The 57671-nt window shown below is 66.0% G+C and carries 43 protein-coding genes, 2 tRNA genes and 1 pseudogene; 32 read left to right on the plus strand and 14 right to left on the minus strand.

What is annotated here, in order from left to right:
• The 15 genes and pseudogenes from WT97_RS20585 to WT97_RS20655 all read left to right on the plus strand — a co-directional run.
• A pseudogene (locus tag WT97_RS20585) lies at window positions 1-380 on the plus strand (aminotransferase class III-fold pyridoxal phosphate-dependent enzyme); the annotation flags it as partial.
• 302 nt (window positions 381-682) lie between these two features.
• Window positions 683-1813, plus strand: coding sequence for a tyrosine-type recombinase/integrase (locus WT97_RS20590; protein ID WP_060354266.1), 1131 nt, complete (start codon window positions 683-685; stop codon window positions 1811-1813).
• A gap of 93 nt (window positions 1814-1906) precedes the next feature.
• The gene (locus WT97_RS20595) at window positions 1907-2098 is read left to right on the plus strand and encodes an AlpA family transcriptional regulator (RefSeq protein ID WP_257128539.1); all 192 of its coding nucleotides are present in this window, start codon (window positions 1907-1909) and stop codon (window positions 2096-2098) included.
• Between the two features lie 100 nt (window positions 2099-2198).
• Window positions 2199-2810: a hypothetical protein gene (locus tag WT97_RS20600; RefSeq protein WP_060354267.1), complete on the plus strand. Its 612-nt coding sequence runs from the start codon at window positions 2199-2201 to the stop codon at window positions 2808-2810.
• A 35-nt stretch (window positions 2811-2845) separates the two neighbouring features.
• Window positions 2846-5113 carry a VapE domain-containing protein gene (locus tag WT97_RS34635; protein ID WP_179949799.1) on the plus strand — a complete coding sequence of 756 codons (2268 nt, stop codon included), beginning with the start codon at window positions 2846-2848 and terminating at the stop codon, window positions 5111-5113.
• Window positions 5114-5332: 219 nt separating this feature from the next.
• Complete coding sequence (locus tag WT97_RS20610; RefSeq protein WP_060354269.1) at window positions 5333-5878, plus strand: terminase small subunit; 546 nt, start codon at window positions 5333-5335, stop codon at window positions 5876-5878.
• Window positions 5879-6138: 260 nt separating this feature from the next.
• Window positions 6139-6393 carry a hypothetical protein gene (locus WT97_RS20615; protein ID WP_060354270.1) on the plus strand — a complete coding sequence of 85 codons (255 nt, stop codon included), beginning with the start codon at window positions 6139-6141 and terminating at the stop codon, window positions 6391-6393.
• A gap of 3 nt (window positions 6394-6396) precedes the next feature.
• Window positions 6397-7059: a hypothetical protein gene (locus WT97_RS20620; protein WP_060354271.1), complete on the plus strand. Its 663-nt coding sequence runs from the start codon at window positions 6397-6399 to the stop codon at window positions 7057-7059.
• Complete coding sequence (locus WT97_RS20625; protein WP_060354272.1) at window positions 7059-7733, plus strand: hypothetical protein; 675 nt, start codon at window positions 7059-7061, stop codon at window positions 7731-7733. The genes WT97_RS20620 and WT97_RS20625 overlap by 1 nt, the downstream gene beginning before the upstream one ends.
• Window positions 7730-7921, plus strand: a complete 192-nt coding sequence (locus WT97_RS20630) for a hypothetical protein (RefSeq protein WP_060354273.1) — start codon at window positions 7730-7732, stop codon at window positions 7919-7921. The genes WT97_RS20625 and WT97_RS20630 overlap by 4 nt, the downstream gene beginning before the upstream one ends.
• A complete protein-coding gene (locus WT97_RS34640; RefSeq protein WP_179949800.1) occupies window positions 7911-9962 on the plus strand; it encodes a hypothetical protein in 2052 nt (683 codons plus the stop codon). The genes WT97_RS20630 and WT97_RS34640 overlap by 11 nt, the downstream gene beginning before the upstream one ends.
• Window position 9963: 1 nt before the next feature.
• Window positions 9964-12219 (plus strand): lytic transglycosylase domain-containing protein, encoded by a 2256-nt coding sequence (locus tag WT97_RS20640; protein WP_060354274.1) that lies wholly within the window; start codon window positions 9964-9966, stop codon window positions 12217-12219.
• 70 nt (window positions 12220-12289) lie between these two features.
• Window positions 12290-13093 carry a hypothetical protein gene (locus WT97_RS20645; protein WP_156440296.1) on the plus strand — a complete coding sequence of 268 codons (804 nt, stop codon included), beginning with the start codon at window positions 12290-12292 and terminating at the stop codon, window positions 13091-13093.
• A 305-nt stretch (window positions 13094-13398) separates the two neighbouring features.
• On the plus strand, window positions 13399-13653 hold the full coding sequence (locus WT97_RS20650) for a hypothetical protein (RefSeq protein ID WP_156440297.1): 255 nt from the start codon (window positions 13399-13401) through the stop codon (window positions 13651-13653).
• Window positions 13654-13768: 115 nt separating this feature from the next.
• The gene (locus tag WT97_RS20655; protein WP_060354277.1) at window positions 13769-14068 is read left to right on the plus strand and encodes an AlpA family transcriptional regulator; all 300 of its coding nucleotides are present in this window, start codon (window positions 13769-13771) and stop codon (window positions 14066-14068) included.
• Between the two features lie 85 nt (window positions 14069-14153).
• Here the strand turns inward: WT97_RS20655 and WT97_RS34200 are convergent, their stop codons facing one another.
• The 3 genes from WT97_RS34200 to WT97_RS20670 form a co-directional block, all read right to left on the minus strand.
• Window positions 14154-15347 (minus strand): hypothetical protein, encoded by a 1194-nt coding sequence (locus WT97_RS34200; protein WP_156440298.1) that lies wholly within the window; start codon window positions 15345-15347, stop codon window positions 14154-14156.
• A 179-nt stretch (window positions 15348-15526) separates the two neighbouring features.
• Window positions 15527-15601 (minus strand) — tRNA-Val (locus WT97_RS20665).
• A 98-nt stretch (window positions 15602-15699) separates the two neighbouring features.
• On the minus strand, window positions 15700-16602 hold the full coding sequence (locus WT97_RS20670) for a LysR family transcriptional regulator (protein ID WP_060354279.1): 903 nt from the start codon (window positions 16600-16602) through the stop codon (window positions 15700-15702).
• Between the two features lie 172 nt (window positions 16603-16774).
• Here WT97_RS20670 and WT97_RS20675 point away from each other — a divergent pair, with 172 nt between their 5' ends.
• The 3 genes from WT97_RS20675 (at window position 16775) to WT97_RS20685 (ending at window position 21276) form a co-directional block, all read left to right on the plus strand.
• On the plus strand, window positions 16775-18526 hold the full coding sequence (locus tag WT97_RS20675; RefSeq protein WP_060354280.1) for an acyl-CoA dehydrogenase family protein: 1752 nt from the start codon (window positions 16775-16777) through the stop codon (window positions 18524-18526).
• Window positions 18523-19725, plus strand: coding sequence for a CaiB/BaiF CoA-transferase family protein (locus tag WT97_RS20680; RefSeq protein ID WP_059789065.1), 1203 nt, complete (start codon window positions 18523-18525; stop codon window positions 19723-19725). Before WT97_RS20675 ends, WT97_RS20680 begins: the two co-directional genes overlap by 4 nt.
• A gap of 138 nt (window positions 19726-19863) precedes the next feature.
• The gene (locus WT97_RS20685) at window positions 19864-21276 is read left to right on the plus strand and encodes an MFS transporter (protein ID WP_060354293.1); all 1413 of its coding nucleotides are present in this window, start codon (window positions 19864-19866) and stop codon (window positions 21274-21276) included.
• Between the two features lie 161 nt (window positions 21277-21437).
• On the opposite strand, the gene WT97_RS20690 is transcribed toward WT97_RS20685, so the two are convergent.
• Together WT97_RS20690 and argA are read right to left on the minus strand one after the other, a co-directional pair.
• A complete protein-coding gene (locus tag WT97_RS20690; protein WP_009692666.1) occupies window positions 21438-21713 on the minus strand; it encodes an oxidative damage protection protein in 276 nt (91 codons plus the stop codon).
• 53 nt (window positions 21714-21766) lie between these two features.
• Window positions 21767-23146: an amino-acid N-acetyltransferase gene (argA, locus tag WT97_RS20695; RefSeq protein WP_006485509.1), complete on the minus strand. Its 1380-nt coding sequence runs from the start codon at window positions 23144-23146 to the stop codon at window positions 21767-21769.
• 23 nt (window positions 23147-23169) lie between these two features.
• On the opposite strand from argA, the gene hrpA reads away from it, so the two are divergent.
• The 5 genes from hrpA (at window position 23170) to WT97_RS20720 (ending at window position 31301) form a co-directional block, all read left to right on the plus strand.
• Window positions 23170-27378, plus strand: coding sequence for an ATP-dependent RNA helicase HrpA (hrpA, locus tag WT97_RS20700; protein ID WP_060354281.1), 4209 nt, complete (start codon window positions 23170-23172; stop codon window positions 27376-27378).
• Window positions 27379-27557: 179 nt separating this feature from the next.
• Window positions 27558-28547 carry a beta-propeller fold lactonase family protein gene (locus WT97_RS20705; RefSeq protein WP_059505718.1) on the plus strand — a complete coding sequence of 330 codons (990 nt, stop codon included), beginning with the start codon at window positions 27558-27560 and terminating at the stop codon, window positions 28545-28547.
• A 16-nt stretch (window positions 28548-28563) separates the two neighbouring features.
• Window positions 28564-29538, plus strand: a complete 975-nt coding sequence (locus WT97_RS20710) for a sterol desaturase family protein (RefSeq protein WP_060034417.1) — start codon at window positions 28564-28566, stop codon at window positions 29536-29538.
• Between the two features lie 126 nt (window positions 29539-29664).
• Entirely contained in the window at window positions 29665-30492 is an 828-nt protein-coding gene (locus WT97_RS20715; RefSeq protein ID WP_059505722.1) for an EI24 domain-containing protein, read from the plus strand.
• On the plus strand, window positions 30489-31301 hold the full coding sequence (locus WT97_RS20720) for a molybdopterin-binding protein (protein WP_060354282.1): 813 nt from the start codon (window positions 30489-30491) through the stop codon (window positions 31299-31301). The genes WT97_RS20715 and WT97_RS20720 overlap by 4 nt, the downstream gene beginning before the upstream one ends.
• A gap of 125 nt (window positions 31302-31426) precedes the next feature.
• Here WT97_RS20720 and WT97_RS20725 read toward each other — a convergent pair whose 3' ends face one another.
• A complete protein-coding gene (locus WT97_RS20725) occupies window positions 31427-31891 on the minus strand; it encodes a rhodanese-like domain-containing protein (RefSeq protein WP_059505726.1) in 465 nt (154 codons plus the stop codon).
• Between the two features lie 405 nt (window positions 31892-32296).
• Here WT97_RS20725 and glnA point away from each other — a divergent pair, with 405 nt between their 5' ends.
• The 4 genes from glnA to WT97_RS20745 all read left to right on the plus strand — a co-directional run bounded on the left by glnA (window position 32297) and on the right by WT97_RS20745 (window position 38777).
• Window positions 32297-33712 carry a type I glutamate--ammonia ligase gene (gene glnA, locus WT97_RS20730; protein WP_034207771.1) on the plus strand — a complete coding sequence of 472 codons (1416 nt, stop codon included), beginning with the start codon at window positions 32297-32299 and terminating at the stop codon, window positions 33710-33712.
• 160 nt (window positions 33713-33872) lie between these two features.
• On the plus strand, window positions 33873-35015 hold the full coding sequence (gene glnL / locus WT97_RS20735) for a nitrogen regulation protein NR(II) (protein WP_060354283.1): 1143 nt from the start codon (window positions 33873-33875) through the stop codon (window positions 35013-35015).
• Between the two features lie 46 nt (window positions 35016-35061).
• Window positions 35062-36576 carry a nitrogen regulation protein NR(I) gene (gene ntrC / locus WT97_RS20740; RefSeq protein WP_060034423.1) on the plus strand — a complete coding sequence of 505 codons (1515 nt, stop codon included), beginning with the start codon at window positions 35062-35064 and terminating at the stop codon, window positions 36574-36576.
• A 92-nt stretch (window positions 36577-36668) separates the two neighbouring features.
• Window positions 36669-38777, plus strand: coding sequence for a prolyl oligopeptidase family protein (locus WT97_RS20745; protein ID WP_060354284.1), 2109 nt, complete (start codon window positions 36669-36671; stop codon window positions 38775-38777).
• Between the two features lie 22 nt (window positions 38778-38799).
• On the opposite strand, the gene xth is transcribed toward WT97_RS20745, so the two are convergent.
• Window positions 38800-39576, minus strand: a complete 777-nt coding sequence (xth, locus tag WT97_RS20750) for an exodeoxyribonuclease III (protein ID WP_034207767.1) — start codon at window positions 39574-39576, stop codon at window positions 38800-38802.
• A gap of 183 nt (window positions 39577-39759) precedes the next feature.
• Between xth and WT97_RS20755 the strand changes: the two genes are divergently transcribed.
• A tRNA-Met gene (locus tag WT97_RS20755) sits at window positions 39760-39836 on the plus strand.
• Between the two features lie 96 nt (window positions 39837-39932).
• Here the strand turns inward: WT97_RS20755 and WT97_RS20760 are convergent.
• Together WT97_RS20760 and WT97_RS20765 are read right to left on the minus strand one after the other, a co-directional pair.
• Window positions 39933-40736 (minus strand): DUF3472 domain-containing protein, encoded by an 804-nt coding sequence (locus WT97_RS20760; RefSeq protein WP_060354285.1) that lies wholly within the window; start codon window positions 40734-40736, stop codon window positions 39933-39935.
• 295 nt (window positions 40737-41031) lie between these two features.
• Window positions 41032-41724 carry an aspartate/glutamate racemase family protein gene (locus WT97_RS20765; protein WP_060354286.1) on the minus strand — a complete coding sequence of 231 codons (693 nt, stop codon included), beginning with the start codon at window positions 41722-41724 and terminating at the stop codon, window positions 41032-41034.
• A gap of 137 nt (window positions 41725-41861) precedes the next feature.
• Here WT97_RS20765 and dinB point away from each other — a divergent pair, with 137 nt between their 5' ends.
• The gene (gene dinB, locus WT97_RS20770; protein ID WP_060354287.1) at window positions 41862-43022 is read left to right on the plus strand and encodes a DNA polymerase IV; all 1161 of its coding nucleotides are present in this window, start codon (window positions 41862-41864) and stop codon (window positions 43020-43022) included.
• A 57-nt stretch (window positions 43023-43079) separates the two neighbouring features.
• Here dinB and WT97_RS20775 read toward each other — a convergent pair whose 3' ends face one another.
• The 4 genes from WT97_RS20775 to fixL all read right to left on the minus strand — a co-directional run bounded on the left by WT97_RS20775 (window position 43080) and on the right by fixL (window position 49668).
• The gene (locus WT97_RS20775) at window positions 43080-45167 is read right to left on the minus strand and encodes a M3 family metallopeptidase (RefSeq protein ID WP_060354288.1); all 2088 of its coding nucleotides are present in this window, start codon (window positions 45165-45167) and stop codon (window positions 43080-43082) included.
• 246 nt (window positions 45168-45413) lie between these two features.
• Window positions 45414-46274: a bifunctional methylenetetrahydrofolate dehydrogenase/methenyltetrahydrofolate cyclohydrolase FolD gene (folD, locus tag WT97_RS20780; RefSeq protein ID WP_059505741.1), complete on the minus strand. Its 861-nt coding sequence runs from the start codon at window positions 46272-46274 to the stop codon at window positions 45414-45416.
• 242 nt (window positions 46275-46516) lie between these two features.
• Window positions 46517-47155, minus strand: a complete 639-nt coding sequence (gene fixJ, locus WT97_RS20785) for an oxygen response regulator transcription factor FixJ (RefSeq protein WP_006493245.1) — start codon at window positions 47153-47155, stop codon at window positions 46517-46519.
• Window positions 47152-49668, minus strand: a complete 2517-nt coding sequence (gene fixL / locus WT97_RS20790) for an oxygen sensor histidine kinase FixL (RefSeq protein ID WP_059505743.1) — start codon at window positions 49666-49668, stop codon at window positions 47152-47154. Before fixL ends, fixJ begins: the two co-directional genes overlap by 4 nt.
• A gap of 273 nt (window positions 49669-49941) precedes the next feature.
• Here fixL and aceE point away from each other — a divergent pair, with 273 nt between their 5' ends.
• The 3 genes from aceE to lpdA all read left to right on the plus strand — a co-directional run bounded on the left by aceE (window position 49942) and on the right by lpdA (window position 56381).
• Window positions 49942-52638 carry a pyruvate dehydrogenase (acetyl-transferring), homodimeric type gene (gene aceE / locus WT97_RS20795; RefSeq protein ID WP_059505745.1) on the plus strand — a complete coding sequence of 899 codons (2697 nt, stop codon included), beginning with the start codon at window positions 49942-49944 and terminating at the stop codon, window positions 52636-52638.
• A 68-nt stretch (window positions 52639-52706) separates the two neighbouring features.
• Window positions 52707-54320 (plus strand): dihydrolipoyllysine-residue acetyltransferase, encoded by a 1614-nt coding sequence (gene aceF / locus WT97_RS20800; protein ID WP_060354289.1) that lies wholly within the window; start codon window positions 52707-52709, stop codon window positions 54318-54320.
• Between the two features lie 285 nt (window positions 54321-54605).
• Window positions 54606-56381, plus strand: a complete 1776-nt coding sequence (gene lpdA / locus WT97_RS20805; RefSeq protein WP_060354290.1) for a dihydrolipoyl dehydrogenase — start codon at window positions 54606-54608, stop codon at window positions 56379-56381.
• 192 nt (window positions 56382-56573) lie between these two features.
• Here lpdA and WT97_RS20810 read toward each other — a convergent pair whose 3' ends face one another.
• Entirely contained in the window at window positions 56574-57140 is a 567-nt protein-coding gene (locus WT97_RS20810) for a phasin family protein (protein WP_006481973.1), read from the minus strand.
• Window positions 57141-57671 lie beyond the last annotated feature (531 nt).

Here is a 57671-nt window from a genome sequence, read left to right on the forward strand (position 1 = left end):
CGGTCGCGAACCTGAAGCTGCTGCGCGACGAAGGCATCGTCGAGCGCGTGAAGACCGACATCGGACCGTATTTCCAGCGGCGGCTGCGCGACGCGCTGGGCGATCATCCGATCGTCGGCGAGATTGCGGGGGCGGGGCTGGTCGCCGGCGTTCAACTGGCGCGCGACGGGCACCGGCGCGAGCGCTTCGGCGCAGACGTCGATATCGGCACCATCTGCCGTGACTTCTGCTTCAACGGCAACCTGATCATGCGCGCGACCGGCGACCGGATGCTGTTGTCGCCGCCGCTCGTGATTCGCGAGGCGGAGGTCGACGAGATCGTCGACAAGGCGAAGCGCGCGTTCGACGCGACGGCGGAGCGGGTGGGGCAGGTACGGTAAGCCGGCGCTGCGTGCGGGCGCGGCGTCGAATGACGCGGCGCCCGCATCGCGCAGGGCACGCGCGCCGCCAAAACGAAAAGGGCCTGCGTCGTGAGACGCAGACCCTTGAATTCTTTGGTGGGCGGTACTGGGATCGAACCAGTGACCCCTGCCGTGTGAAGGCAAGAATTTCAGTCCAGAGCGGTTTTTTGTTGATCTGTTTTGTGCGTAATTGATTGATTTTTAAGAAAAATAAATCCGGCATTGTTCGATATGTTCCGGCATAATGTTTCCGTACAAATTCCGTATGGGTGACGACGGCAGTGGACATAACGAAGGTATTGGTTAGAAACGCCTTGGCGGCTCGAAGGGAGCCGTACTGGAACCGCCTCGAAACCGGGCTGTACATCGGGTTCAGGAAACTGCCAACCGGCGCCGGGACGTGGATCGCTCGCAGGCGCAATGAAGACGGGAAGCAGGAATACCGCGCCTTGGGAACCGTTTCGACGTACGACGACGCCGTGAAGCAGGCGCGCACGTGGTTCGCCGCTCGGGACGCTGGCGTATCACGCCAGGGCGTTACAGTCCGGGAGGCCGCTGAGCACTACGTGAAGCACCTGCGTCTGCACAAGGGGGCGGCCAGCGCGAACGATGCCGCGGGTCGGTTTCGCCGGCTTGTTGATGAAGCGCCGATCGGCAGGATTGATCTTTCCCGGTTGCGCACCTCGGATCTGAAGTCATGGCTCGCCGGCCTGGTCGAAGTCGATGAGGACGAGGACGACGAGGATGATCTCCGGCGGGCGAAAGACTCCGCGAACCGAAATCTTGCATCGTTGAAGGCAGCGTTAAATCTGGCGTTACGTGACCGGCTAGTTGCGACGGATGCTGGGTGGCGAACCGTCGTCCCGTTTAAAGGTGTGGGTCGTCGTAGGCAAGGGTTCATTCCTCACGAACAGCGCGGCCGGCTGCTTGAAAACTGCCCTGACGACCTGGCATTGCTCGTGCGGGCGCTGCTTCTCACCGCCGCTCGGCCTGGCGAAATGGCGAAAGTCGTCGCGAACAACTTCGATCGGGCTCAGGGCACGCTCGCGCTCGCCGGCAAGACGGGCTTTCGCGTCGTGACCCTCTCGACCGCGGCGCGCAAGTTTTTCGAGATTTTGTCGACCGACAAGATTGCCAGCGCACCCTTACTCACGACGGCGGTCGGCGCAACGTGGACGAAAGACGCGTGGAAGAAAATGTTTCGGTCCGCAGTTGCGGCGGCGCAGTTGCCAGACGACATTGTCATGTACTCGCTTCGTCACACGGCGATCAGCGAAATGATTGCGAATGGGATGGATTCGTTTGTCGTTGCCCGTCTGGCGGGCACGTCGACCGCGATGATCGACAAGCATTACGGGCACCTAAGGCACGACGTGACGCGCGCGCGGCTCGACTCGGTGCAGATAGTGTAAGGCTGTGTATAACAGGGGTTTGTGCGGGTATTGTCCTTGCCTCGTTTGGCGGTGCTATTGTCCGAGGTAGTTCTACAACGTGCGGAGCACATCGTGATTGATCGAATTGTCAGGGAGAAAGAGTTGCTCGCAATCTGCGGCTTCTCGCGTTCGACCCTCTACGAAAAGCGGAAGCGCGGTGAGTTTCCGAGCCCAGTAAAGCTCGGCCGTAAGGCAACGGGCTGGAAGCTGTCCACCGTCAAGGCGTGGATCGATAGCCTCGAACCGCGCGAGGTCGTGCAATGACAGCAAGACAATTCGATCAAGCCCACTGAAGGCCCGCTAAACGCGGGCCTTCGTGTTTTTGGGCCGCGTAAGGCACAACTTAACACTCGAATAGAAAAGCATGAATTCCATCGACAACGCTCGCTATCTCAGCCCCACCGCGAAGCAGACCGCCGCCGAGCATTTGCTCAGGATCCGCGCACTGCACGGCGACGACCCGTGTTCGCGCGAGCAGACCGCCGCGCACGAGGCCGGGCACACGATCATCGCAATGGCGCTCGGCTGGCGCTTCCTCGGCGCTCACGTCCGTTCGAAGGGCGGAGCCTGGATGGGATCGACGCACTACGAGCACCGGATGACCGGGCGCCCGTACACCCTCGACGAAGCGGCCGACATTTTCTTTGCTGAAGCTGTGATGGATCTGGCCGGCGTTGCAGGGGAGCAAGTCGCCGGCCTGTGTCACCCGGCGTCAAGCCATTTCGAGATCAAGAACGCAGCGGCAGCGTGTACTGCTCTTGATGCCTTCACAGACGACGCGCCGAGCAGCCATTTCGCACGTGCGCTCGCGCTCGCGATGACGGAGATCCAGGCCAATGCCGCGACGTTCGAGCTCTTGCGCTCGCACTTCCAACGATCGAAGCGACTGACGCCGGCCGAAGGGCGGCGGATGCTGAAGAACGTAGCGCCGCGGCTCGACGACATGCGGTTCGTGAAAAGAAAAAGCCCGCAGTAAATGCGGGCCCAAAATTTCAAAGCTCGGTAAACAAGATGAATAGTACACCTACAGAAAATACTGTCAAGCCACGCTGTACACATTCGGATCTCGCTGCGGCGCTTGCGCCGATCGTTTCGCGCGTGCGCACGTCGACCTGTTGCGTCAAGCGCCCGGGGAAACCGCCGCAGCACATCGGCCGACCGCTGACTGCCGATCGACTCGCGCATCACGTGAATGGTGGCCCGGCCTACGGCGTGTTCCCGATGCAGCCGGGCAGCGACGTGACGCTGGTGGGACTGCTCGATCTTGACTCGCACAAGGGCGAAACGCCGTGGCACGAAATGCAGGACACCGCCGTGCACATCCTTACCGCTGCATCGGCCGTCGGCCTGCAGGGCATTCCGTTCCGCTCGTCGGGCGGCGCTGGGATCCACATCTATTTTCTGTGGGACGCGCCGCAGGATGCGTACAGCGTGCGTCAGGCCCTGCGGCACGTGCTCGCTGCGTGCGATCTGCAGGACGGAACGAAGGGCGTTGCCGCCGGGCAGGTCGAGGCCTTCCCGAAGCAGAGCAGCGTTCCGCACGATGGGTACGGCAACATGTTTTTTCTGCCGCTGGGCGGTAAATCGACGCCGCTCGACTCGTTCGAGTTGGACGACATGCCGAAGTCGTACGTCACCGAAATGGACTGGCCGACGAGCGCGCCGGTACCGCGCGCGGAGCGGAAGATTGTCGTGCCGCCGGCGGCTGTCGCGCCTGCCGAGCTCGGCGCGCTGAAATCCGCCCTCGACGCGATCCCGAACCGCGGCGAGCATGAGCTCGATTACGACAGCTGGCGTAACGTGCTGTTCGGTGTGCACCACGCGTCGCGCGGCTCGGACGACGGCTTGGCGCTCGTGCACGAGTTTTCGGCGCGATCGAGCAAGTACGACGCGGCGAAGACCGAGCGCGATTGGGGCTACGCCGGCAAGAACCAGGGCACGCCGATCACGATCGGCACGATCAAGGCGATGGCCGCGGCACACGGTTGGCGGGATCCGGAGCGCGAGCCGAGCGAGGACGACTTCGACGTGGTGCCGGCCGGCGAACAGGAACCGCCGCGCCCGGGCTATCGCCGCAACGGCAAGGGCGAGATTCTCGCGCTTGCTGAGAACATCGTGACAGCCGTTCGCGCGCCGCACGAGTGCGGCTGGCACATCCGATACGACGACTTCCGTGCGGAGATCATGCTCGCCGGCGAGGCGGATCCGCGCGGCCTACGTGCGTTCACCGATCCCGACTACACCCGCTTGCAAATCCGGCTCGAGCGACTCGGTTTCCTTAAGCTCAGCAAGGAGGCGCTGCGCGACGGCGTGGGCCTCGTGGCCGACGAGAATCGCATCGACTCGGCCGTCGAGTGGTTGACCGGCCTGCAGCACGACGGTGTGCCGCGCATCGAAACGTTCCTGCGCGACTACATGGCCGTCGAGGACACGTCATACACGCGCGCGGTGTCGCGGTATCTCTGGACGGCGCTTGCCGGCCGCGTGCTGTCGCCCGGGTGCGAAGCGCCGATGGTGCCGGTGCTGATCGGCGAGCAGGGCGCCGGCAAGACGCGGGCGGTGAAGGCGCTTGTGCCGGCGCAGGAGTTTTACTGCGAGTTGAAGCTCGACGAGCGCGACGACAACGCGTCCCGCATGATGCGCGGCCGCCTGGTGGTCGAGCTCGGCGAACTGCGCGGCCTGCACACGCGCGATGCCGAGTCGATCAAGGCGTTCATCAGCCGGACGCACGAAAATTTCGTGCCGAAGTACAAGGAGTTCAGCGTGACGTTTGCGCGTCGGTTCCTGTTCGTCGGCACGACCAACCAAGATGAGTTTCTCGCCGACGAGACGGGGGAGCGCCGGTGGCTGCCGGTGCGCGTCGGTCGGTGCGACGTCGAGCGGATCGCGGCCGACTGCTTGCAGTTGTGGGCCGAGGCCCGCTCGGCCTACGAACGCGCCGGGAATGTCGATTGGCGAGAGGCCGAGACGCTGGCGCGCGAAGTGCACGCACAGCACAAGCTGTCCGACCCCTGGTCGCCGATCATTCACGACTGGCTCATGGGACGAGGCGACTATGCGTGCGATCTCGGTGAGCCACCGTGTACGCGCGATTTTTTGCAGATTCACGATATTGCAGATGGGGCGCTCGGAATTGCCAAATCGAGGCTCGGGCGCAACGACATGATGCGAATTAGCAAAATTTTGCAAGGAATGGGGTACTCCAAGCGGTTGAAGCGGGTCGGGGGGCACCCGACCAAGGTTTGGATGCGATCGGATGCAACCACCGTAACCACGTGATGCGCGCCGGTGGTTACGCGCAGAGCCTTACGCAGCAAGGCGCGTAACCACCGTAACCACCGTAACCACCTTTCTCTATATACGTGTGCGCGATAAATAAGGGGGATACAGGGGTTTATAGGAAATAGGGGTTCCGGTGGTTACAGGTGGTTACGCCCCGACGAGGCCGAAAGATGCAGGAAATTACAAGTTCGTAGTACGAATTTAAGAGGTGAATCTATGAAGAAACTTACCGCGAAGCAACAACGATTCGTCGATGAATATTTGTGCGACTTGAACGCGAGCGCGGCCGCGCGGCGCGCCGGGTACAGCGAGCGGACCGCGAACGAGCAGGGCGCGCGCCTGTTAGCAAAAGTTAGTGTGCAGGAAGCGGTCCGCGCCGCGATGAGCGACCGCCGCGAGCGCACGCACATCACGCAGGATCGCGTGCTGCGCGAGCTCGCGCGCATCGCGTTCTTCGACATCCGCAAGTTGTACAACGCCGACGGCACGCTGAAGCGCCCGGATCAGCTCGACGACGAGGCTGCAGCAGTTCTTGCCGGGGTCGATGTGGTCGAGCAGATGACGTACGGCGCGAACGGCGACGGCGAGCTGACGGCCATGCCGACGCTCACGAAGAAAGCCAAGGTATTCGACAAGACAGCGGCGCTCACGCTGGCGATGCGTCACCTTGGGCTGCTGAACGACAAGCTCGAGATATCGAAGCGCCCGCGCGTGCGTGTGGTCGACCAGACGGGCCGCAAGCCGCGCGTGAAGGGCGGTTGAAATCCCCATTGGCGATTTCAATTCACGGCGCGGCGCCTTGCGTGGTGGGCGTTGCGCGCCGCGCGACATGAGAAAAAGGCGCGTAGCTACCCGCTCGGCTACCCACGTACCTTACGTCACGGATCGAAAGACGGGGGATTCCCCGCCTCGAATGACGCACGATCCTGCACAGCCGTATGCACACAATTAAATGGCATACACGCGAGATTCCGCGACGCACAGGTGCGACGCTGATTGAAGGTCAACACAGGAGCAGATACATGGCAGCAACGAACATCTACATGAAGGACGCGACGCGCAGCCGGCTGCAGGCGTGTGCGCTTCTGCGCGGTACGTCGATGGCTTGCGTTGTGGAAGACGCGCTCGCTGAATTCATCGAGCGCCACGGTCTGCTGAAAGGCGGTGAATGGCGGATCCGGCCGGACGCGGATCACGCGTGGTGCCGCGCGACGGCTGCGCAGGCGGACGCGGCCCGCGTGATGGATTGGGATGTCGAGCTCGTGGACGAGGACTGACCGATGGCCGACATTCAACTTATCGAATCGCGGCTCGCAGAAGCGCGCCAGCAGGCCGCCATCGCGCAGCGTGAACTCGAGGAACGTATGCTCGAGAACAACGGCGCGGAGGACGAGGAAACCACCCAGTTGCGGAGCATCGTGGAGACACACCGCTCGCGCGAGGCGACGCTTATTCGCGTGCGAAAGGCGGCATACGACGCCAACAGCACGGCCGCGCTCGCCGCTCGTGCGGAGGCCGCGCGGGAGGGTGTTCGCGAGGCGGCCAAACTCGAACGCCAGTTTGTGAAGGCTGCGGCGGCGCTCGACGTTGCGTTGGCTGCATTGCTTGTCGCTCGCAGCGAGTTCATGCAGGTCGAGGAAGAGTTGCGCAGCGTATCGGTGCGGAAGGTGCTCCTCAACGTGGGCACGCACAACAGCGATTACTTCAACGTTTCGAACAGCTATATCGCTACCGATCTGCTTCGACGCCATATTCGGCACGTATTTGACGAGGAGCGCGTACAACAGCCGTTGGCCGACGAGGCGCGTCAATACCATGCGAAGACCATGCGTGTGCTCGAAAGCGTCGTCAATCGTCCGGCGCCGAGCGTGTCGCGGTCGCCGTACGGAAGTCCGGCCGACGCGGAGCTGACGAGCCACACGGCGTTGCGTGGGGGCGACTGATGGACGCCGAACAGCAATCCGCACCCGTCGAGAAGACGCCCGAGGAGCGCGCCGCGGCGTTCTACTCGAACACCAAGTTTCCGGGCGCGGCCGAGACGCCGCGCGCGCCGGCGGAGCAGCCGAAGGCGCAGAACCCCATCGACAAGCTGCTATTCAACGTCACGCAGACCGCGCCACAGACCGACGATCCTGACGCGCTGGCGCTCGTGCGTAACGATTCCGTGCGCAAGTTCTACGGCGATGAGGGCGCCCACGGCGTGCTGTACGACGAGCTGACCGGTTCCGGGCAGTGGGGACAGGAAACAGTCGCCGCGATCGACGACGGCCTGGGCGGCACGATCGATCGCAAGGAGTTCGCCGCGATTGTCGCCGACCACGGCGGCAACCAGACCGACGTGCGGGAATTCCTCGCCGATGCCCGCCTGTTTGCGCAGGGCTGGCCGGCGCTGTCCGAGGCCGACAAGCAGGCCCACCTCGCGGACGCCGTGCAGGGCATGAAAGAAACGTTCGGCGACGGGTGGGAACAGGCGTGGGATGCAGCGAACGCGCTCGCGAAGCGCGACCCGCGCGTTGCAAAGGTGCTCGTCGAGACGGGCCTCGGCGCTGATCGCAAGACGGTGATCAAGTTCGCGCAGGAAGCGCTGCGGCAGCGCGTTGCCGGGAAGCTGAAATGAAATACACCCAAGCCGAATTGAGGCGCGAGTTCCCCGTCTACGATCTGGTCGAGCCGCGTTTCGCAGCGTGGCTCGTCGCGGACCCGGCCGCGCGACTGGCATGGCTCGGTATGCGTGGGCTGATCGCGCGCGCCACTCGCGCGGCGTTCGACGATGCTGCCGGCATTGGAGAAAACAATGGCAATTAAGATCCCGGTGTACCAATCGCAGGTCGCGCCCGCACTGCAGACGTCTGGGGCCCGCACGCCGCTGACCGTTGTCGACGACAGCACGGGCGCGGCGCTTCAGCAGGTCGGCGCGGCCGTCGGGCAGGTAGCCGAGGCGCAGCAAAAGCTACAGGATTCGCAGGATCTGCTCGCCGCGCAGAAAACGTACGCGGACACCGTCGCGGGATATCAGCAGGGGCTCGTTGACGCGCAGGGCCGTGCGGTGCCTGGTGCGCCAGACTTCACGCGGGACGCTATGTCGGCGTACGACGAAAGCGTACAGGGGGCGCTATCTGGTATCCGGAACCCGCGCGTGCGCGCCTTCATGGACAAGCAGTACACCGAGTATCGTCAGAAGGCATTTTCGACGGCGCTCGGGTTCGAAGCGGAGCAGCAGCGCAAGTTGGCCGTGAGCAACACGTCGGATGCGATCAACGCGAGTGCATCCGCGTCGGCGCGCGATCCGAGTCAGTACGTGCCGATGCTAGCGGGCTTGAACGTGTCGATCGATAATTCGATTCTACCGGCCGACGTAAAGACAAGTCTGAAGCAATCCGCGAAGGACAACATGTCGGCGGCAGTCGGGATGCGGATGGTAGCCGACGACCCCGTCGCCGCGTATGCAGTGCTCACGCAAAAGCCCGATCAGCCGCTGCCCGCCGGTTACGAGTGGGTGAACGACCTTCCGGCGCAAAAGCTGGTGGCACTGCAGGGCCACGCACGTTCGCTCGTCGCGCAGCAGCAGAACGCGGCTGACCGCGAGGCATTGCAGCGCGAGAACGACGCCGCGACGGCACACAATCAGGCGCTCGACCTGGTGAACGCGGGGAAGCAGCTCAGTCCCGAATACACAACACAGTTGCTCACGACGACGGCCGGGACGGCGGTTGCGGAGCAGACACGCCGGCTGGTCGAGGTAGCAGGGCAGCGTGCAGGTTTCGCGAGCTCGACGCTCGCGCAGCAGGCTGCGACACTGCAGCGCTATCAAACGACGGCCGCGACGACGGGTACGGATCCGGACACCGCCGCCGCGGTGAAACAACTCGAGCAGATCCATACGGCGAGTGTGCAGGCATACAAAACGGATCCTTGGAACGCCGCGCTCGATCGCGGCGTTCTGCAGAGCCTGCCGCAGGTGGATACGTCGAGCATACAGGGCCTCGCAGCATCGCTTGCCACGCGCGTGCAGGCGGCTGGTGCCGTTGAACAAGCGGCAGGGCGCCGCGTGTCGCTGCTGACGCCTGACGAGGCGCGCAGCGTCCTTCAGGCGGTAGATGCGCTGCCGACGAACACGAAGGCGCAGGCGCTCGCGATGATCGGGCACTCCATGGGAAACGCCGCGCGCATCAACGACTTGGCGGAGCAGTGGAAGGAAAAGAGCCCGGCGATGGCGCTCGCGATGAAGGCCGGTGCGGCTGACCCGTCTGGCGGTCCGCTGATGATGCAGAGCGGCATGCCTGTCGCACAGTACATCCTCGACGGGCAGGACGCGCTGTCAAACAAGCTGGTGAAAGTCGACGCGGCGGCCGCGACCGGCTTGCAGGCCACGATCGCGAAGCAGATCGGCGAGTCGCTGCCACCGCAGCAGCTCGGCGACGCGCGCGAGACCGCGTATTTCGCAGCAGTCGCCAGCGCGCGCAAGAACGGTCGCGACGTGCCGAACGCGACCGACATCCTGACCGGCGTTAACGTGGCGACGGGCGGCCTGTCGAAGACGGGCGGCATCGATCCGCGCGGTGATCGCTACATGGCGGCGAAACCCTGGGGCTGGTCGGACGATGATTTCGACGCGGGTGTCAAGCAAGCGTCGGCCGCGAACATCGAAAACCCGGGCGTCGACAGCGTGCTCGCGAACGGGGTGAAGATCCCCCTCGAGGACTTCATGAAGCAGTTCGCGAGCTACCGCCTGCAGCGCGTTGGTATCGGGGGCACATATACGGTGTTGACGGGCGCCCGGCCGGTGACGGATCCCTCTGGCGCACCACTGCTTGTCCACCTCACGAAACCCACGCCGAAGCGCTGATATGCCGATCGATCCCCTCTACGAAGATGCAACCGGCGCCTACCTCAAGGGGCAGGGCGAAATTCCTCTTCCCGCCGAGCCACGCACGTACCCGTCGACGTCGATCACCTCGATCGCGCGCGCGGTTGGGCGCGGCCTCGGGCAGGGTGGCACGGCGCTGTTCGGCGCGGCGTCGGACCTGGCCGCCGGCCTGAGTCAGATCTACGTCGATCCGGACACGCTCACTCTTAACCCGCAGGCGCAGGCCGACGCCGACAAGCAGGTGAACGCAGCGATCGCGAAGCAGCGCGCCGGGCACCTGTTCGAGTCGCCGCTCGGCACGCGGGCATACGACCTGTCCGACACGTTCAAACCGGACCCGACGCGCACGACCGTAATCGATCAGACCGTGCAGGGTGTCATGTCGGGGCTGACGCAGATCGTGCCTGCGGCCGTGCTCGGCGGTCCGCTGGCCGGCGCGGCCGTCGGTGGCGCGTCAATCGGCATGTCGCGCGCGGAAGACCTGAAACGCCAAGGCGTCGACGTCGGCACGCGGACGGCAGTCGGTGCGGCGGAAGGCGCAATCACGGCAGCGGGCGCGGTGCTTCCCGTGGCCGGCACGACTCTCGCGCGCACGGCAGGGCTCGTCGCTGCCGGTGGCCCGGGCGCCGCGATCGCGCAGGCGACGATCGAGAAAGCGATTCTGCGCAACGCGGATTACGACCACCTCGCCGACCAGATCGACCCGCTCGACCCCGTGAACATCGCCGCGTCTACGCTGATGGCCGGCGCGTTCGCGGGCGCACACACCGCAGCAACGGCGCGCGCCGCACGGCAGACGGCGGCCGCCGCCGCGTTGCCGCTCGAAAATATGGCCATGGACGCACGGAAGGCACTCCCGTATAACGCTCCGCAACTCGACGCCTACGCGGCGCAGGCGGCGCAACGCGAAGGCGTGCCGCAGGCGCTGCTCGACTTCATCAAGAATCACGGCGAACGCTCGAACAGCAATCAGGTGTCGTCGGCCGGTGCGAAGGGCGTCATGCAGTTCACGAAGGACACGTGGGCCGCATACGGCAAGGGCGATCCTCAAGATCCGGTCAACTCGATCGACGCGGCAGCGCGCTACGCAAAGGATCTACTGCAGCGCTATGACGGCGACATGCGGGCGGCCGTGACCGAATACAACGGCGGTGTCGAGCAGGCGCGAGCCGTACAGGCTGGCGGCTCGCCGACGGCGGAAGAAACGATCGGCTACCTGAAGCGGTTCGACGAATATGTTGCAACGCGAGGTATTGACTCGGCGACGTTCCACGTGACACCCGGCCAGGTCGACGCCGCGCTGCTCGCACGTGGACAGCGGATCGTCGATGACGCGTACGTATTCGGCCGGCCGGACGACGTGGCTGGTATGGCCGCGCATCAGGACGCGTTCGAGCTGGCCGCTCGCCAGATGGACGACGGTGGCTACCCGGACGTCTCGCGCTATTTCACGGCGGACGACGTCTCGCGCGCAAACGCGCTGGAAGGGCTGATCGCTGACGCCGAGTCGTACCGCGGCGATCTGGCGGCGACGGCCTCGAATCTGGCCGAGCCAGGCGCTGTTGCGCAGGCGCGCGCTGAACTCGACCAGATTCGTGCGAACGCACCGGACACGTCGCCCGATGCGGTCAAGGAATTGACGCGCCAGTTGCAGGACCAAGGCATGAGGTACAAGGCAGCGACGGCCGAGGCGCGGCGCCGCATTGATGCAGCACATGCCGATCACGAGGCGCAGGTCGCACGGCTGGAGGGCGTGATTCGCCGGAACGCCGAAGCGCAGCGCGCCAGCGACCAGTTGCCGACGCTCGACTCGCAGATCGAGCAGATGCGCGCAGCGCGTGCAGGTATCGACGTGCCGGCGACGCGGCGCACGCAGATCGCCGATTTCGTCTCGAGCATCGCCCGCGCACAGCGCGAGGCAGACCGTATGCCAGTCACGCAATCGCGAGACGTGATTGCGGAGTCCGCAGAGGGTACGGTCGTATCGACCGGCAGCGCCCCACGGACGACCACCAGAACGGCAGCCGGCGCGCCGAGTGCGCGCGCGATCGACGCGAACCTGCGCGAAACCGCCGCGACGCGGCCGGATATGCAGGTCACGATCGACACGCCGGCGGGCGAACGCACGGGCACGGTTGCCGAGCTACTGCAGCAGATCGACGACGAGCATGCCATGAACACGCAGGACGCTGGCCTGTTCGAAGTCGCCGCGCGGTGCTTTATCTCGACGCTTTGACGCGGCACGCGGCACGCGGCGTGATAACGTAGCGACACCGAAAAGCGTTCAATAAAACACCGGGGTTGCTATGTTCCGCAGTTTCTTCCTTCGCCGCGCATTGACGCGTGCTGCGAGCCGCTTGGCGCCGAATCCAATCCCTTTATCAGGTCTTCGCGCAGTATTTCGTGACTACTACCATGTGGAGATCACGAGTCGATACGGTGACCAAGCATGGGGCCTGCTGTTGTCGGGAATTAATTCGCAGGGTGTCGAGGGATTCTGGTGGAACGGGACCGCATATGACGAAGCCCGGACGGTCCATTGGAGCGACATTGAAGGTGCGACCATCGAGTTTCGCTACTACTTGAGCCTGCACGAGTTTTACACCACCTCTCCGATGGAATTCGAACTACGCAACTTGTTCGGGATTTATCGGCTGGTAGTCGCGTTAGATGGATTGCTGCAACGGTTGTATAACCGGCGATCACCGACGACTGTTGATCGATTGACCGTGCTGAAGCACATTGTTTCGAGGGAGATCGAAGGTCAGCGAGGCGGCGTTGGCGCGATCACATTGGCCGCGCACCTTCACGGAACGCGTTCGGTCTTTCATCCGCGGCGCGACAGACGCTACGCCTATTACGACCTAGTACTACGTTCACTTGCTGACGAGGGGCTGCTCGATCGTCGAGACATGATGTTCGTGTTGCATCCGCGGGCGCTGACAGCCTTGCACAATTACGAAAACGAGGAGCGACGGCATAAGACAAATCGCAATATTCAAATTGCTCTTGGCATACTAACGGTGCTTTCCGTTGCAGCTGCGATGGCGCAGGCCTGGCCGCAGGTCAAGGAAATTTGGGGCGCCGTGCGGAGCTGCGTTGGACGGTAAAGCATCGCTGTACATGGCGTACGGAGTTGCCTAACATGCTGATTTCGTTGCAATTTTGTTTTCGCGTGCCTTATACTAAGCTCGTCGACGTACACAACGTTGACCGGGTTTAGCAGCCCGAATGCATGCGGCGGCCAACCGCTCGCGATAGCGGTTTTTCTTCGTCTGTACTTCGCGCCTTCTATGGGCGGCGATGGTGGGGAGGCTTCGGCCTGCCGGGTTCCGTATGCCCCGGTCTGCTAACCCCGCCATCGACGCCCGCCCCGTTTAGCAGCGGGGTGGCGCACGCGCATACGGAGCTCACCATGAACGCCAACGTTCAGTCTCTTGCTTTCCCTATCGGTAGTATTCCTGATCAAGTGACGGTGTCGTCGCGTGACCTTGCGGCCATCTACGCGTTGCAGGGCGAGCTCCGCACGTGCATCTTCGCCCTTCGTGGCGCGTTCGCTCAGCACGTCGACCTCGACAAGATCCCGAGCGCTTCATGGTTTTGGCAACGGGCCGAAGCAGCGACGGGCGAGCTCGACGCCGCGATTACCAAGGCGATCGGCCTGGACTGAAAAGCGGCGCGTCCCGCTCTTTCGGGCGGGGCGTTCGTATTGATCGAAGGGGGTAGGCATGCCATACGTATCGAAGACAACCAAAGCTGGCACGGTATCGCTGACTGGACGCGATGTGACGCTGAGCGACGATCTGCTCGACCTGCTCGCGGATCGAATCGCGAGCCGCATTACCGCGCGGCTGCGCGAGCGGCAGTCGACGCACCAGCCGGGCCGGACGGCTCCAGGCGTGCCGGCGGTGCCCGAGTTGCGGGCGGACCGGTTATATCGCGTCAGGGACGCCGCGTATCGATTGGGTGTATCGAGGGCGACCGTCTACAACATGGCGCGTGCTGGCCGGCTCGAACTCGTGAAGATTGGCGCGCGGGCTAGTGGCGTGACCGGCAGGAGTCTCATCGCACTGATAGGGAGCTAACAGGCGCACCATCATGCATATGCTTAGTCAAACGAGGCCGGCGGCTTTGAAGCTCAAAAAGGTTCGCGATGTTGTACATCACGCTTCAGTTGGACGCGGCGACCGATAACATCCAGTTGGCGATTGCTTGGCGAGTGGCCTCAAAGCCTATATAGCGTTGGCGTGCGTGGGCCGCTCTATCCGGCATGTGCACTATATCCATATGTCGCTGGATCGAAAATTCACCGAGGTCAAACTTTCCCGCGTGGAAGTGCGACGATCGAACGCCGCCGTGCAGATAGTCCAGCAACTGCGGATTACTAGCGCCAATGGGGGAGTACTTCCGCATGAATTCGCTGAAGCCGTTGCAATCCGGCTCGGTCTGCTGAAGGGCATCGACCGCGGCCACTCTGTAAGCGAGTGCAGCAGTCGGGAAACGTGCTGCCAGAAATAGGCCGATTTGATACATTCGGGCCGCGCCGTCGAACGCCGCGGTCACGGGTTCAGGGAGGGCCTCGACGCCACGTAGGATACGGCGGGCCTCGAAAGGCATTTTTAGCGTCCCTATCATGCGGCCGTAGTTTGCGATCGATGCGCCTGACGTACCTGCCGGGCAGGTTTGGCGCTTTTGGGGCAGGTGATCGGGGTATGGAATCGACAGGATTCCGCGCTGACGACGCACCGATTCAAAGTCCGGGCCGTTGGTAGACACCCACGCATGTTCAATCGGTGCTTCGTACAAGTCGATGTCAAGTAGCAGCGAAAAGCGCGCCGCAAACTTACGAGCGGCCTCACTAGCGAGGTAGCTTGCATCACGATCATCGATCGCATTCACTTCGAAATCAAGGGCGACTGCACGTTCCAAGTTAAATGCCGCCGGGAATTGGTTGTCGCTTGGATCTAACGGCGCGATTCGAGTCCTACCGAACCAATATTCACCGTCTAGATGCGGGCCGACGTAGTAAAGAACTTGCCGACGGTACCGTCGGGACCGAGTCTCTACATACGCATCGCGGAGGGCGGAGTCGATGATCTCGCGGGCGATTGATTCCCATACGGCATCCGCGTCACTTGCAGGAAGTACCTCGATTTCTGTTAGCGTGCCATCGATCGAGGTTCGGAGCAGCCAGCGAAGCTCCAAATCTCCACTTGGTTCGCTGAATGTTGATTCGACGACGGACGTGAACGTCCCGTCGTCGTTAGTTTCCACGCCTGCGCGTGCTTTCGTGATGCGCTTCCCGAATTCGCTGTTGAAGTATTCGAGAAAAAGCGATTGCTTCGCGCCCTTGGGAATGTTCAACGCGCGCTTCATAGAGCTCCCGCTCGGCCGATATGAAGACGCCATCGTAGCGACTTCGATCGCGTTCTTATAGTCGTGAGGGCACCGGATTGGAGAGTGTTCTTTCCGTACACTTTCCGTACGCAAAGAAAAAGGGCCTAGGTCGAAAAACCTAAGCCCTTGATCTTTAAGGAATTCTTTGGTGGGCGGTACTGGGATCGAACCAGTGACCCCTGCCGTGTGAAGGCAGTGCTCTACCGCTGAGCTAACCGCCCAAAGAAGCTGAAATTATGTCAGAGCTTTTTGGGTTCGTAAAGTCCTTTCTGCAAATTTTTTTAAAACGGCCGCCGGCGCCCGTTCGCGAGCCGCGCGTTCAGCCCACGAGCGCGGGCAGCGCGTCGATCGACGCGCGCACGTAGTCGGCGAAGCGCAGCGCGACCGGTTCGGCGGTGCCGCTGCGCTTCAGCTCCAGCGTGTGCGATTCGAGCGACGCGTCCTTCAGCGGCCGGAACGCGAGCCGGTCGCTCTTGACCTGCTGCAGCACGCGCGGCACGAGCGCGATGCCCATCCCGAATTCGACCATCGACAGGATCGTCTGCCACAGCCGCGCCTCGTGCCGGATCAGCGGACTGAATCCCGCGTTCACGCACTGCGCGATGATCAGGTCGTGATAGTGCGGCGCCGCGTCGCGCGGAAACAGGATGAACGGTTCGGTGGCCAGCGCGGCGAGCGCGACCTGCCGGCGCCGCGCGAGCGGATGCGCGACCGGCAGGCAGCACACGAACGGCTCCGCATAGACGGGCGCCGATTCGACCTCGGGCGGGCAGTGGCCCCAGTGCGCATAGCCGAGATCGATCTGGCCGCGCTGGATCGCCTGCACCTGCGCGTGCGTGTTCATCTCGCTCAGCACGATCTCGACGCCCGGATAGTCGGCCTCGAAGCGCCGCACCGCGTCGGGCAGCCCGCGATACAGCATCGAATGGACGAAGCCGATTCGCAGCCGGCCGGCGAGCCCCGACGCGGAGCGCACCGTCAGGCGCTCGGCCTCGGCCGCCTGCAGCAGCAGCCGGCGCGCCTCGCCGAGCAGCACCGCGCCCGCGTTGGTCAGCGCGACGGTCTTGTTGGTGCGGGAAAAAAGCTGCACGCCGAGCGCGTCCTCGAACTTGCGGATGTCGAAACTCAGCGCCGGCTGCGAGATGAACAGGCGCTTCGCCGCGCGCCCGAAATGCAGCTCCTCGGCGACCGCCACGAAGTAGCGCAACTGCCTCAGTTCCACGGTGTCTCCTCCCGGCATCGGCATCGATAAGCGATATCTATCGTACCGGATAAATCGTGTATTGGACGCTTATCGACCGCGCGCCTACGCTCTGCAAAGGCCTTGCACCGGGCCGGCCGGGCGCTGCGGCGTCGGTCGCGGCCGACGTGCAGGCAACCCAGGAGACGCACGCATGAACGATACCGCTCGCACGCCGGACACCGGCGCATCCAATATCCCCGACAGCCGGGGCATCAATTTCTTCACCGTCGACCCCGATCTCGGAGCGTTGCTGAAGCTGCATCTCGGCGATGCGCACTATGCGGAACTCGAGCCGCGGCTGCGCGCGCTCGGCGAGCGCGTATCGGGCGAACTCGACGGATGGGCGGCGCGCGCGGACAAGCATCCGCCCGTGCTCGAGCACCGCAACCGGCGCGGCGAGGCCGTGCAGCGGATCGACAAGGATCCGGCGTACGTCGCGCTCGAACGGGTCGCGTATGCGGAGCTCGGGCTCGCGTCGCTGAGTCACGGATCCGAAACCGTGCCGCCGCTCGTCAAGTACGCGCTGACGTTCCTGTTCGTGCAGGCGGAATTCGGGCTGTGCTGCCCGGTCAGCATGACCGATTCGCTGACGCGCACGCTGCGCCGCTTCGGCGACCCCGCGCTCGTCGCGCGCTACCTGCCGAGGCTCGCGTCGCGCGACTTCGACACGCTGTACCAGGGCGCGATGTTCATGACCGAGCAGGCGGCCGGCTCCGACGTCGGCCGTATCGCGACGCGCGCGACCTGCGAAACCGACGCACACGGCGGCACCATCTGGCGCCTGACCGGCGACAAGTGGTTCTGCTCGAATGCCGACGCTGATCTCGCGATGGTGCTCGCGCGGCCCGACGGCGCACCGGACGGCATCAAGGGCCTCGCACTGTTCCTGCTGCCGAAGACGCTGCCGGACGGCACGCGCAACCGCTACCGGATCGTGCGCCTGAAGGACAAGCTCGGCAGCCGTTCGATGGCGAGCGGCGAGATCGCGCTCGAAGGCGCGCAGGCGTACCTGATCGGCGAGATCGGCCGCGGCTTTCACCAGATGGCCGACATGATCAACATGTCGCGACTGTCGAACGGCGTGCGCGCGGCCGGGTTGATGCGGCGCGCGCTGAACGAAGCGTTGCACGTCGCCGCGCATCGCGAGGCGTTCGGCCGCAAGCTGATCGAGATGCCGCTGATGCGGCGCCAGCTGATGAAGATGCTGCTGCCAGCCGAGGCCGCGCGCGCGATGTTCATGCAGATCGCGCTGTTGCTGCCGCAGGCCGACGCGGGCGACGAGCAGGCTGCGCGCTGCGTGCGGATCCTGACGCCGTTGATCAAGTTCCGCGCGTGCCGCGACGCGCGCCGCGTGACGGGCGATGCGATGGAAGTACGCGGCGGCACCGGCTATATCGAGGAGTGGAGCGATGCACGGCTCGTGCGCGACGCGCACCTCGGTTCGATCTGGGAAGGCACGAGCAACATCGTCGCGCTCGACGTCGCGCGCGCCGCGCAGCGCGAACATGCGCTCGACGCGCTGCGCACGTTCCTCGGCGATCGTCTGGGCGCGGCGCCGCTGCCCGACGCGAGCCGCACGGCGTTGCGGCGCATTCTCGCGCGGGCGTGCGATGCGCTCGTGCGGGTCGGCGAGGAAGGCGACGATGCGTGCGTGCGGCAGGCCGCGTCCGCGCTGTATTACGCGAGCGCGGCCGTGCTGATGGCCTGCGAGGGCGCACGGCTCGCGCCGGATTTCAGGCGTCTCGCGCTGGCGCACCTGATCGTGCGGCACAAGCTGCTGCCGGTCGATCCGCTCGAGCCGGCCCCGCGCGACGACGAATCGGCCGCGTCCGACGCGCTGCTGCGCGGCCTGCCGGTCGCGCTCGACACGGCGCTCGACCTGCTGCCGGAGGTCGAGCGATGAGCACGACGCGTGGCGCACTGGACGGCCTGAAGGTCGTCGACCTGAGCCGGGTGCTCGGCGGCCCGTACTGCACGCAGGCGCTCGCCGATCACGGCGCGACGGTGGTCAAGATCGAGCCGCCCGCCGGCGACGAGACGCGCGCCTGGGGCCCGCCGTTCCTCGGCGACACGGCCTGGTATTTCATGGGCGTGAACCGCAACAAGGAAGGGCTCGCGCTCGACCTGTCGCACGACGAAGGGCGGGCGATCCTGTGGCGCCTGCTCGAAGAGGCCGACGTGCTCGTCGAGAATTTCAAGCCGGGCACGCTCGCGCGCTGGGGCATGGACTACGCACGCGACCTGCAACCGCGCTTCCCGCGCCTGATCCACTGCGCGGTGACGGGCTTCGGCGACGACGGCCCGCTCGGCGGCCTGCCGGGCTACGACGCGGTGATCCAGGCGATGGCCGGGCTGATGAGCGTGAACGGCGAACGCGATGGCGGCGCGACGCGCATCGGTTTGCCGATCGTCGACATGGTCACGGGGCTCAACGCGCTCGCCGGCATCCTGCTGGCGCTCGCGGAGCGCGAGAAGAGCGGGCGCGGACAGTCGATCGACGTGGCGTTGTACGACTGCGGCGTGTCGCTGCTGCATCCGCATCTGCCGAACTTCTTCGGTTCGGGCCGTGTGCCGGAGCGCAGCGGCAACGCGCATCCGAACATCGCGCCGTACGACAGCTACCGCACGGCCACCGTGCCGATCTTCCTCGCGGTCGGCAACGACCGGCAGTTTGCGCGGCTCGTCGCGCATCTCGGCGCGCCGGCGCTCGCCAGCGATCCGCGCTTCGTCGACAACCGCAGCCGCTGCGCGCACCGGGCGCAGTTGAAGGTCGAGCTGGAAGTGCGGCTCGCCGTGCACGCGTGCGAGCCGCTCGCGCGCGACCTGATGGCGGCCGGCGTGCCGTGCGGGCCGGTACGCACGGTGGCCGACGTTGCGCACGATCCGCATGCGCTGCACCGCAACCTGTTCGTCGAGATCGGCGCGTATCGCGGCACCGCGTCGCCGGTGAAGCTGTCGCGCACGCCGGCCACCTACCGGTCGGCGCCTCCCGCGCTCGGTCGCGATACGCGTGCGGTGCTCGACCGGCTCGGCGTCGATCGCGCACTTCAGCAGCAACTGCTCGATGCCGGTGTGCTGCGTGTCGCGCCCGGCCAGACCTGACGGACCGATGGGCGCCGCAGACGAACGTCGCCCGGAATCGACCGATCGCAACGTAGCGTAACCCCGCCGGCCGGCGAAGGCCGGCCATCCGGAAAGGTGCGCGACAGTCGCACCCCGATCACCGACATGGAGACATCGATGAGCCGTCCGCAATCCCCGCCCGCCGCGCAGCCGCGGCCAGGCCGCGCCGCCCTCGCGGCGTTCGTCGGCACCACGATCGAGTGGTACGACTTCTACATTTACGGCACCGCTGCGGCGCTCGTATTCGGCAAGGTGTTCTTTTCGAGCACGATGGATCCCGGCGTCGCGACGCTGCTCGCGTTCGTCACGTTCTGGGCCGGGTTCGCCGCGCGGCCGCTCGGCGGGATCGTGTTCGGCCATCTCGGCGATCGCGTCGGCCGCAAGACCGCGCTGGTGATCACGCTGGTGATGATGGGGCTCGCGACGACCGGCATCGGCCTGCTGCCCGGCTATGCGTCGATCGGCGTATGGGCGCCGGCGGGCCTCGTCGTGCTGCGCGTGCTGCAGGGCATCGCGGTCGGCGGCGAGTGGGGCGGTGCGGTACTGATCGCGAGCGAGAATGCGCCGAAGCATCGCAGCATCCTGTACGCGGCGTTCGCCCAGCAGGGCTCGCCCACCGGCAACCTGCTGGCCACGGCCGCGTTCTTCGCGCTGAGCGCGCTGCCGACGCCGTCGTTCCTAATGTGGGGCTGGCGCATTCCGTTCCTGCTGTCGGCCGTGCTCGTGATCATCGGCATGGTGATCCGGCTGAAGCTCGAGGAGTCGGTCGACATGCAGCGCGTGCTCGCGCGCAAGCGCACGGTGAGGCTGCCGCTGCGCGACGTCGTGCGCGACCACTGGGTCGTCGTGCTGCTCGCGGCCGGCACGCTGCCGGTGATCAACGTCACGTATTTCCGCAGCACGTTCGCGCTGTCGTGGGCGACGAAGACGCTCGGTTACGCGCAGGGCACGTTCCTCGGCATCCTGTCGATCTCGCTCATCGTGCAATTTCTGATGCAGCCGGTCGGCGCGTGGTTCGTGTCGAAGGTCGACATGCGGCGCGCGATGTGCTGGATCCTGATTCCGGAAATCGTGCTGATGCCCATGATGTTCCATGCGCTCGCGACGCGTTCGTACTGGGTCGCCGTCGCGGGCATGTGCATTTCGACGATTCCGTCGGCGATGTTCTACGGCGCGGTCGGCGGCGTGCTCGCGCGCGTGTTCCCGGCCAACATCCGCTATACGGGCCTGTCGCTCGCGTATCAGTTGAGCGCGCTGGTCGTCGGCGGCGGCACGCCGGTGCTCGCGCAGGCGATCCTGAACGCGAACGGCAGCATCGTCGGCGTCGCGATCGCGTCGGGGCTGTATGCGCTCGTGTCGCTTGCGTGCATGCTCGCGCTGCTCAATCGCACCGGGTATCGCGCGGACGAGCTGTCGACGGCCGAACGCAGCGATGCGGCGGAATGGGGCACGGAAGGCGCGGGCGCGGATCAGCCGGCCGGCGCGGGCGCGCCGCCTGACGACCGCGGCACGTTGAAACCGGCGGGATGAGGCGGGGCACGCCGGCTCGCCCGGGCGCCCTCGCGCGCGCGTCGGCGGGGTTGCGTCGATTGGGCTGCCCCAAAAGCAAACGGCACCGAGCGATCACACGGTGCCGTTTGCGCTATTCGCGCGACGACGCAAGCGCGCGCCGCCTGCGCGATTCGCGGCGCTCAGCCTTCCGTCGGCGGCACGTAGCCGGACGCCTGGTCCGCGCCCTCGCCGAAGAAGTACTTCTCCGTCTGCTTCATCAGGTACTGGCGCGCGCGCGGGTCGGCCATGTTCAGGCGGTTTTCGTTGATCAGCATCGTTTGCTGCTTGAGCCAGCCTTGCCACGCTTCCTTCGAGACGCTCTCGTAAATGCGCTTGCCGAGTTCGCCCGGCAGCGGCGGGAAATCGAGGCCTTCGGCTTCCTTGCCGAGCTTCGCGCATTGGATCATTCGAGCCATCGTGTACTTCTCCTGTAATCGGTGTCTGGGGGGAAGGGCAGTCGTGCCGGTGCTCAGAGCTGCTTCATCAGCACGAGCGACTTGCGCTGCCAGTTATAGAGTTTGCGACGGTCTTCCGGCAGGTCGTCGACGCTGACCTTGACGAAGCCGCGCTTGAGGAACCAGTGCTCGGTGCGCGTCGTGAGCACGAAGATGTGCGTGAGGCCGCGCGCGCGGGCGCGCTGCTCGATGCGCTTGAGCAGGCGTTCGCCGTCGCCCGAGCCCTGCGCTTCGGGTGCGACCGTCAGGCACGCCATTTCGCCGATCTTTTCCTGTTGGTACGGGTACAGCGCCGCGCAGCCGAACAGCACGCCGTCGTGCTCGATCACCGAGAAGTGGTCGATGTCGCGTTCGATCTGGTGGCGGCCGCGCCGCACCAGCGTGCCGTCCGACTCGAGCGGCTCGATCAGCGACAGGATGCCGCCGACGTCGTCCGGGGTCGCCTCGCGCAGGCTTTCGAGGTTCTCGTACGAGATCATCGTGCCGACGCCGTCGTGCAGGAACAGTTCGAGCAGCATGCTGCCGTCGAGCGACTGCGGGATCAGGTGGGCGCGGGTCACGCCGCCGCGGCATGCGCGGATCGAATGCTTCAGGAAGAACGCGTCGTCGCCCTGGATGTTGCCGGAATCGAGCAGTTCGGCGGCCGCGTCGAGCGACATTTCGCGCACCAGCTCGCCTTCGTCGTCGACGATGCCGGGCCCTTCGGTCAGGAAGATGATCTTGTCGGCGCGCAGCGCGATCGCGGCCGCCGACGCGACGTCCTCCATCGACAGGTTGAACGCCTCGCCGGTCGGCGAGAAGCCGAGCGGCGACAGCAGCACGAGCTTGCGGCTCGCGAGCGAATGACGGATCGATTCGGCGTCGATCTTGCGCACGATGCCCGTGTGCGCGAAATCGACCCCGTCGAGAATCCCCACCGGCCGCGCGGTCACGAAGTTGCCCGACACGACGCTGATGTGCGCGTGCGCCATCGGCGAGTTCGGCAGACCCTGGCTGATCGCGGCCTCGATGTCGAGACGCACTTCGCCGGCCGCTTCCTTCGCGGATTCGAGCGCGCGCGCATCGGTGATGCGCAGGCCGTGCGAAAACTCGGATTCGACACCGTGCAGGCTCAACTGCTCCTCGACCTGCGGGCGCGAGCCGTGCACCAGCACGATCTGGATGCCCATCGCCTGCAAGAGCGCGATGTCGGACACGAGCGCATTCAGCAGCCCCTGCTGCACCACCTCGCCGCCGAACCCCACGACGAACGTGCTGTTGCGGAACTTGTGGATATAGGGCGCGACGGAGCGCATCCAGTCGACGAACTGCGCGTGGCTGGCGGCCGAATCGTCGGCGGCCGGCGGCGTCGCGGCGCCGGTCTGGGCGGGAGGGAGGTCGGTTTGGGAATTCATGGCCGGGATTATAATGCGCCCCCATGTCGAATGTTTCTAAAAGTCCCGCGCCGACGCGGGCCAATACGCCGTCGGCGAAGCACCCGGATGGTGCGGCCGACGCGCGCGAGCAGCCGGGCCAGCCGCCGCGCCAGCAGCAGGACAAGCCGGCGGGCACGCCGGCACACGCGCCGCGCGGGCCGCGCAATGACGAACGGCGCGGCGACGCGCGCCAGTCGGCCGCGAAGGGTGCGCCGCAGCCGACGGGCGAGCGGGCCCCGCGCCGCGAGCGTGCGCCGCGCGCCGCCGTCCCGCCGAATCCCGTTCCGCCGATCACGTACCCGGAAAGCCTGCCCGTGTCGGGCAAGCGCGACGAAATCGCGCGTGCGATCGCCGGTCATCAGGTCGTCATCGTCTGCGGCGAAACCGGCTCGGGCAAGACCACGCAATTGCCGAAGATCTGTCTCGATCTCGGCCGCGGCCTTGGCGCCGGCGGCACGGGCCTGATCGGCCATACGCAGCCGCGGCGCCTGGCCGCATCGTCGACCGGCCGCCGGATCGCCGAGGAACTCGGCACGCCGTTCGGCGAGGTGGTCGGCTACAAGGTGCGCTTCACCGACAATCTCGCGCCGGGTGCGTCCGTCAAGCTGATGACCGACGGCATCCTGCTCGCCGAGACGCAGACCGACCCGTTGCTGAAGGCGTACGACACGCTGATCATCGACGAGGCGCACGAGCGCAGCCTGAACATCGATTTCCTGCTCGGCTATCTGAAGGAAATCCTGCCGAGGCGGCCGGACCTGAAGCTGATCGTCACGTCCGCGACGATCGACGCCGATCGCTTCGCGCGCCATTTCGGCACCGACGCACGCCCGGCGCCCGTGATCGAGGTGAGCGGGCGGCTGTATCCGGTCGAGATGCGCTACCGCCCGGTGGCCGAGGATCGCCCGGCGGTGAAGAACGCCGAGGGTACGGGCGGCCGCGATCGCGTGAAGACCGCGCGCGAAGCCGAACGCGACCTGATGGACGCGATCGTCGACGCGGTCGACGAGCTGTGTCGCGAAGGCCCCGGCGACGTGCTGGTGTTCCTGCCCGGCGAGCGCGAGATCCGCGAGGCGGCCGAAGCGCTGCGCAAGCACCATCCGCCGCACACCGAGATCCTGCCGCTGTTCGCGCGGCTCTCGGCGGCCGACCAGGACAAGGTGTTCAAGGCGTCGAACGCGCGGCGGATCGTGCTTGCGACCAACGTGGCCGAAACCTCGCTGACGGTGCCGGGCATCCGCTACGTGGTCGACACCGGCCTCGCGCGCGTGAAGCGCTATTCGTACCGGAACAAGGTCGAGCAGTTGCAGGTCGAGTCGATCTCGCAGGCGGCCGCGAACCAGCGCGCGGGCCGCTGCGGCCGGGTGGCCGACGGCGTGTGCATCCGCTTGTACGAGGAAAGCGACTACCAGGCGCGTGCGCGCTTCACCGACCCGGAAATCCTGCGCTCGTCGCTCGCGTCGGTGATCCTGCGGATGAAGTCGCTGCACCTGAGCGCGATCGAATCGTTCCCATTCCTCGAACCGCCGCCCGGCCGCGCGATCGCGGACGGTTACCAGTTGCTCAACGAGCTCGGCGCGGTCGACGACGACAACGCGCTGACGCCGCTCGGCCGCGAGCTCGCGCGGCTGCCGCTCGATCCGCGCGTCGGCCGGATGATTCTCGCCGCGCGCGACCAGCAGTCGTTGCGCGAGGTGCTGATCATCGCGAGCGCGCTGTCCGTGCAGGACCCGCGCGATCGTCCGATCGAAGCGCAGGAGCAGGCCGACCAGGCGCACCGCCGGTTCGCCGACGAGCGCTCCGAATTCCTGCAGTGGCTGAAGATCTGGGCGTGGTTCGAGGAGGCCGTCGCGCACAAGAAGTCGAATCGCCAGCTCATCGACGCGTGCCGGCAGAACTTCCTGTCGCATCTGCGGCTGCGCGAATGGCGCGACGTCCATTCGCAGTTGCTGACGGTCGTGCGCGAGCACGGCTGGCGGCTCAACGAAGTCGAGGCCACCTATGAGCAGATCCATCTGGCCCTGTTGACGGGGCTGCTCGGCAACCTCGGGATGAAGGCCGACGACGATCCGCATTACCTCGGCGCGCGCGGCATCAAGTTCTACCTGTGGCCGGGCTCCGCGCTCGCGAAGAAGGCCGGCCGCTGGGTGATGGCGGCCGAGCTCGTCGAGACGAGCCGGCTGTACGCGCGCTGCCTCGCGAAGATCGAGCCCGAATGGGTCGAGAAGATCGGCGCGCACCTGCTGAAGAAATCGCTGTCGGAACCGCACTGGGAAAAGCGGCCGGCGCAGGTCAGCGCGTTCGAGCGCGCGACGTTGTACGGGCTGCCGATCTACCATCGGCGGCGCGTCGCGTTCGGCAAGCAGGACCCGGCGCGCGCCCGCGAGCTGTTCATCCGCGGCGCGCTGGTCGAAGGCGAGTTCGACACGAAACTGCCGTTCTTCGCGCACAACCGCAAGCTGCTCGCCGACATCGAGCAGCTCGAGCACAAGTCGCGCCGGCAGGACGTGCTGGTCGACGACGAGCTGATCTACGCGTACTACGACCAGGCGATTCCGGAGGGCATCCACACGGGCGCCGCGTTCGAGCGCTGGTATCGCGACGAGGTGAAGAAGGGCGGCCAGGCGGAGGACAAGCAGCGGCTGCTGTACCTGTCGCGCGACGACCTGATGCGCCACGAGGCGGCGGGCGTGACGACCGACCTGTTTCCGAAGCGCGCAACGATGGCCGGCGTCGAGATGGCGTTCACGTACCACTTCGAACCCGGCACGCCGCGCGACGGCGTGACGCTCGCGGTGCCGCTCTTCGCGCTGAACCAGGTCGACGCGCGCCGCTGCGAGTGGCTCGTGCCGGGGATGCTGAAGGAAAAGGTGCAACTGCTGCTGAAGTCGCTGCCGCAGAAGCTGCGCCGGCACTGCGTGCCGCTGCCCGAGTACGCGGCCGGCTTCGTCGAGCGGATGGGCCGCGAGCGCTTCGGTGCGGGCGGGCTCGTCGAGGCGCTGATCGCCGACGTGCGCGGCGAGACGCAGGTCGCGATGAAAACGGCCGACTTCAAGCTCGAGACGCTGCCCGCGCACCTGTTCATGAATTTCAAGGTGATCGACGAGCACGGCCGCCAGCTCGCGATGGGGCGCAATCTCGCGCAGCTCCGCCAGGAGCTGGGCGCGCAGGCGCAGCAGCAGTTCCAGAAGATCGCGGCGGCGTCGACGCTCGCGACCGGCGGCGACGCCGACGCCGCTCAGGCGCTCGGCCACGCGCCCGCGTCGGGTGTCGCGGCCGGGGTGCCTGCCCGCGGCGCGAAGGCCGGCAAGGGCGCGGCGCCGCAGACGGCCGCCGCGGCGGAAACCGGCGCGACGGCGCTGTACGAGAACCTGACGACGTGGAATTTCGGCAAGCTGCCCGAGCTGCTGGAAATCCGCCGGCGCGGCCAGACGCTGTACGGCTATCCGGCGCTCGTCGACCGTGGCACGCATTGCGACGTCGAGGTGTTCGATTCGCCGGAGGAGGCCGCGCGCATCCACCGGGCCGGCTTGCGGCGGCTCTTCGCGCTGCAGTTGAAGGAGCCGATCAAGTTCCTGGAAAAGAACCTGCCGGGCCTGCGCGAGATGGCGATGCAGTACATGTCGCTCGGCACGCAGGACGAGTTGCGCGACCAGCTGATCGACACGGCGCTCGATCGCGCGTGCCTGCAGGACCCGCTGCCCGACGACGACGCGAGCTTCCACGCGCGCCGCGACGAGGGCCGCAGCCGCCTGAACCTGCTCGCGCAGGAAATCGCGCGGCTCGTCGGGCAGATCCTGGCCGAATACGCGGGCCTCGTGAAGAAGCTCGCGCAGGCGAAGCCGTTCGCGCAGGCCCATGCGGACCTGCAGCAGCAATTGGCCGCGCTGGTCGGCAAGCGCTTCGTGATCGACACGCCTTACGCGCAGCTTGCGCATTTCCCGCGCTACCTGAAGGGCATCGCGCTGCGGATCGACAAGCTGAAGGCCGACCCGGCGCGCGACGCGAAGCAGTCGGCCGAGCTGCTGCCGCTCGCCCAGCAGTACCAGCGCGCGGTGTCGCAGCGCGGCGGCGTCGCCGATGCGCGGCTCGCGGAATTCCGCTGGCTGCTCGAGGAATTGCGGATTTCGCTGTTCGCGCAGGAACTGCGCACGCCGATGCCGGTCTCTGTCAAGCGTCTGCACAAGGTCTGGGAGTCGATGCAGCGCTAGCGCAACATCGGTTTGCCGGGCCGCCTCGGCGGCCGCCCGGGGCCCGCACCGCAGCCGCCTGCCGCGGCGTTCGTCCGGCAGGCGGGGCGTGCGTCGAAGTGGCGCAATACCGGCATGGGTCAACCGGAGGGGCCCGCCGAACGTTCTACAATGACAGCTGTTCCACGACGTGAGTCTTCATGCGCACTTTCCTTTCCTTCGGCCGCACGCTTGCGCTGGCCGCCGCCGTGCTGGCGCCTGCCGCACACGCGAATAACGTGATCGTCCTCAATTCGGCCGAAGCGACGCTTTCCCTGATCGACCAGCAGACCCGCGAAGTCGTTTCCACGATGCCGACCGGCAAGGAACCGCACCATCTGATGGCGACGCCCGACAACGCGTCGCTGATCGTCGCGAATTCGGTCTCGAACAGCCTGATGTTCCTCGATCCGAAGACGGGCAAGCTGCAGCGCACCGTCGAAGGGATCGACGATCCTTACCAGCTCGGCTTCTCGCCCGACCGCAAGTGGTTCGCGGCGGCCGGCCTGCGGCTCGACCGCGTCGACATCTACGGCTACGACGGCCGCGACCTGCACCTCGTGAAGCGCGTGCCGCTCGCGGTGATGCCGAGCCACCTCGCGTTCACGAAGGACAGCAAGACGCTGCTCGTGTCGCTGCAGGTGTCCGGCGAGATCGCGGCGATCGACCTGCCGACGCAGACGGTCAAATGGAAGATGAAGGTCGGCAAGGTGCCGGCCGGCCTGTGGCTCACGCCGGACGACAAATTCCTGCTGGTCGGGATGACCGGCGCGGATTACGTCGCGGTCGTCGACTGGCGCAACCAGAAGGTCGTCAAGCAGATCTACACGGGCAAGGGCGCGCACAACTTCCGCTCGCTCGCCGACGGCACGCACGTCGCGGTGACGAACCGCGTCGCGAACACGATCAGCATCATCGACGAGAACACGCTCACCAACGTCGGCGACATCACCGGCCTGCTGCCGGGCCCCGACGACATGGAGCTGTCCGCCGACAAGAAGACGCTGTGGGTGACGTTCCGTTTCGCGAAGAAGGTCGGGATCATCGATCTGGCCTCGCGCAAGCTGGTGCAGACGATTGCCGTCGGCCGCTCGCCGCACGGCATCTACTTCTACGACCGCGCGCCGTGGAAGGCGGCGAACGGCGCGTGACGGGCGGAGGCGAACGATGCTGCACCTGATCGATGCGTTCGTGTCGGACATCCAGACCTGGCTGTACGTCGATGTCGTGCAGCCGCTCCTCTTCAAGTTCAACCTGATGGACTATGACGAGGACACCTACGACGCGCTGTACTGGGTGATCATCGGCGCGCTGCAGATGGTGCTGATGTTCGCGCTGCTGCGCCCGCTCGAGGCGCTGCTGCCGGTCGAGCGCTGGACGAACCGACGCGCGGTGCGGGTCGACGTGATCTACACGGCGATCTCGAAGCTCGGCATCTACACGCTGTTCTTCTTCTTCGCGCTGCAGCCGGTGTTCGACAGCTTCCAGGCGTGGCTGCGCCTGCATGGCGTCGCGAACGTCAACCTCGACTATCTGTGGCCGGGCGTGACTTCGCAGCCGATCGTCGCGTTCGCGATCTACCTTGTCGTGCTCGACTTCGCCGGCTACTGGTATCACCGCTGGCAGCACAAGTTCGGCATCTGGTGGGAGCTGCACGCAGTCCATCACAGCCAGCGGCAGATGTCGCTGTGGTGCGACGACCGTAACCACCTGCTCGACGACGTGCTCCAGTCGTGCTTTTTCGCGGCGATCGCGCTCGTGATCGGCGTGACGCCGTCGCAGTTCGTCGTGCTGACCGCGGTCACCAACTTCCTGCAGAGCATCCAGCATACGAATGCGCGGCTGTCGTACGGCCGCATCGGCGAGCGCCTGCTCGTCAGCCCGATCTTCCACCGCCGGCACCATGCGGTCGGTTACGGCCACGAAGGCACCAAGTACGGCTGCAACTTCGGCGTGCTGTTTCCGTGGTGGGACATGATGTTCGGCACCGCGTCGTGGAACCGCACGGTCGAGCCGACCGGCATCCGCGAGCAGATCGAGGGCGTGTCCTATGGCGACGGCTTCTGGTCGCAGCACGGCCTGGCGTTCGTGCGGATCTTCCGGCGCCTGTTCCCCGCGAAGCGCGGCGCGGCGTCGGCCTGATCCCGATCCGTCCGCTTTCCCGTCGAACGACGCTTGCACGCGGCCCGCATGCGCTTTGGCGCATGCGGGCCGCGTGGTTTATCCTTTCCCCGTTTTTCTCCGTCAATCCAGACTCCATAGGCTCGCATGAACGATTTGCTGCGTTCCTTCGTCCGGGCGCTCGTCAGCGCGCTGCATCCGCGCATGCTGTGGCTCACCCTGATGCCGTTCGTCGTGTCGGCGCTGCTGTGGGGCGCCGTGCTGTGGTTCTCGTGGCAGACATTGCTGGACCTCGCGCGCGGCGCGCTCGACGGCTTCGTGCTGACGGCCGCGCTGTATCGCGCGTTCGATGCGATCGGCATGTCGCAGCTGCATGCGGTCGTCGCGCCGTTCGTGGTCGTGTCGCTCGCCATTCCGCTGATCGTGCTGACCGTGCTGCTGCTGATCGCGACGATCTCGATGCCGGTCGTGATCAAGCACCTGTCGAACCGGCAGTTCGCGGCGCTCGAGCCGAAGCGGGGCGGCACCTTCCTCGGCAGCGTGTTCAATTCGCTCGGCGCGGCGCTCGTCGGCGTCGTGCTGCTCGTCGTCACGATCCCGCTGTGGCTGATTCCGCCGTTTTTCGCGCTGCTGCCGCCAGTGATCTGGGGCTGGCTCACGTATCGCGTGATGACCTACGATGCGCTCGCGCTGCACGCGAGCCGCGACGAGCGTCGCGCGCTCGTGCGCCGGCACCGCTGGCCGCTGATCGGCATCGGCGTCGCGACCGGGCTGCTCGGCACCGTGCCGACCTTCGTGTGGGTGTCGTCGGTCTGGATGATGGTGCTGTTCCCGTTCGTCGCGGCCGCCATGATCTGGGTTTACGCTTTCATCCTCGTCTTCTCGGCGCTGTGGTTCGGGCACTACTGCCTGCGCGCGCTGGAAGACTTGCGCGCGAGTGCGCGCGCCACCGCAATCGACATGGGGCAGGCATGAGCATCGGCATCATCATCATCGGCGACGAAATCCTGTCGGGCCGCCGGCAGGACAAGCATCTGGCGAAGGTCATCGAGCTGCTCGGCGCGCGCGGCCTCGCGCTCGACTGGGCCGAATACGTCGGCGACGATCCGGCGCGCATCACGGCGACGCTCGCGCGCGCGATCGCGTCGGGCGACATCGTGTTCTCGACGGGCGGGATCGGCGCGACGCCGGACGACCACACGCGCCAGTGCGCGGCGGCCGCGCTCGGCGTGCCGCTCGAGCTGCATCCGGAAGCGAAGGCGCTGATTACGGAGCGGATCCGCGAGATGCACGCCGATCCGGCCGCACCGGTCGATTTCGAGTCGCCGGAGAACCAGCACCGTTTCAACATGGGCGTGTTCCCGGCCGGCGCGACGATCATCCCGAACGGCTACAACCGGATTCCCGGCTTCTCGGTCGGCCATCTCCATTTCGTGCCGGGCTTCCCGGTGATGGCGTGGCCGATGATCGAATGGGTGCTCGATACGCAGTATGCGCATCTGCATCACGCGACGCCGCATGCCGAGCGCTCGCTGTACGTGTTCGAGCTGCCGGAATCGACGCTCACACCGCTGATGGAGAAGATCGAGCGCGATTTCCCGGGCGTGCGCGTGTTCAGCCTGCCGAGCGTCGGCGACGCGGAGCGCGGCGGCATCTACGCGCGCCGTCACATCGATCTCGGCGTGAAGGGCGAGCCGGAAGCGGTCGCGGCCGCGTTCGTGAAGCTGCGCGAAGGCGTGCACCTGCTCGGCGGCGACGTCGTCGAGCCTGAGCCGCGTGCCTGAGCGGCCTGCCACGCTGCCGTACCTGCCGTACCAAAAGCAACGGGCCGCGCAACGCGGCCCGTCATCGGCATGTCATCCCCTGGCTCGACGATGAGGCTGTCGCAACCGGCGGCCTTGGCGCGCCGTCAGGCGCCGATCCACGGCAGTTTGCGGAAGCACCAGCCGTCGACGGTCTTGCGGTGGCCTTCGGCGTCCTTCGCGCCCTCGAAGCCTTCGAGCAGGTCGAACGCCTTCGTGTAGCCGGCCTGCGCGGCCGCGACCGCGGCGAGCTTCGAGCGCGCGGCGCTGCGGCACAGGAACAGGATCGGCGTATCGGCCGGCAGGGCCGCCTTCAGTTCGTTGACGAATTCGGCGTTCGGCACGCCGCCCGGGTAGCGCGTCCATTCGATGTGCAGGTACTGGCCGTCGCCGACGAGCGGGCGGCCGATCCAGTCGAGCTCGGCGCGCGTGCGCACGTCGACGAGGCGCGCAGACGGGTCGAGCTGCAGCAGTTCGAATGCCTCGACCGGCAGCAGCGCGCCGGCGTAGTTGAGCGCGCTTTGTGCGCGGCGTTCGTCGGCCTTCGCGTAAAGCTGGTCCAGCGTACTCATGGCAGGGAGTCTCCGTATCGGTCAAACGAGCATTCTAGCGCGGTGGGGCGGTACGGACGTCCGCGCGGCCTGCGGCGCATGCACGGGCCACGGCTTCACCAAAAAGGTGCAGAATTGCGCGCATGCACCAGAATAACTCGGTCACGCCGCCGCACCCCGGAGATTGCACCGTATGGGTGCAATCCGGTCGGCGTCGGTGCGGCCCCGGGCCCTGCAATTGCGCAGGCGAGCCCCGCTGCGGCGCGGGCCGGCGCGATCCGCGTCGGTTTTGCGATGGTTGGCACGGAAGGTGCTATATAGAATTCGGTCGAATCGGGGCGCGCTGCGCCAAAGCAAGACCCCGGTCAGCTCGATAAACGAGGCGGTTCCCAGTCCGCCGGAATTGTTCAATCAGGAGAAGAGGTTATGAGTAAAACCGTCGCCGACGTCATGCAGCTCGTGAAGGACGAGGACGTCAAGTTCGTCGATTTCCGCTTCACGGATACGCGCGGCAAGGAACAGCACGTGTCGGTGCCGGTTTCGGCGTTTGACGAAGACAAGTTCGAAAGCGGTCATGCATTCGACGGTTCGTCGATCGCGGGCTGGAAGGGTATCGAGGCGTCGGACATGCTGCTCATGCCGGATCCGAGCGCTGCGTTCATCGACCCGTTCTATGAAGAATCGACGCTGGTGCTGACCTGCGACGTGGTCGAGCCGGCCGACGGCAAGGGCTACGAGCGCGACCCGCGTTCGCTCGCGAAGCGCGCGGAAGCCTACCTGAAGAGCACGGGCATCGGCGACACGGCCTACTTCGGTCCGGAGCCGGAATTCTTCATTTTCGACTCGGTCCAGTGGAACACGGACATGTCGGGCTGCTTCGTGAAGATCAACTCGGAAGAAGCGCCGTGGTCGGCAGGCAAGGAATTCGAAGGCGGCAACACGGGCCACCGTCCGGGCACGAAGGGCGGCTACTTCCCGGTCGCGCCGGTCGACACGTTCCAGGACATGCGCTCGGAAATGTGCCTGCTGCTCGAACAGCTCGGCATCCCGGTCGAAGTGCACCACCACGAAGTGGCGGGCCAGGGCCAGAACGAAATCGGCACGAAGTTCTCGACGCTCGTGCAACGCGCGGACTGGACGCAATGGTCGAAGTACATCATCCATAACGTCGCACACTCATACGGCAAGACGGCGACGTTCATGCCGAAGCCGGTCGTCGGCGACAACGGTTCGGGCATGCACGTTCACCAGTCGATCTGGAAGGACGGCCAGAACCTGTTCGCGGGCAACGGCTATGCCGGCCTGTCGGAACTGGCGCTGTTCTACATCGGCGGCATCATCAAGCACGCTCGCGCGCTGAACGCGATCACGAACCCGACGACGAACTCGTACAAGCGTCTGGTCCCGCACTTCGAAGCACCGGTCAAGCTCGCGTACTCGGCACGCAACCGGTCGGCATCGATCCGCATTCCGCACGTGTCGAACCCGAAGGGCCGCCGTATCGAAACGCGCTTCCCGGACCCGATGGCGAACCCGTACCTGTTGTTCTCGGCGCTGATGATGGCTGGCCTCGACGGGATCCAGAACAAGATCCATCCGGGCGAAGCAGCGGACAAGAACCTGTACGACCTGCCGCCGGAAGAGGATGCAAAGATCCCGACCGTGTGCGCGGGTCTCGACCAGGCACTCGAGGCGCTCGACAAGGATCGCGAGTTCCTGACGCGCGGCGGCGTGTTCACGGACGGCATGATCGACGCGTACCTCGGGCTGAAGGAGCAGGAGCTGGCGAAGTTCCGCATGACGACGCACCCGATCGAGTTCGAGATGTACTACTCGCTCTAATCGGCGATGGCGCTTCGATTCGGCGCCGTCATGCCGGTTCGTTCCCGTCGCGTGGTGTGCGGCGGGAGCGGCGGAGTCTGAAAGGGGACGGCGTCCGGCCGTCCCTTTTTTGTTCCGACGATTTTCATTTTCTGCCCGGTGAGGCGCGACAAGCACGCAGATGGTTCTGAAGAATCTGATCAAGGCGAAAACGGGGCAGCCCGAACGACTGACGGACGACGAGCGGCTCTCGCGCTCGGGTCTGCTGGCGGGGCTCGAAGCGCTGCCGACGGTCGTGATCGTGCTCGACCGCAAGACGCTGCGGATCGCGTTCGCGAACCCGTCCGCGGAGGCGATGCTCGACATCTCGCGGCGGCAGCTCGCGCAGCGGCCATGGGGCGAAATTTTCCCGAACGCGAACGAGCTTGCATCGACGATCACCGCGATCGGCCAGGAACGCTTTCACGCGACGCACCTCGATACCGTGCTCGACCGGCCCGGCCGTGAGCCGCTGCATGTGCACGCGATCGTCGGCTTCCTCGAGACCGCACCCGATTTCGTGCTCGTCGAGCTGTTCGAGAACGAACGGCAGTCGCGCACCGATCGGGAAGAGCGCATCCACGACCTGACGGCGGTCAACAAGCAACTGATCCGCAACCTCGCGCACGAGATCAAGAACCCGCTCGGCGGCATTCGCGGCGCAGCCCAGCTGCTCGAATTCGAACTGGGCGAGCGCGAGCGCGGCGAGTTGCGCGAATACACGCAGGTGATCATCAAGGAGTCCGACCGCCTGCAGACGCTCGTCGACCGGTTGCTGGAGCCGCACCGGCATCCGCATATCGTCGGCGACGTGAACATTCATGAAGTGTGCGAACGCGTACGCGCGGTGATGCTCGCGGAATTCCCGCGCGGGCTCACGATCGAGCGCGATTACGACGTGAGCGTGCCGGACCTGCGCGGCGACAAGGAGCAGTTGATCCAGGCGCTGCTGAACATCGTGCGCAACGCCGCGCAGGCGCTGCGCGAACGGATCGCGCAGGGCGACGCGAAGATCGAGCTGCGCACGCGCATCGCGCGCAAGGTGACGATCGCCAAGCGCCTGTACCGGCTGGCACTGGACTTGCACGTGATCGACAACGGGCCCGGCATTCCGGAAGAGATCCGCGACCGGATCTTCTACCCGCTCGTGTCCGGACGCGACGACGGCAGCGGCCTCGGCCTCACGCTCGCACAGACGTTCGTGCAGCAGCACGACGGGATGATCGAGGTCGAAAGCCGGCCCGGACGTACCGAATTTCAGATTCTGCTGCCGCTCGGCCATTGAGCGGCGACAGTGCGATTCACCGGATTTCCCCATACCTGACCGACCTATGAAGCCGATCTGGATAGTAGACGACGACCAATCGATCCGCTGGGTGCTTGAAAAGGCACTCGCCCGGGACAGCTTCGCGACGAAGAGCTTCGCGAACGTGCGCGACGCGCTGGCCGCGCTCGACCACGAGACGCCGCAGGTACTGGTGTCCGACATCCGGATGCCGGGCGGCTCGGGCCTCGAGTTGTTGCAGGCGATGCACGAGCGGCTGCCGGGCCTGCCCGTCATCATCATGACGGCGTTCTCCGATCTCGACAGCGCCGTCGCGGCGTTCCAGGGCGGCGCGTTCGAATACCTCGCGAAGCCGTTCGACGTCGACAAGGCGGTCGAGCTGATCCGCCGCGCGGTGGAAGAAAGCCTGCGCGGCGGCGCGCCGCAGGACGAGCGCGTGGCCGACGCGCCCGAGATGCTCGGCCAGGCGCCCGCGATGCAGGACATGTTCCGTGCGATCGGCCGGCTGTCGCATTCGGCCGCGACCGTGCTGATCACCGGCGAGTCGGGCACCGGCAAGGAGCTCGTCGCACGGGCGCTGCACCGTCACAGCCCGCGCGCGAACGGGCCGTTCATCGCGCTGAACACGGCGGCGATTCCGAAGGATCTGCTCGAATCCGAGCTGTTCGGCCATGAGCGCGGCGCGTTCACCGGCGCGCAGACGACGCGGCAGGGCCGCTTCGAGCAAGCCGAGAACGGCACGCTGTTCCTCGACGAAATCGGCGACATGCCGTTCGACCTGCAGACGCGCCTGTTGCGCGTGCTGTCGGACGGGCAGTTCTATCGGGTCGGCGGGCACAACCCGCTGCGCGCGAACGTGCGCGTGATCGCCGCGACGCACCAGAATCTCGAGTCGCGCGTGCGGCAGGGGCTGTTCCGCGAGGACCTTTACCACCGGCTCAACGTGATCCGGCTGCGCCTGCCGCCGCTGCGCGAACGCAGCGAGGACATCGCGCTGCTCACGCGCCACTTCCTGCAGAAGAGCGCACGCGATCTCGGCGTCGAGCCGAAGCGCGTGTCCGACGATGCGCTTGCGTATCTCACGTCGCTGCCGTTTCCCGGCAACGTGCGCCAGCTCGAGAATCTCGCGAACTGGCTGACCGTGATGGCGCCCGCGCAGACGGTCGAGATCAAGGACCTGCCGCCCGACCTCGTGCCGGCCGGGGCGCCGGTCGGCGCGTCGGGCGACGGCGCGGACGTACACGGCAGCGGTGGCCACGCGGCAGCGCCTGCCGCGATCGGTGCAGCGCCGCCCGCCGCCGCGCCCGTCGCGAGTGCGGCGAACGGCAGCGCGCCGGCCGGCTACCCAATGTGGGAGCACGGGCTGCGCACCGAAGTCGCGCGGTTGTTGCGCGAGAACTCTGCCGACGTGATGGACGAGCTCGCGCGTCGCTTCGAGGCGGCCGTGATCCGCGAGGCGCTCGACTTCACGCGCGGCCGCAAGGTCGAGGCCGCGGAGCGGCTCGGCATCGGCCGCAACACGATCACGCGCAAGATCCAGGAACTCCATCTGGAGCCCTGACCGAGCACGATTCGCGGCATGCGCGGGCCCGCGCATGCCGCGATCGGACATAATCGCGGTTTGCTCGCAGCTTGCCATTCCGCCGATCCACCATGTCCGATTCCTTCCGCTGGCCCGCCGGGGCCGACCCGTTCCGTTTCCTCGAAGCGCTCGACAGCAAGCGCGCTCGCACGTGGGTCGACGAGCAGAATGCGCGCACGCACGCCGCGCTGCGCGACGACGATGCGTATCGGGCGCTGACCGCGCGTCTCGCGAAAGCGTATCTGCCGCGCGAACGCCCGGTGATTCCGACCCGCTGGCGCGACTGGGCGTACGACCTGTGGCAGGACGATCTCCATCCGAAGGGACTGTGGCGCCGCATGCGCTGGGCCGACTGGCGGGCCGGCCAGCCGGCCTGGGAAACGCTGCTCGACGTCGACGCGCTCGGCGCCGAAGAGGGCGAGTCGTGGGTGTTCGAGCAGGAGGCGATCCTGTATCCGGACGGCGATCGCGTGCTGCTGTCGCTGTCGCCGGGCGGCGCCGACGCGGTCGTCGTGCGCGAATTCGACCTCGTCGAGCGCCGTTTCGTCGACGGCGGCTTCACGATCGACGCGCCGGGCCATCACACGGTCGGCTGGATCGATCGCGACACCGTCTACGTGAGCTGGGATCGCGGCGAAGCACATGCGACCGCGGCCGGTTATCCGTATGAAGTGCGGCGCTGGGTGCGCGGCACGCCGCTCGCCGACGCGCCCGTCGTGTTCCGCGGCGAGCCGGACGACATCAGTGCGGGCGTATGGTACGACCCGATCGACCGCCGTCACGTCGCGTGGCGCAGCGTCGATTTCTTCGACGCGCACGCATACCGGCTGACCGACGCCGGCGAATGGGTGCGCTACGACGTGCCGACGCATGTCGAGGTCGGGTTCTGGGAAGGCTGGCTCGTGCTGGAGCCGCGCCTCGACTGGGATTGTGACGGCGTGCGCCACGCGGGCGGCTCGCTGCTCGCGATCCGCGAGCAGGCGTTCCTCGCCGGCGCGCGCGAATTCACGACGCTGTTCGCGCCGCAGCCGACGACGTCCGCCTGTACGTGGACGCACACGCGCACGACGCTGATCGCGAGCTGGCTCGACGACGTGCACAACTGCACGATGCTGTGGCAGCCGCGGCAGGCCGACGACGGTGCGTGGACGTGGGATGCGCGGCCGTTCGACTGGCCGGGCGATGCACAGATCGATATCGAGCCCGTCGAATCGACGCTGAACGACGAGGTGTACGTCGATGTCGACACGTATCTCGATCCGCCCGAATGCTGGCTGGCCGATCTTGCCGATCGCGCTGACGATGCGCCGTCGCGCCGCGTGCTGCTCGACCGGCCGCCGGTGCAGTTCGACGCGGCCGGGCTCGTCGTACGCCGCGCGAGCGCGCGTTCGCGCGACGGCACGGTGGTGCCGTACACGCTGATCGGGCCGCGCGATGCGCTTGACGTGCCGGAAGGCGGGGCGCGCGTCGCGCGGCCGTGCCTGCTGTCCGGCTATGGTGGCTTTGCGATCCCGAATCTGCCGGGCTACAGCGATGCGTTCGGCATCGGCTGGCTCGAACGCGGCGGCGTGATGGCGTTCGCGCACATTCGCGGCGGCGGCGAATTCGGGCCGCGCTGGCACGTCGACGCGCAGCGCGAACACCGGCAGCGTTCGTTCGACGATTTCATCGCGGTCGCCGAAGATCTGGCCGCGACCGGCGTGACGACCGCCGCGCAACTCGGGATCGAGGGCGGCAGCAACGGCGGGCTGCTGGTCGCCGCGTGCATGATGCAGCGGCCCGAGCTGTTCGGCGCGGTGCTGTGCCGCGTACCGCTGCTCGACATGCAGCGCTATCCGAAGCTGCACGCGGGCGCCGCCTGGCTCGATGAATACGGCGACCCCGACGATCCGCGCGAAGGCGCGGCGCTGGCCGCGTATTCGCCGTATCACCGCGTGCGCGAAGGCGTCGTGTATCCGCCGTTGTTGCTGACGACGTCGACCCGCGACGATCGCGTGCATCCCGCGCATGCGCGCAAGATGGCCGCGCGTATGCAGGCGCTCGGTCACGAGCGGGTGTGGTACTGGGAGAACACCGACGGCGGCCACGGCAGCGCCGACGACCTCGAGCGCGCGGAAGCCGACGCAGCCGAATTCGGCTTCCTGTGGGCCCATCTCGGGCCGGCGCCCGCGCGGCGCTAATCGCGCGAGGGCGCTTGCGCGATCAGCCGACGATCGCGACGACGGGCGTGTGATCGGACGGCTGTTCCCACGTGCGCGGCGTGCGATCGACTTCGCACGATGCGCAGGTTGCCGCGAGCGCCGGCGACAGCAGGATGTGGTCGATGCGCAGCCCCGCGTTGCGGCGGAACGCCATCATCCGGTAGTCCCACCACGTGAAGGTTTTCTCGGGCTGCTCGAAGCGGCGGAACGCATCGACGAAGCCGAGTTCGATCAGCTGCGCGAAGTGTGCGCGCTCCTGCGGCGACACGAGGTTCTGGCCTTCCCATTTCGCGGGATCGTGCACGTCGCGGTCTTCCGGTGCGATGTTGTAGTCGCCGAGCAGCGCGAGCTTCGGGTAGCGCTGCAGCTCGGTGCGCAGCCACGCCTGCAGCGCGTCGAGCCACTGCATCTTGTAGACGAACTTGTCGGAGTCGAGCGCCTGGCCGTTCGGGAAGTAGGCGGACACGATGCGCACGCCGTCGACCGTCGCGGCGATCACGCGCTGCTGCGGATCGTCGAAGCCCGGGATGTTGCGCACGACATCCGATTCGTCGACGGCGAGCGTGTCGCGCACGAGGATCGCGACGCCGTTGTAGGTCTTCTGGCCCGTGAACCAGCTACGGTAGCCGGCTGCCTCGAGATCGGCGCGCGGGAATTTCTCGTCCGGCAGCTTTAGTTCCTGCAGGCACAGCACGTCGGCTCCGCTTTGCGCGAGCCAGTCGAGCACATGCTGTTTGCGGACATTGAGCGAATTGACGTTCCAGGTGGCGATTTTCATGAACGGGAGGGTGTGTGCGGCGTGAATGCGAAGGCCGCCATCTTACCGCGAGCATGGGGTGCGAACGCGCGCGTCATGCAGCGTCGTGCACGTGTCCCGCATCGGCGCCCGGGCGATGGATGCAGAAATTGTGACAAAAGTATTGACGTGAGTACTTCCTCACCCTATAATTTATTTCTCTGACGCGGGGTGGAGCAGTCTGGCAGCTCGTCGGGCTCATAACCCGAAGGTCACAGGTTCAAATCCTGTCCCCGCAACCAAGCACACCAGACGATGTGCAGCGCAATTGACCGATGCGCACTTCGTCGACAAGAACCCGGCTCCGTGCCGGGTTTTTTGTTTTCCGCGCCCGCCCGTTATTTCGGCGCGCCAGGGCTCCCGGGCAGGAAGCCGTTCTCGATCAGATAGGTCGTCGTGTTGACCAGCGTGGCTCTTGCGTTCGGCGTGTCCGACAGCACCGCGCACTTGTCCTTGCCCGTATTCAGCCGCATCGACCGCTCGGTCGTCGGATAGTCCACATCCTTCAGATAGAAATGCGGCAGCGACGTCATGTAGCGCGCATACGGCACGCATGGCCGCTGCAGCGGGTCCTTCGGCGCGGCGTTGAACGGAAAGTACTCGTCGAACAGGTAAGCCGAATTCGACAGGCCGCCCCAGTCGGCGGGCACCGCGATGCTGCCGGTCGGCGTCGTGGCGCCGGTTGCGACGTCCGTGATGAAACCGTCGACGGTCGAGCGCCCGTCGCTGCGATTGGCCTGCGTCACGGTGATCTGCAGCCGATAGGCGTGGCCCGTTTTCCACGGATACGCGATCGAGCACGACGTTCCGGAGCCGCCGTCGGCGCCGCCTCGGCAATTCGCCGACAGCGGCGCCGTGCCGGTGCCGAACGCGCTGAAGATCACCACGTTGGTGCTGAGGGTGCGTGGCTGGATGCCGGTGTAGATCGCGTGCCCGCCATGTTGCGACGATAACTGGTTGGCCCAGTAGTAACTCGCGTTGACCTGGGTTGGCACGACTTCGGGCGTGAGGTTCCACGTCATGCGATCGAAGCCGTCACTGGGCGTGGTGGCCGCCGATGCGGTGATGTTGGGGTCGGCGTGCGCGTTGAGCGTGGCCGACACGGCGAGCAGTGCGCCGAACACGGTGCTGAGTCTGTTCATGTTCCTGTTTCCCGTTGGTGGAAAAGAGACCGCGACGAGCAGCGTCGATTGCGGCGCCGCTGCTCGCGTACCAATTTGCGGTCACTTTATTACCAATGAATAACCCGTTGTGTCGGCGCGCCCGCGTGAACCGCGTCGCGTGGTTTGCGGGGCGCCCCTGCCGGGCCCGGGGGATGGGCGAGAGCACGGAGTCGGGCGGGCTGCGACGTGCGCCCCGGGAGAGTGAATCCCGGCGCGCGGAACAATGCGGCGATGCCACCCGGCGGCGATGTCGATACGCGACGGCGCGCGTCGTTCAGCGCGCCGTCCACTCGACGGCCGCCTTCGCATGCAGCGCGGTCGTATCGAATACCGGCAGCGGCGAATCGTCCGCGCCGATCAGCAGCGTGATTTCCGTGCAGCCGAGAATCACGGCCTGTGCGCCGCGCGTGGCCAGTCCGTCGATGATCGACACATACGTCGCGCGCGATGGCGCCGCGACGACGCCGTGGCACAGCTCGTCGTAGATGATCCGGTGCACGTCGTCGCGCCCGCGTTCGTCCGGCACCAGCACGTCGAGCCCGAACTTCCCGCGCAGCCGCTCCGCGTAGAACGGCAACTCCATCGTGTAGCGCGTGCCGAGCAGGGCGACGCGCTCGACGCCCGCGTCGCGCAGCGCGGCACCGGTCGGATCGGCGATGTGCAGGAACGGCAGCTTCACCGCGGCTTCGATCGCGTCGTGCACGCGATGCATCGTATTGGTCGTGAGGACGACGAGATCGGCACCGGCCGCTTCGAGCTGCCGCGCGGCATCGGCCATTCGTTCGCCGAGCGCGGCCCAGTCGTGCGTGCGCTGTAGCGCTTCGATTTCGGCGAAGTCGACCGTGACCAGCACGCTTTTCGCGTTGTGATGCCCGCCGTGCAATACCTTCGAGTGCCGGTTGATCATCCGGTAGTACTCGGCCGACGATTCCCAGCTCATGCCGCCGATCAGTCCGATCGTCTTCATCCGTCACCTTTGCGTTTCGTGTGTCGCGGCAGACGAGTATAGGCGCCGCTGCCCGAGCCCGGCCGGTACGATCCGCGCAAATCGGGCCGGTACGGCGCTGCCGGCCGTGGACGTACGCAGCAGTTGAAACCGGCACTGTGTTTTTGTACAGTATCGGCACCGTGAACCCGACCATCAATTCGCCAGCCGATCCGCACGCGCCGCCGGGCGACACGCTGCCGCGCGCGCGCAAGATCATTCACTGCGATTGCGACTGCTTCTACGCGTCGGTCGAGATGCGCGACGACCCGTCGCTGCGCAACCGGCCGCTCGCGGTCGGCGGCCGGCCCGACCAGCGCGGCGTGATCGCGACCTGCAACTACGAGGCGCGGCGCTACGGCGTGCATTCGGCGATGTCGTCGGCACTGGCGATGCGCAAGTGCCCGGACCTGCTGATCCTGCCGTCCGCGATGGACAAGTACCGTGCGGCATCGCGGCAGATCATGGCGATCTATCGCGACTACACGCCGGACGTCGAGCCGCTGTCGCTCGACGAGGCGTACCTCGACGTCAGCGGGTCGGAACGTTGCCAGGGCAGTGCGACGCTGATTGCGCGCGAGATCCGCGAGCGCGTGCGCGACACGGTCGGCGTGACCGTATCGGCGGGCGTCGCGCCGAACAAGTTCATCGCGAAGATCGCATCCGACTGGAACAAGCCCGACGGGCTGTTCGTCGTGCGGCCGCACGAGATCGACGCGTTCGTCGCGGCGCTGCCGGTGCGCAAGCTGCACGGCGTCGGCAAGGTGACGGCCACGCGGCTCGACCGGCTCGGCATCCAGACTTGCGCGCAGTTGCGCGACTGGCCGTTGATCGACCTGCATCGCGAGTTCGGCGCGTTCGGGCGGCGGCTGTACGAACTGTCGCGCGGGATCGACGAGCGGCCCGTGCAGGCCGATCAGGAGCGCAAGTCGGTCAGCGTCGAGACGACCTACGTGACCGACCTGACGACGCTCGAGCAATGCGCGGACGAAATCCGCCGCCTCGTCGTGCAACTCGACGCGCGGATCGATCGCGCGGGCGCCGCGCGCTCGATCCGCAAGCTGTACGTGAAGATTCGCTTCGCCGATTTCCAGCGCACGACGGTCGAGTGCGTGGCCGACGCGACGAATGCCGAGACGGCCGTCACGCTGCTCGCGAAGGGGTTGTTGCGGCGCGCGCAGCCGGTGCGGCTGCTCGGCGTCGGCGTGCGTATCGACGAGGACACGGCCGAGCGCCACGGGCAATTCCTGCTGTTCGACGACACCTCGCCCACGCAATGAAAAAGGCACCGCCGAAGCGGTGCCTGTCGATGCTGCCGGCGCGGCCGGGCGGCGCGCTCAGTGCGCGGGCGCGGCCATCCCGTTGTGGCGCAGCAGCGCGTCGATCTGCGGCTCGCGGCCGCGGAACGCCTTGAACGACTCCATCGCAGGACGGCTGCCGCCGACCTCGAGGATTTCGCGGCGATAGCGCGTGCCGGTTGCCGGGTCGAGTACGCTGCCGCTGGCGGCGGCCGCTTCCTCGAACGCCGCGTACGCATCGGCCGACAGCACTTCGGCCCACTTGTAGCTGTAGTAGCCGGCCGCGTAGCCGCCCGCGAAGATGTGGCTGAACGTGTTGGGCCAGCGCGAGAACGCGGCCTGCGGGATCACGTGGTAGCGCTCGTTGATCTCGCGCGCGAACGCGGTCACGCCGGTCGCGCCGGCCGGATCGAAATCGACGTGCAGCAGCATGTCGAACATCGAGAACACGATCTGGCGCAGCGTGCCGAGCCCGCTCTGGAAGTTCTTCGCGGCGATCATCTTGTCGAACAGCTCGCGCGGCAGCGCGGCGCCCGTATCGACGTGCGACGACATCGACGACAGCACGTCCCATTCCCAGCAGAAATTCTCCATGAACTGCGACGGCAGTTCGACCGCATCCCACTCGACGCCGTTGATGCCCGACACGCCGAGTTCGTCGACGCGCGTGAGCATGTGGTGCAGCCCGTGGCCGAATTCATGGAACAGCGTGATGACTTCGTCGTGCGTGAAGCACGCGGGCTTGCCGCCGACCGGCGCCGAGAAGTTGCAGGTCAGGTACGCGACGGGCGTCTGCACGTCGCTGCCGCGCTTCGCGCGCGAACGGGCGTCGTCCATCCACGCGCCGCCGCGCTTGCCTTCGCGCGCGTACAGGTCGAGATAGAACTGCGCGACGAGCGAGCCGTCGCGGTTCTCGACGCGGAAGAAGCGCACGTCCTTGTGCCATACCGGCGCGTCGTCCGGCTTGATCCGTACGCCGAACAGCGTTTCGGTGACGGTGAACAGGCCCTTCAGCGCGGCCGGTTCCGGGAAGTACTGCTTGACCTCGTTTTCCGAGAATGCATAGCGCTGCTGGCGGAGCTTTTCGGCCGCGTACGCGACGTCCCAAGGCGCGAGTTCGGCGAGGCCGAGTTCCTTCGCGGCGAACGTGCGCAGCTCGTCCCAGTCTTTCTCCGCGTGCGGGCGTGCGCGCGTCGCGAGATCCTCGAGGAACGCGATCACCTGCTGCGGCGATTCGGCCATCTTCGGCGCGAGCGAGACTTCGGCGAAGTTGCGATAGCCGAGCATCTGCGCCTCTTCGCGGCGCAGCTTCAGCGCGTCGGCGACGATCGCCGTGTTGTCCCATTCGGCCTTGCCGTCGCCGTACTGCGGCCCGAGTTCCGACGCGCGGGTCGCATAGGCGCGGTAGAGCGTCTCGCGCAGCGCGCGATCGTCGGCGTACTGCAGCACCGGGAAATACGACGGGAAATGCAGCGTGAATTTCCAGCCTTCCTTGCCGTCCTTCTGTGCGGCTTCGCGGGCGGCCTCGATTGCGTCGCCGGGCAGGCCGGCCAGTTCGGCTTCGTCCTTCGCGAAGTATGCGTACGCGTTGGTCGCGTCGAGCACGTGATCGGAGAATGCCTTCGACAGCGCGGCCTGCTGTTCCTGCAGTTCCGCGAAGCGGGGCTTCTGGTCCTCGGGCAGCTCGGCGCCCGACAGTCGGAAGTCGCGCAGCGCATTGTCGAGGATCTTCTTGCGCTCGGCGGACAGCGTCGCGTACTCGGCGCTCGCGGCGATCGCCTTGTACTTTTCGTACAGCGCGAGATTCTGGCCGACGCTCGACCAGAACTCGGTCACGCGCGGCAGGTTTTCACCGTAGGCAGCCCGCAGTTCGGGCGTGTCGGCGACCGCGTTCAGGTGGCCGACGATGCCCCATGCGCGGCCGAGCGGCTCCGTGGCCTGCTCGACCGTCTCGACGACGGCGGCCCAGGTCGACGGCGTCTCGCTCGCGCTCGCCGCTTCGACCGCGCGGCTGGCGGCGTCGAGCAGCGTGTCGAGCGCGGGCGTCACGTGCTCCGGGCGGATCTCGCCGAAACGGGGCAGGCCGGAGAAGTCGAGGAGCGGATTGGTATTGGCGCTGGCGGACATAAGACTCCCTGTCTGTTGCCGGATGAACCGGGATGAAAAGGGTAACGGCGGCTGGGCGCGAGCGCGCCCGATACCGACATTATTGGGGCGCATCGCGCGCTTTCCAATCGTTAGTTTCTAACGACGCGATTGACGCAGGGTCGGATGCGCGGCGTCGGGCATGCCGGCTGGCGCGAGGCAGCCGCGCGACTGCGGCTGGCGAGGCGCCGGCGCACGGAATCGCGCGCCGGCTGGGCGAGTGGAGCGTCAGGCTGCGGCGACAGCAGCGCGTTCGGCGGATTCGAGCGTGTTGATCAGCAGCATCGTGATGGTCATCGGGCCGACGCCGCCCGGCACCGGCGTGATGTAGCCGGCGACTTCCTTCACGCCCGCGAAATCGACGTCGCCGCACAGCTTGCCCGCGTCGTCGCGGTTCATGCCGACGTCGATCACCGTCGCGCCCGGTTTCACCATGTCGGCGGTCAGGATGTTGCGCTTGCCGACCGCGGCGACCACGATGTCGGCCTGGCGCGTATGCGCGGCGAGGTCGCGCGTCTTGCTGTGGCAGATCGTCACGGTCGCGCCGGCGTCGAGCAGCATCATCGCCATCGGCTTGCCGACGATGTTCGAGCGGCCGATCACGACCGCATTCGCGCCTTGCAGCGCAATGCCGTGCGCTTCGAACATCTTCATCACGCCGTACGGCGTGCACGGGCGGAACAGCGGCTTGCCGGTCATCAGCGCACCGGCGTTCGCGACGTGAAAGCCGTCGACGTCCTTCTCCGGCGCGATCGCCTCGATCACCTTGTGGCTGTCGATATGCGCGGGCAGCGGCAGCTGGACCAGGATGCCGTGGATCTTCGGGTCGCGGTTCAGCTCGTCGATGCGCGCGAGCAGGTCGGCTTCCGACAGCGTGGCCGGGTACGCATCCTTCAGCGAGAAGAAACCGTTGTCCTCGCATGCCTTGATCTTGTTGCGCACGTAGACTTCGCTCGCCGGGTTGGCGCCGACGAGGATCACCGCGAGACCGGGCTGGTGGCCGCGGGCGGTCAGCGCGGCGGCGCGTTCGGCGGCCTGAGCGCGCAGGGTCTTCGAAAGGGCGTTGCCGTCGATGAGGAGGGCTGTCATGGTGGTGGGTTCTGCCGGGAAGTTGGAATGCGGGCGTACGGCGCCCGAAGCGCCGTAGCAAAGCACGTAATTATACCGTTCGCCTGCTGCCGTCCGACAGCGAATCAACGGGAAGCGTCATGGCCGCGGCGCGCATGCGCCGGGAGGAACGGCCGCCGCCGCGCGAGTGGGCCGCATCGCGCGGGGCGGCAAACACCGGTTGCGGGCCGGGCGGGCGGCGCCGCCGCGGCCGGGGAACGCGCTCAGGCCTGTTTCTTCGACAGCGCGAGGCGCAGCAGGTCGGCCACCGTGTTGACGTTGAGCTTTTCCATGATGTTCGCGCGGTGCGCCTCGACCGTCTTGATGCTGATGCCGAGGTCGTCGGCGATCTGCTTGTTCAGGCGGCCCGCGATGATCCGCTCGAGCACCTGCTGCTCGCGCGCGGTCAGCTTCGACAGGCGTTCGCTCGCGGCACGCTGCTCCTGGACGCTCTTGCTTTCGCTTCGGGCCTTGTCGAGCATCCGCTCGACGAGCTTGCGCAGCTCGGCTTCGTCGAACGGTTTCTCGATAAAGTCCATCGCGCCCTTTTTCATCGTCGACACGGCCATCGGCACGTCGCCGTGACCGGTGACGAAGATGATCGGCAGCGCGGCGTTGTCGGCGATCAGGCGTTCCTGCAATTCGAGGCCGCTCATGCCCGACATCCGCACGTCGAGGATCAGGCACGCGATCTGGCCGGCCTGCTGCGCCGGCTGGTACGCATCGAGGAACTGCTCGGCGCTCGAGAAGCATTGAACGCGATAGCCGTTCGCCTCCAGCAGCCAGCGCAGCGAGTCCCGTACGGCCTCGTCGTCGTCGACGACAAAGACGGTTTCCTGAGTGGTGGTGACAGGGCTATTCATAGTTCTCCCGTAACGGTATGTGATGCCGATGCCTCGCGCCCCCCTTGGCCGAGATCAGCGGGTTCCCCAATGGGCAGGCTGCAGTGGAACGTCGCGCCGGAAATGCGGCCGTCCGGCTCGACGTTGTTGACCACCCACAGACGCCCCCGATGCGATTCGATGATCGAACGGCAGATGTTCAGCCCCATGCCCATGCCATCGGACTTGGTGCTGTAAAACGGTTCGAACAGGCGCTCGGCCGTCGCTTCGTCGACGCCCGGGCCCTGGTCGATCACGCGGATGTCGACGAAGCCCGCATCGATGTCGGCGACGACGCGGATCACGCCGTCCGCCGACGCCGGCTTCACGTCGGCCATCGCCTCGGCTGCGTTCTTCATCAGGTTCATCAGCACCTGTTCGATCAGCACGGGGTCGACATAAATAATAGGCATTCTTGCGAGGATTTCCGTGACGATCCGGATCCTGCGCTTTCTGGCCTCGATTTCGGCGAGCCCGACCGCGTCGGCGACGATGTCCGCGACCCGCGCCGGCTGGCGCTTCGGCTCGCTGCGCTTCACGAATTCGCGGATCCGCTTGACGATCATCCCCGCGCGCAGCGCCTGCTGCGCGGTCTTTTCCAGCGCGGGCTGCAGCGTCTCGGGCGTGCCGCGGCCACTCTTCACGAGCGCGAGCGTGCCCGAGCAGTAGTTGTTGATCGCGGCGAGCGGCTGATTCAATTCATGAGCAATGGACGACGCCATTTCACCCATCGTCATCAATCGGCTCGTGAACTGCAGCTTTTCTTCCTGCTGGTGCGCGAGTTCCTGCGCCTTCTTGCGGGTCGTGATGTCGGTCGCGATCTGCATCTGCGCGAGGTGGCCGTCCACCCACTGGATGTACTGGCGACGCACTTCGAACCACTTCTGGATGCTCTCGACGTACACCTCCTGCGCATCGGCCGTGCTGCTGGTCAGCGCGGCGGCCGGCAGGCCCGCGAACGCGTCGACCATGTCGATCGAGTCGGACGACGCCTGCGCGCGGTCGAAGCCGCCGCCGGACAATTCGAGGTGGCCGTCCGGGCGAATGCCGAACAGGTGGCGGTAGTAGCGGTTCGCGAACAGCAGCTCGGCTTCGTCGGCGGCGAGCACCGATACCGCGGCGTCGAGGCTTTCAAGCACCGTCGTGAAGCGTTCGTGCGCGGCGGCCAGCTCTTCTCGCGCACGCTTCGGCTCGGTGATGTCCGTCATCGACGACATCCAGCCGGTCTGGCGGCCCGAACTGTCGATCAGCGGCGATACGTACAGGCGCGCATGGAACAGCGTGCCGTTCTTGCGGCGCACGCGCAGCTCGAAGCCCGAACTCGGCGCCTTGCCGCGCAGCGTCATGTCGAGTTGGCGCTGCATTTCCGGGTAGGCGTCGCGCGGCCAGTACGGGAACGGCGCAACCTTGCCGACGAGATCGGTTTCGTCCCAGCCCGTCATCCGGCAGAACGCGGGGTTCACGTGCGTGATGCGGCCGTGCATGTCGAGCACGCGCATGCCGATCAGCACCGAGTTCTCCATCGCGCGGCGGAAGAATGCTTCCGCGTACAGCGCCTGCTGCGCCTCGAAGCGCTGGCGCGTGTGCTTCCACAGGCTCCAGAGGCTCCACAGCACGAAGCACGACAGGCCGGCGACCAGCCACACGAGCGTGTTGTTGGTCAGGTTCGTGAGCTGCGGGAACGCGTACACGCGCACCGTCAGCCCCTGGCCGGGCGGGTCGAGCGGGAGATCGTAGTGCGAGTCGCGCGGCAGGCGCGGGCGCGTCGACGTGGACGACAGTTCGCGGTTGTTCGAGTCGGTGATCGAGATCTTGTACTTCGACGACAGTTCCTGCGGGATGTCGTGCTTCAGGATGCCCTCGACCGAGAACACCGCGGCGATCGAGCCGAGATATTCGCGGTCGCCGCGCATCACCGGTGTCTGCAACGTGATGAAGCCGTTGCCGAAGTCGTCGTAGATCAGCGGCGAATAGGCCTGGCGGCGCGTGTTGCGCGCCTCGTCGTACGCGCCGCGCACGGCGTCCTGCATCTGCGCGTCGCCGGGCTTCGCGAGCCGCTGGCCGAGCAGCGGCGGATGCACGGTCGGCCAGCGCTGCACGCCGGGCGCCGTGTACCAGTTCAGGTAGAGGATTTCCGGATGCGTCTGCATCACGTCCGCGACGGCCATCTGGAACGCGTTCTGGTCGAGGCGGCCGGATGCGAGGTCGCGCGACAGCGCCTGCAGCTGTTCCTGCGCGCCCGTCATCGACAGGCGGATCTGCTGCTGGGCCCACGCGACGTTACGAAACAGGGTGTCTTCCTGCTGCTGCTGTTCGCGCCGGTTGAGGCTCCACAGGATGAGGCTCATCACGACGAGGAACACCAGGATCGACAGCAGCGGCGTCAGCAAATAGGAGTTGGACCACCACGGTCCGTGGTGCCAACGGGACGGCTGCGACTCCGCCGGCGGGCCCGGCGGTCGCGCCGAGCGTGCGAAAAGCCGATCGGTCAACATGGCAGGATTGTAGCGCAGCGCAATACATGGAAAACCTGTACCGGATATGTTGAACGGAAACGGTTTTGTTCCGACGAGACGGGCCGCGGAGCCCCGAAATATGGGTGCAGCGCAGCAATATTTCGCATGACGAGAAAAGATCTCATAATTCGAAAATTTTGTTGCGCAGGCCCGTCCGCGCTCATTACAATCCGTCGGAGCTTGCCCGCAGCCGGTCGCGTCGCGTCGTCTGCACGAGAGCGATCCTCACATTCCAGGACCCAGGAGACGAGAATGTCCGCTGTACCGAACGAAGTGATGAAATATGTCGCCGCCGAACGTGACGACGACCCGCAAGAAACCGTCGAGTGGCTCGAGTCGCTCGATGGCGTGATCTCCTCCGTGGGCACCGGCCGTGCGCATTACCTGATCGAAAAGCAGATCGAATTCGCCCGCATGCACGGCGAGCACCTGCCGTTCTCCGCCAATACCCCGTACATCAACACGATTCCGCTCGAAGCCCAGGCGAAGATTCCGGGCGACCAGGACATCGAGCACCGCATCCGTTCGTACACGCGCTGGAACGCGCTGGCGATGGTGCTGCGCGCAGGCAAGGACACGAACGTCGGCGGCCACATCGCGTCGTTCGCGTCGGCCGCGACGCTCTATGACGTCGGCTACAACCACTTCTGGCACGCGGCGTCCGACCAGCACGGCGGCGATCTCGTGTTCGTGCAGGGCCACTCGTCGCCGGGCGTATACTCGCGCGCGTTCCTGCTCGGCCGCCTGTCGGAAGAGCAGCTCGACAACTTCCGCCAGGAAGTCGACGGCAAGGGCATTTCGTCGTATCCGCACCCGTGGCTGATGCCGGACTTCTGGCAGTTCCCGACCGTGTCGATGGGCCTCGGCCCGATCATGGCGATCTACCAGGCGCGCTTCATGAAGTACCTGGAGTCGCGCGGCATCGCGAAGACGGAAGGCCGCAAGGTCTGGGCGTTCCTCGGCGACGGCGAGACGGACGAACCGGAATCGCTCGGCGCGATCGGCATGGCGAGCCGCGAGAAGCTCGACAACCTCGTGTTCGTGATCAACTGCAACCTGCAGCGTCTCGACGGCCCGGTGCGCGGCAACGGCAAGATCATCCAGGAACTCGAATCGGAATTCCGCGGCGCCGGCTGGAACGTGATCAAGGTCATCTGGGGCAGCCGCTGGGATGCGCTGTTCGCGCGCGACAAGACGGGCGCGCTGATGCGCCGGATGATGGAATGCGTCGACGGCGAATACCAGACGTACAAGTCGGAGTCGGGCGCGTACGTGCGCGAGCACTTCTTCAACACGCCTGAACTGAAGGCGCTCGTCGCCGACTGGTCGGACGACGACATCTGGGCGCTGAACCGCGGCGGCCACGATCCGCACAAGATCTACGCGGCGTTCCACGAAGCCACGAACACGAAGGGCGCGCCGACCGTCATCCTCGCGAAGACCATCAAGGGCTACGGGATGGGCGAGTCGGGCCAGGCGATGAACATCACGCACCAGCAGAAGAAGCTGCCGGTCGAGCAACTGAAGAAGTTCCGTGACCAGTTCCGCCTGCCGATCACCGACGAGCAGATCGCCGACGTGCCGTACCTGAAGTTCGAGGAAGGCTCGAAGGAACTCGAATACATGCGCCAGAAGCGCATGGACCTCGGCGGCTACCTGCCGCACCGCCGCGAGAAGGCGACGTCGCTGCCGGTGCCGGCGCTCGACGCGTTCGAGCCGCTGTTGAAGGGTACGGGCGAAGGCCGCGAGATCTCGACGACGATGGCGTTCGTGCGGATCCTGAACATCCTGCTGAAGGACAAGGCGCTCGGCAAGCGCGTCGTGCCGATCGTCCCGGACGAATCGCGTACGTTCGGCATGGAAGGCCTGTTCCGCCAGATCGGTATCTGGAACCAGGAAGGGCAGAAGTACGTGCCGGAAGATTCCGACCAGCTGATGTTCTACAAGGAATCGCAGACCGGCCAGATCCTGCAGGAGGGCATCAACGAAGCGGGCGGCATGTGCGACTGGATCGCGGCGGCGACGTCGTATTCGACGCACGGCGAGATCATGGTGCCGTTCTACATCTTCTACTCGATGTTCGGCTTCCAGCGGATCGGCGACCTCGCCTGGGCCGCGGGCGACATGCGTTCGCGCGGTTTCCTGCTGGGCGGCACGGCGGGCCGTACGACGCTGAACGGCGAAGGCCTGCAGCACGAAGACGGTCACTCGCTGCTGTGGGCGGCATCGGTGCCGAACTGCGTGAGTTACGACCCGACGTTCGGCTACGAACTCGCGGTGATCATCCAGGACGGCCTGCGCCGCATGGTGCAGGACCAGGAAGACGTGTACTACTACATCACGGTGATGAACGAGAACTACGAGCACCCGGCGATTCCGCAGGGCGAGCACGTGGCGGCCGACATCATCAAGGGCATGTACGCGTTCAAGAAGGCCGACGCCGACAAGAAGGCGCCGCGCGTCCAGCTGCTCGGCGCGGGCACGATCTTCAACGAAGTGATCGCCGCTGCCGACCTGCTGAAGAACGACTGGGGCGTTGCCGCCGACCTGTGGAGCGTGCCGAGCTTCACCGAGCTCGCGCGCGAAGGCCATGACGTCGAACGCTGGAACCTGCTCCATCCGACCGAGGAGCGTCGCCTGTCGCATGTGCAGAAGTGCCTGAAGGACACGCAGGGCCCGGTCATCGCATCGACCGACTACGTCCGTGCGCTGGTCGACCAGATCCGCGGCCAGATCGATCGTCGCTTCGTCGTGCTGGGCACCGACGGCTTCGGCCGTTCGGACACCCGCGAGAAACTGCGTCACTTCTTCGAGGTCGACCGTCACTGGGTCACTGTCGCCGCGCTCAACGCGCTGGCCGACGAAGGCACGATCGAGCGCAAGGTGGTCGCGGACGCGATCGCCAAGTACAACCTCGATCCGTCCAAGCCCAACCCGATGACCGTTTAACGCACACGCCGTGTGATGCCGCGCGTCGCTCCCGCGAGGAGCGCGCGCGGCCATGGAGACAGAAACAGATGAGTCAAGCGATCGAAGTGAAGGTGCCGGATATCGGCGATTACAAGGACGTGCCGGTCATCGAGATCGGCGTGAAGGTCGGCGATACGGTCGAGCCGGAGCAGTCGCTCGTCACGCTCGAGTCGGACAAGGCGACGATGGACGTGCCGAGCCCGGTAGGCGGCGTCGTGAAGGAAATCAAGGTCAAGGTCGGAGATTCCGTGTCGGAAGGCTCGCTGATCGTCCTGCTCGAAGGCGGCGCAGCCGCCCAGGCGAACGGCGCGGCTGCGCCGGCTTCGGCTCCGGCAGCAGCGCCGGCGCCGGCACCGGCCGCGGCGCCCGCTGCCGCACCGGCCGCATCCGGCGGTACGCTCGAAGTGAAGGTGCCGGATATCGGCGATTACAAGGACGTGCCGGTGATCGAAATCGGCGTGAAGGTCGGCGACACGGTCGAGAAGGAACAGTCGCTCGTCACGCTCGAGTCGGACAAGGCGACGATGGACGTGCCGAGCCCGGCTGCCGGTGTCGTGAAGGACATCAAGGTGAAGGTGGGCGATTCGGTGTCGGAAGGCACGCTGATCGTGCTGCTCGAAGCCGCCGGCGCACCGGCTGCCGCTGCACCGCAGGCCAGCGCACCGGCGCCCGCGAAGGCTGCGCCGGCTGCCGCGGCACCGGCCGCCGCGGCATCGGCCGCCGCGCCGTCGGGCGAATACCGCGCCAGCCACGCATCGCCGTCGGTCCGCAAGTTCGCGCGTGAACTCGGCGTCGACGTTTCGCGCGTGCAGGGTTCGGGTCCGAAGGGCCGCATTACGAAGGAAGACGTCACGGGCTTCGTGAAGGGCGTGATGACGGGCCAGCGCGCGGCACCGGCCGCGGCAGCCGCGCCGGCAGGCGGCGGCGAACTGAACCTGCTGCCGTGGCCGAAGGTCGACTTCGCGAAGTTCGGCCCGTTCGAGGCGAAGCCGCTGTCGCGCATCAAGAAGATCTCGGGCGCGAACCTGCATCGCAACTGGGTGATGATCCCGCACGTCACGAACAACGACGAAGCGGACATCACCGAGCTCGAAGCGCTGCGTGTCCAGCTGAACAAGGAACACGAAAAGGCGGGCGTGAAATTCACGATGCTCGCGTTCGTGATCAAGGCGGTCGTCGCCGCGTTGAAGAAATTCCCGACCTTCAACGCGAGCCTCGACGGCGACAACCTCGTGTTCAAGCAGTACTTCCATATCGGTTTCGCGGCCGATACGCCGAACGGTCTCGTCGTGCCGGTGATCCGCGATGCGGACAAGAAGGGCCTCGTCGACATCGCGAAGGAAATGAGCGACCTGTCGAAGGCCGCGCGCGAAGGCAAGCTGAAGCCGGACCAGATGCAGGGCGGCTGCTTCTCGATCTCGTCGCTCGGCGGGATCGGCGGGACGAACTTCACGCCGATCATCAACGCGCCGGAAGTGGCGATCCTCGGGTTGTCGCGCGGCCAGATGAAGCCGATGTGGGACGGCAAGCAGTTCGTGCCGCGGCTCATGCTGCCGCTGTCGCTGTCGTACGACCATCGCGTGATCGACGGCGCCGAAGCCGCGCGGTTCAATGCGTATCTCGGGGCGTTGCTCGGGGATTTCCGTCGCATCATTCTTTGATGAGATGAGGGGCTCGCGGGGGGCGTGGTTTTGTGTCGATTCTTCACGCCCTTGTCGTTGAACCTGTTTTGCCAACGGTCTGCTAGCGTCGCCCCTGCGCGGGGCGGCGGTCACTTTTCTTTGTCTTCCAAAGAAAAGTAACCAAAAGAAAGGCGCGTCCTTGGGCGGACGGCAAAGGCGGTCCTGCCCAACGTTGCGTTCTCTCGTCAGGCCGCATGTAGTCAGGTTCCGTCTTTCCGCCAGTCCCTCCCTCTCTCTCTGCAGCTAATCAAGAAGGGGACAGTCATGAGTCTCATCGAAGTCAAGGTTCCGGATATCGGCGATTTCAGCGGCGTCGATGTCATCGAAGTCAACGTGAAGCCCGGCGACGTGATCGAAAAAGAGCAAACGCTCATCACGCTCGAATCCGATAAAGCCTCCATGGAAGTGCCCAGCGACGTCGCCGGCACCGTCAAGGAAGTCAAGGTCAAGGCCGGCGAGAAAGTCTCGCAAGGCACCGTCATCGCCATCGTCGAAGCATCGGCAGGCGCAGCCGCACCCGCGAAAGCGCCCGAAGCGCCCGAAGCGCCGAAGCCCGCGGCGGCTGCACCGGCGCCGGCCGCAGCCGCTCCGGCACCCGCGCCGCAAGCCGGCAGCTACAGCGGCGGCGCCGACATCGAGTGCGACATGCTCGTGCTCGGCGCCGGCCCCGGCGGTTACTCGGCTGCGTTCCGCGCTGCCGATCTCGGCATGAAGACGGTGCTGGTCGAACGCTATTCGACGCTCGGCGGCGTGTGCCTGAACGTCGGCTGCATTCCGTCGAAGGCGCTGCTGCATACGTCGCTCGTCGTCGAGGAAGCCGCGGCGCTCGCGTCGCACGGCATCACGTTCGGCAAGCCGCAGGTCGATCTCGACAAGCTGCGCGACTTCAAGGGCGGCGTCGTCAAGAAGCTGACGACGGGTCTCGCCGGCATGGCGAAGGCACGCAAGGTCGAAGTGGTGACGGGCGTCGGCGCGTTCGTCGATCCGTTCCACATGGAAGTGCAGGGCGACAACGGCAAGAAGGTCGTCAAGTTCAAGCAGGCGATCATCGCTGCGGGCTCGCAGGCCGTGAAGCTGCCGTTCATGCCGGAAGACCCGCGCGTCGTCGATTCGACGGGTGCGCTCGAACTGCGCCAACTGCCGAAACGCATGCTCGTGATCGGCGGCGGCATCATCGGCCTCGAAATGGCCACGGTGTACTCGACGCTCGGCGCCGAGATCGACGTCGTCGAAATGATGGACGGCCTGATGATGGGCGCCGACCGCGATCTCGTGAAGGTCTGGGAAAAGTACAACGCGAAGCGCTTCGGCAACGTGATGCTGAAGACCAAGACGGTCGGCGCGGAAGCGAAGGAAGACGGCATCTATGTGAAGTTCGAGGGCGAGAAGGCGCCGGCGGAAGCGCAGCGCTACGACCTCGTGCTCGTCGCGGTGGGCCGCAGCCCGAACGGCAAGAAGATCGGTGCCGACAAGGCCGGCGTCGCGGTCACGGATCGCGGCTTCATCGAAGTCGACAAGCAGATGCGCACGAACGTGCCGCACATCTTTGCGATCGGCGATATCGTCGGCCAGCCGATGCTCGCGCACAAGGCCGTGCACGAAGGCCACGTCGCCGCGGAAGCCGCGCACGGCGAAAAGGCGTACTTCGACGCACTGCAGATCCCGTCGGTGGCCTACACCGATCCGGAAGTGGCGTGGGCCGGCAAGACCGAAGACCAGTGCAAGGCCGAGGGCATCAAGTACGGCAAGGCCGTGTTCCCGTGGGCCGCTTCGGGCCGCGCGATCGCGAACGGCCGCGACGAAGGCTTCACGAAGCTGATCTTCGACGAGGAAACCCATCGCGTGATCGGCGGCGGCATCGTCGGCCTGAACGCGGGCGACCTGATCAGCGAAGTGTGCCTCGCCGTCGAGATGGGCGCGGACGCGGAAGACATCGGCAAGACGATCCATCCGCATCCGACGCTTGGCGAATCGGTCGGCATGGCCGCCGAGCTGTACGAAGGCGTCTGCACGGACCTGCCGCCGCAGCGCAAGAAGTAACGCGATCGGCACGGCGCCCCGGGTGCCGGCCACGAAAAAACGCCGCTGCCCGGGCAAACCGGGCGGCGGCGTTTTTCTTTTGCGCCGCGCGCGACAGACTCGATCGGGGCGGGCCATTTGCACCCGCGCGCGCTTTTGCGCCGGAAACGAAAAAGCCGCGCTGGGCGCGGCTCTTTCAGGAGCAGGGGACGCTTACGCGGCCGGCTTGCTCGAACGACGTGCGGCAGCGGCGGTGGCAGCCTTCGTTGCGACGGCAGCAGCGGCGTTGAAGTTCGTTTCAGCGATTTCGACCGCTTGCTTCGTGGCCTTCTGAACGGTTTCGTACGTGGTGTTCGCGGCGTTCAGTGCCGACTTCAGCGCGGCGACAGCCGTTTCCGAACCGGCCGGGGCGTTCTTCGCGACGTTGTCGACGAGTGCCTGGACCTTCTTGTTCTGCTCTTCGAATTGCGCTTCGGCGACCTTCGCGAACTCGGCTTGCGTCGACGATGCGATTTCGTACAGGTGACGGCCGTACGACAGCACCTTTTCCGCGACCGGCTGCGACAGGCTCGCTTGCAGCGCGATCAGTTCCTGCGCGTCCTTCACCGACAGCAGACGCTGTGCGTTCTCCTGGCCCTCGGCCAGCGTCGACTTCACGACCTGCAGGTTGAGTTCGATCAGCTTCTCGACGCCTTCGAACGCCTTGGTCGTCAGACCGAACAGGCTTTCGAGGTTGGCTTTTTGGGCGGCGGCGATTTGCTCGGGGGTCAGCAAGGACATGTCAGGCTCCTGAAAAGCGATCGCGTCGATCGCAGAATAAAGGGCACTACACTGGGGAACGTCGGCGATGCGTGCTTTGTGCAACGCAGCAATGAGGCCTATTTTAGGGCAGAGAAAACGGATGTCAAGTCTTTTTTGTGCGTTGCACAATCGCGACAAATTATCGATAAAACAACGAGTTATCGCGCCCGTCCGGAATCGGTTTCAGGCGCGTTCCCACATGGTGCGCACGGCGATGGGGCAAGCGCGCCGCACCATGATCACGCGCAGGTAAACCTGACAGGCCCATGGAACGTTATCCTTCTGTTCCTGTCGAAAAGCGCGCCGTTTCGATGCGCGTGCCGTGGCGACGTGCCGCCGCCACGGTCGAGACCGGCGCCCTTGGCACGCCGAGCACCGGATACGTAGTTTCCCCGCTTTAAATCGCCTCCGAAGTGACGTTATCTCAATTAACCGCGTGGTAATCGGGAGACGGGCGCTGTCGGGCAGTGCATCCCATGGTTTTTTTCGATGGGAGCGGAAGGGTCGATT

The organism is Burkholderia sp. MSMB1459WGS, from assembly GCF_001534535.1.
In the GTDB taxonomy this organism is placed as follows: Bacteria; Pseudomonadota; Gammaproteobacteria; order Burkholderiales; family Burkholderiaceae; genus Burkholderia.

Coding starts and splice junctions, on each gene's coding strand:
- WT97_RS20650 (WP_156440297.1), top strand. CDS start 13,399: ATGAACGCCAACGTTCAGTCTCTTGCTTTCCCTATCGGTAGTATTCCT.
- WT97_RS20630 (WP_060354273.1), top strand. CDS start 7,730: ATGAAATACACCCAAGCCGAATTGAGGCGCGAGTTCCCCGTCTACGAT.
- WT97_RS20765 (WP_060354286.1), bottom strand. CDS start 41,724: ATGAAGACGATCGGACTGATCGGCGGCATGAGCTGGGAATCGTCGGCC.
- WT97_RS20615 (WP_060354270.1), top strand. CDS start 6,139: ATGGCAGCAACGAACATCTACATGAAGGACGCGACGCGCAGCCGGCTG.
- WT97_RS20685 (WP_060354293.1), top strand. CDS start 19,864: ATGAGCCGTCCGCAATCCCCGCCCGCCGCGCAGCCGCGGCCAGGCCGC.
- WT97_RS20625 (WP_060354272.1), top strand. CDS start 7,059: ATGGACGCCGAACAGCAATCCGCACCCGTCGAGAAGACGCCCGAGGAG.
- WT97_RS20640 (WP_060354274.1), top strand. CDS start 9,964: ATGCCGATCGATCCCCTCTACGAAGATGCAACCGGCGCCTACCTCAAG.
- fixL (WP_059505743.1), bottom strand. CDS start 49,668: ATGTTGACCGATCGGCTTTTCGCACGCTCGGCGCGACCGCCGGGCCCG.
- hrpA (WP_060354281.1), top strand. CDS start 23,170: ATGTCGAATGTTTCTAAAAGTCCCGCGCCGACGCGGGCCAATACGCCG.
- glnL (WP_060354283.1), top strand. CDS start 33,873: ATGGTTCTGAAGAATCTGATCAAGGCGAAAACGGGGCAGCCCGAACGA.
- WT97_RS20715 (WP_059505722.1), top strand. CDS start 29,665: ATGAACGATTTGCTGCGTTCCTTCGTCCGGGCGCTCGTCAGCGCGCTG.
- ntrC (WP_060034423.1), top strand. CDS start 35,062: ATGAAGCCGATCTGGATAGTAGACGACGACCAATCGATCCGCTGGGTG.
- argA (WP_006485509.1), bottom strand. CDS start 23,146: ATGAATTCCCAAACCGACCTCCCTCCCGCCCAGACCGGCGCCGCGACG.
- xth (WP_034207767.1), bottom strand. CDS start 39,576: ATGAAAATCGCCACCTGGAACGTCAATTCGCTCAATGTCCGCAAACAG.
- WT97_RS20690 (WP_009692666.1), bottom strand. CDS start 21,713: ATGGCTCGAATGATCCAATGCGCGAAGCTCGGCAAGGAAGCCGAAGGC.
- WT97_RS20710 (WP_060034417.1), top strand. CDS start 28,564: ATGCTGCACCTGATCGATGCGTTCGTGTCGGACATCCAGACCTGGCTG.
- WT97_RS20620 (WP_060354271.1), top strand. CDS start 6,397: ATGGCCGACATTCAACTTATCGAATCGCGGCTCGCAGAAGCGCGCCAG.
- folD (WP_059505741.1), bottom strand. CDS start 46,274: ATGACAGCCCTCCTCATCGACGGCAACGCCCTTTCGAAGACCCTGCGC.
- WT97_RS20675 (WP_060354280.1), top strand. CDS start 16,775: ATGAACGATACCGCTCGCACGCCGGACACCGGCGCATCCAATATCCCC.
- WT97_RS20610 (WP_060354269.1), top strand. CDS start 5,333: ATGAAGAAACTTACCGCGAAGCAACAACGATTCGTCGATGAATATTTG.
- WT97_RS20680 (WP_059789065.1), top strand. CDS start 18,523: ATGAGCACGACGCGTGGCGCACTGGACGGCCTGAAGGTCGTCGACCTG.
- lpdA (WP_060354290.1), top strand. CDS start 54,606: ATGAGTCTCATCGAAGTCAAGGTTCCGGATATCGGCGATTTCAGCGGC.
- WT97_RS20760 (WP_060354285.1), bottom strand. CDS start 40,736: ATGAACAGACTCAGCACCGTGTTCGGCGCACTGCTCGCCGTGTCGGCC.
- WT97_RS34635 (WP_179949799.1), top strand. CDS start 2,846: ATGAATAGTACACCTACAGAAAATACTGTCAAGCCACGCTGTACACAT.
- glnA (WP_034207771.1), top strand. CDS start 32,297: ATGAGTAAAACCGTCGCCGACGTCATGCAGCTCGTGAAGGACGAGGAC.
- aceE (WP_059505745.1), top strand. CDS start 49,942: ATGTCCGCTGTACCGAACGAAGTGATGAAATATGTCGCCGCCGAACGT.
- WT97_RS20775 (WP_060354288.1), bottom strand. CDS start 45,167: ATGTCCGCCAGCGCCAATACCAATCCGCTCCTCGACTTCTCCGGCCTG.
- WT97_RS20810 (WP_006481973.1), bottom strand. CDS start 57,140: ATGTCCTTGCTGACCCCCGAGCAAATCGCCGCCGCCCAAAAAGCCAAC.
- aceF (WP_060354289.1), top strand. CDS start 52,707: ATGAGTCAAGCGATCGAAGTGAAGGTGCCGGATATCGGCGATTACAAG.
- fixJ (WP_006493245.1), bottom strand. CDS start 47,155: ATGAATAGCCCTGTCACCACCACTCAGGAAACCGTCTTTGTCGTCGAC.
- WT97_RS20720 (WP_060354282.1), top strand. CDS start 30,489: ATGAGCATCGGCATCATCATCATCGGCGACGAAATCCTGTCGGGCCGC.
- WT97_RS20645 (WP_156440296.1), top strand. CDS start 12,290: ATGTTCCGCAGTTTCTTCCTTCGCCGCGCATTGACGCGTGCTGCGAGC.
- WT97_RS34640 (WP_179949800.1), top strand. CDS start 7,911: ATGGCAATTAAGATCCCGGTGTACCAATCGCAGGTCGCGCCCGCACTG.
- WT97_RS20745 (WP_060354284.1), top strand. CDS start 36,669: ATGTCCGATTCCTTCCGCTGGCCCGCCGGGGCCGACCCGTTCCGTTTC.
- WT97_RS20600 (WP_060354267.1), top strand. CDS start 2,199: ATGAATTCCATCGACAACGCTCGCTATCTCAGCCCCACCGCGAAGCAG.
- WT97_RS20725 (WP_059505726.1), bottom strand. CDS start 31,891: ATGAGTACGCTGGACCAGCTTTACGCGAAGGCCGACGAACGCCGCGCA.
- WT97_RS20705 (WP_059505718.1), top strand. CDS start 27,558: ATGCGCACTTTCCTTTCCTTCGGCCGCACGCTTGCGCTGGCCGCCGCC.